Genomic DNA, 57,671 nt, shown 5'->3' on the forward strand with positions numbered 1-57,671 from the left:
GACCGACCAGGACCTCGTCGTGATCGAGGAACGGACCGCGCCGGACCACCAGTTGGTGATCCTCGGCCACGAGCTGTGGCACATGCAGGCCGGCCACTGCGGCCATCACGTCGAGGGCGCCCGGGTGGCGGCACGCCTGCTCAGCGATGACGCCGATCTGCGGGACACCGTCCGCAAGGTGGCCGCCCGCAGCCGTTTCGACCTCGCCGAGGAGCAGGAGGCCGAGTCCTTCGGCCTGCTGCTGGCCAGCAGGTGCCGTACGTGGCTGGCGGGTTCGGGGGTGCGGGGGCCGGTGCAGCGCGATCACCTGGCGGGGCGGATCGAGGCGTCGCTGGGGTATCTGGGGCCGCAGGGCTGAGTACGCCTCGGTCGGCTCCGGGTGCCAACAGCTCGCGCACCGCCTCTGTGTGCCCCCAACAGGCGGCAGCGCACAACGGCGTGCTCCGCGCCGGTTCCACGGCTTTCGCCGTCCGCCCCTTCCGGATCGGCCCCGGCTCGCACCCTGCGCGACAGCCGCGACCAGCCGGGATGCATCATGTCGCGCTGCGTTCGCTGGCCTCTCTCAGGTCGCGTTCCACGGCGCGGTTCCGGGGGCTGTCGGGGCGGCCGACGCTGGTGGCGGGCCGGCCCTGGACGAGGAGTTCGCGCCAGTGTTCGCGGCTCCAGTCGGCCGGTGCCGTGGTCGACGTGAACTCCTCGACCAGCGCGACGAAGCGCGCGGGGTCGCTGTGGAACGGGAAATGGCCCGCCTGTTCGAAGATTTCCAGGCGGCTGCCCGGCATCGCCTCGTGCGCCCCGTACGCGTGCCGCACCGGCACGACGCTGTCCCGGTCACCCCACAACAGCATGGTGGGCATGCCCTCGGTGAGATAGCACCGGTCGAGCATGGTGACGACCTGGCCGCGCCAGTCGACGACCGCGCGCAGGGTGCGGATGAACGCGTTGCGGGAGGTCTCGTCCGGCAGGGCGTCGACGAGGGTGAGCAGCTCGGGTGCGTCCTGGCCGAGATCGGTGTCCAGGAGCTTCATCAGCCGCACCGCCAGCCCCACTTGCAGCCGCATCCCCGGCAACCGCAGCGTCGACAGCATCAGATGGGCGCCGGGCAGGGAGACCAGCCGCAGCACGGGATTGACCTCGCGTCCCACCCCGCCCGCGCTCACCAGGATGAGCCGCTCGGTGCGCTCGGGGAACTGGTAGGCGAACTGCATGGCCACGCCCCCGCCCAGCGAGTGCCCGACCAGCGTCGCCGACTCGATGCCGAGCGTGGTGAGCAGGTCCCGCACGCCGTTGGCGTACGCGGCCACCGAGTAGTCGGCGCGCGGTTTGTCCGAAGCGCCGTGGCCGAGCAGGTCGGGGGCGATCACGGTGTGCGTGCGGGCGAGGTCGGGGATCAGCTCGGCCCAGGTCGCGGAGGAGTCGCCGATGCCGTGGATGAGCACCAGCGCCGGGCCCTCGCCGGCCATGCGGAAGGCGCGCCGGTATCCGTGCACCATGCGGTACTGCAACTCGAGTTCTCCGTCGCCCACCGGACGCAGTCGTACGGCGCGCACCGGGCGCCGTTGCGGGACGTCGACCACGCACTCGCCTCCCCGTTCCAGGGCCGCGCGCAAGCGGCCGAAAGCCCTTGTCCTCCAGCGTAGGACTGCTTTCCCACAAGGGATTTCGAGGAGGTTTCGCCTCCGCTAAGCGGGCGAACGGACAGGTGCCCGGACCCGATTGTCAGTGGCGGGCGGCAAGCTGGAGTTGCGCCCCCTTGTGCGGGGTGCGACCGACGACGCCGACGCGGGGAGAGCCGACCGATGCCCACTGCCGTACTGACCGACCGCGAGCGCACCGCCGTACAGGCCTACCTGCGGCTCTTGCACACCGTACGAGCCGCGTTCGACGGTCCCCCCGGTTCCTCGCGTGCTCCCGTCGTACCGCCCGCCGTGCTCGCCGAGGCGGAGCAGGCGCTGGCGGCCGCGGGACTGGCGGGGAACGAGGAGGAGTTCTTCCGGCTGCTGCAGAGCTGGTGCCCGGAACCGTGACGGCCGGCGGCCGCCGGGCGGGGGTTCAGCGGGTGTGCGGCACGCTGATCGCCGTCGCCACCAGCCCCCGCTGGACGGTCCAGCGGCCCTCGAAGTGCCCGAGCCGACGACCGCCGACCAGCGGGCCGGGGACGAGGAGTTCGGCGCGGAAGCCGCCGTGCAGCCGCTCGTCGGGGTCGACGAAGACCTCGATGTCGGCCTCGCTGAACTCCAGCCACAGTCCGGTGAGGGGAAACCACGCCTTGTAGACCGATTCCTTGGCGCTGAACAGCAGCCGGTCCCAGTGGACCTGGGGGTGCCGCACGGCCAGGCGGCGCAGCCTGGCCGCCTCGGCGGGCAGGGCCACCGCGTCCAGGACGCCGTCCGGGAGCGGCCGGTGGGGTTCGGCGTCGATGCCGACGGAGGCCAGGTCGGTGGCACGGACCAGCGCGGCGGCGCAGTAGCCGTCGCAGTGGGTCATGCTGCCGACCAGGCCGGGCGGCCAGCCCGGCGCGCCGCGTTCGCCGGGCAGCAGGGGCTGCGCGGGCACACCGAGCTTCTCCATGGCGCGGCGCGCGCAGGCGCGTACCAGGGCGAACTCGCGGCGGCGCTTGTCGACGGCCTGTTCCACGGCCGCCGCCTCCTCGGGGTACAGCGGCGCGGGCTCGCTCCCGTCGTCGCCGTGCACCTCCACGGCCACCACCTCGTCCGGCAGCAGCTCCTCGATCACCGGGCCCCGACCTCCTTCGGCAGCACGCGGCGCAGTCTCCCCGGCGGCTGCGGCCGCTTGCGCCATTCGCGGGGGTAGCCGACGGACACCTCCTCGAAGCGGACACCCTCGTGCCAGGTGGTCCGCGGGATGTGGAGGTGCCCGTACACCATGGTCTCGACGCGGAAGCGGCGGTGCCAGTCGGCGGTCAGTCCGGTGCCGCACCACATGGCGAACTCCGGGTGCCACAGGACGTCGCAGGGGTGCCGGTCCAGCGGGTAGTGGTTGACCAGGACGGTCGGCAGGTCGGCGGGGAGTGCGGCGAGCCTGCCCTCGGTCTCGGCGACCCGGGCCCGGCACCAGGCCTCGCGGCTCGGATAGGGGTCGGGGTGCAGCAGGTACTCGTCGTTGCACACGATGCCGGTGCCGTGCGCGTACTGAAGACCCTGCTCCTTGGTGGTGCAGCCGGCCGGCAGGAACGAGTAGTCGTAGAGGAGGAAGAGCGGTGCGACGGCCACCGGGCCGCCCGGGCCCTCCCACACCGGGTAGGGGTCCTCGGGTGTGGTCACGCCGAGATCGCGGCACATGGCGACGAGGTGCTCGTAGCGGGCGACGCCGCGCAGGGTGACGGGGTCTGTCGGATGGGTCCACAGCTCGTGGTTGCCCGGCGCCCAGATCACCTTGCGGAAACGGCTCGCAAGCGTCTTCAGGGCCCAGCGGATGTCGGCCACGTTCTCCGAGACGTCGCCGGCCACGAGCAGCCAGTCCTCGTCCGACTCGGGGCGCATCGCCTCGACCAGGGCGCGGTTCTCGGCGTATCCGATGTGCAGGTCGCTGATGGCCAGCAGTTGTCCGGCACCACCGGCCGTCGACGTCACCTTCCGCCCCCTCCGTACACACTGCGCATCCGCGGTCTCACGGATGGCACCACGAGAACACATTTTCCGGCTCAGCGACAAGACGGCAAGATCGCTGAATCCGTAACACGTACGTTGCACGCGCGGCCTCTTGGAGGCCGTATGATCGCCCCAACACCACCGCCATGAGCTTCCCTTCATTCAAGGGCGGTTTGGTGACCCTCCAACTCCCCTGCCCGGGCACGGGCCGCTCAGCCCTGCCCGCGAACCGTGAAAGGACGGCCCTGCATGGTCTCTCGCGTACGCGTCTGGCTCAACCGCACGTACGCGGAGAACGTGTTCTTCATGGATCAGCTGCGCCGAAATCCCAGCGATCGCGCCGTGGAGATCCATGCGACGCACGGGGACGCGGACTCCCCCGTGCTGGCCGCCGCCGACACCGCCGACCTGGAGCCGGAGGGACTGTCCCCGGCCGCGTATGTCGAGTACGCCCTCGACCAGTGCCAGCGGCGCGGCATCGACGTGTTCGTGCCCCGGCTGCAGCAGGCGGCGATCGTGGCGCACCGCGCCGACTTCGAAGCGGTCGGTACGGCGCTGCTGGCGCCGCCTCCGGAGGCGGTGGCCGTCTTCCACGACAAGGTGATCGCGTACGAGGCGGTCCAGGCGATCGGGGTGCCCGTGCCGCCGTGGTGGCGGGTGCGGACCGCGGGTGAACTCGTGGCCGCCGTCGAGGAGTTGGAGGCGGGCGGGCACAAGGCGTGCTTCAAGCCCGCGTCCGGCGCGGGCGGCGTGGGCTTCCGTGTGATCACGCGCGCCCCCTTCTCGCTCGTTCACCTCAACGGCTTCCCGGGCCCGTATGTGCCGCTGGATCTGGTCGTGGAAGCCCTGGAGCAGGCCGACGAACCGGTCGACTGGCTGGTGATGCCTCGTCTGGAGCAGCCGGAGGTCTCGGTGGACTGCCTCACCGGTCCTGACAACCGGGTGCGGCTGGCGATCGGGCGCACCAAGAACGGGCGGCGGCGCGGATTCACCCTGCACGAGCAGTGGCTGGAGCCGGCGCGGCGGATCGCGGAGGGGTTCGGGCTGCACTATCTGTCCAACATCCAGTTCCGGATGTTCGGTGACGAGCCGATGTTGATGGACGTCAACACGCGACCCGCGGGCGGGTTGCACCAGCTGTCGCTGTGCGGGGTCAACGCCCCTTGGGCGGCCGTGCAGTTGGCTCTCGGGGAGGACCCGGGGGAAGTGGCTCCGCCGTTCCTGGGGCAGGACTACACGGTGGTGTCGGGTCCGCGGCCGCTGCGGGCGGTTTCGCTGCCGCAGCAGAGGGTGGAGGCGGAGCCTTTGTTGCCGGCCGTGCCTGTACCTGTCGACTCCGTCGAGGTTTCGGCTCAGGTCCTGCCGCTCTAGATCGGCACCGTTGAAGAAGCTCACCGGTATGGACCAATTCCGCGTCAGGTATTGACAGCAGGATTGGTCCATACCACCTTGTGTTGCGCAGTTCCCTGCATCTCTGTGCACTCCCGAACACCCCCATTCCCCAGGGAGATCGCGTGCGCAACACACTCGGACGTCACAGACGTCGGCTTCTTGCTCTGCTCGGCTCCGCTGCTCTCGCGCTCGCCGGAGCCATCGCTCTACCCGGTACGGCCCAAGCGGCCAACATCCTGACGAATCCCGGCTTCGAGTCGGGCAGTCTCTCCCCCTGGACCTGCACCGGCAACCTCGGTTCGGTGGTCTCCTCCCCCGTGCACGGCGGATCCAAGGCCCTGCAGGGGGCGGTGACCGACAGCGACAACGCTCAGTGCACCCAGACCGTCTCCGTGCAGCCCAACACGACGTACAGCCTCAGCGGTTGGGTGCGTGGCAGTTACGTCTACCTGGGCGTGAGCGGCGGTGCGTCGAACTGGACGACCTCCCCGTCGGCGTACAGCCAGCTGTCCGTCTCGTTCACCACGGGCGCCTCGCAGACCAGCGCCACGATCTACGTCCACGGCTGGTACGCCCAGGGCACCTACTACGCCGACGACATCAGCCTCGACGGCCCCGGCGGCGGGGGCGGCGGCTCGGACACCCAGGCGCCGACCGCGCCGACCGGGCTGACCTCCACCGGCAAGACCTCGTCGAGCGTGTCGCTGCAGTGGAACGCCTCGACGGACAACGTCGGCGTCACGGCGTACGACATCTACAGCGGCTCGAACAACGTCCTCAGCGTCTCCGGTACGACCGCCACGGTCAGCGGGCTCTCGCCGAGCACGTCGTACACCTTCACCGTCAAGGCGCGGGACGCGGCCGGGAACACCTCCGGGGCCTCCAACTCCGTCTCCGTCACCACGGACGCGGGCGGCGGTGGCGGCACCGGGTTCAAGCAGGCCGCGCCCTATCTGTACGAGGGCTGGGGCGACCCGCCGAGCCCGTCGACGGTGATGAGCGCGACCGGCGTCAAGTGGTTCACCATGGCGTTCGTGCTGGACTCCGGCGGCTGCACTCCCGCCTGGGACGGCAGCCGGCCGCTGACCGGCGGCGCCGACCAGTCCGCGATCAACGCCATCCGCTCGGCCGGCGGTGACATCGTGCCGTCGTTCGGCGGCTGGCAGGGCAGCAAGCTCGGCGCCAACTGCTCCTCCGCGAGCGCGCTCGCCGGGGCCCTGCAGAAGGTGATCGACGCCTACTCGCTGAAGGCGATCGACATGGACATCGAGAACTCCGACGAGTTCGAGAACGAGGCCGTCCAGGCGAAGATCCTCACCGCCCTGAAGACGGTCAAGGCCAACAACCCCGGCCTGAGGACCATCGTCACCTTCGGCACGTCGACAACCGGCCCGACGTACTACGGCAACCGGCTCATCGAGCAGGCGCAGTCGCTGGGCGCCAACATCGACGTCTTCACGATCATGCCGTTCGACTTCGGCGGCGGCTCCGACATGTACGGCAACACCGTGAACGCGGCTGAGGGCCTGAAGGCCAAGCTGAAGTCGACGTTCGGCTGGGACGACGCCACCGCCTACTCCCACATCGGGATCTCCGGCATGAACGGCCTGTCCGACCAGCAGGAGACCACCACTCCGGCGATCTGGACCCAGATCAAGGACTGGGCCAACAGCCATCACATCGCCCGGCTCGCCTTCTGGTCGGTCAACCGCGACCGGCCGTGCCCCGGCGGCGGCGTGGTGAGCAACTGCTCCGGAATCAGCCAGAACAACTGGCAGTTCACCTCGATCACGGCCGGTTTCACCGGCTGAGGAGCAATTGAGGAGGCTGGAAGAAGGGCTGGCGCCCGGGCCCCCGCGGCGGGAAGAATCTTGAACCGACCCGCCGCGGGGGCCTTCCCGCGGCTCGACTGCACAGGATCCGGGGGCGGCCATGACCGAGGCGGCGCAGGCGTGAGAAGACGGATCACCACTGCCGGCCGGCGTCTGTCGTTCCTCCTCGTGCTCGGGCTGACCGCCCTCCTGGCCTCCTGCGGAGTGGGCAACGACATGGGCGGCAGTGGCGAGGCGCCGGGGCAGCGCCCGGGACAGGCGGACTTACGGGCCTCGGTCGTGAGCGACCGCAAGCACCTCTTCAACGGGTCGCTCGCCTATGACCCTTCGGTGTCGATGTCCGTCGGGGGCAACCTGACGTACGACGTCCTGCTCACCGCACGCGGAGAGAAGTCGTCGCGCTTCGCACAGGCCGCGTTGGTGACCCGGGCCTTCCAGGTGGGCGGGGTGGAAGGCGCCGCGCTCACCTGCGGGAGCAGGAATGTGCGGGTGGTCATGCTCACCGATTCGGCGCCCGAACAGTTCATCGCCCAGCCGGGCGACCCCGCGGAATGGCAGTGGAGCATCTCCGCCGACGAACCGGGGGACTACGAGCTGGCGCTCACCGTCACCACGTACCAAGGCGACACGAAGCGTGCCCTCGACACCCTGCGACCCCCGATCAAGATCTACCTGACCGTCCACGACACCTGGTCGCACCGCATCGTCTCGCTGGAGGACTGGCTCATCGCGGCGGGCGGCATCGCGACCGCGCTGGTCGCCGTCTACGCGCTGCGGGCTCCCCTCACCGAACTCGTGCGAGCTCGCGGGGAAGCCCGTCGGCGGCGCGACCAGAGCCGGGACGGCTATATGTGAGCGGTCGTCAGAAGCGGCCCGACCCCCGGTACAGCTCCAGCTCCCCCTCCAACTCCACGGCGAGCACGGTCGCGTACGGATCGAGGTCGGCCTCGGTCGGCGGGTCGATCCACAACACGCCCACCGCGTCGTGCAGTCCGCCGACCACCCGGTGGCCGAGTTCCGTGCCGGTGCCGAGGACGGTGACCCTGCGGACCGCCGTCGCCAGGCCCCGGACGCCGATCTCGGCGCGCGGGATGTCGAACAGGGTGAGGTAGAGCGTGCGGCGGTCGGCGGAAAGGGTGCTGGGGCCGTAGTGGTGCCCGGCCGGCAGGCCGCGCACCGTTCCGTACACCGCCTCCGCGTGCCCCCGGATCCACTCCCCCAGGCCCTCCAGCCGTTCGACCTGCGGCTGCGGGATGGTGCCGTCCTCCATGGGGCCTACGTCCAGAAGGAGGTTCCCGCCGCCGCCGATCGTCTCCGTGAAGTAGCGGATCAGCTGGGCGAGCGACTTGTGGTTGTGGTCGTGGTGCTGGTAGCCCCACGAGTCGTTGATGGTCAGGCACAGCTCCCAGGGGCCGTCAGGCGGCACGATGGGGGCGCCCTGTTCCGGCGTCGCGTAGTCGCCCTCGCTGAGCATGCGGGCGTTGAAGACGACGTCGGGGACGTACGACCGGATGAGCGCGGCGAGTTCGGGGATGCGCCACTGCTCCTCGCTGCGGTCCCACTCGCCGTCGAACCACATCAGGTCGGGCCGGTAGCGGGAGGCCAGCTCGCGGATCTGGCCGTCGCGGTAGGCGATGAACCGTTCCCAGGCGTCCAGGTCCTCGTCCTCGGCCGCGACCTCCGAGTAGCGGTTGTCCTCCTGCTCCGGCGGGCGGCCCGGCTTGCGCGTGGACGCGTAGTCGGGGTGGTTCCAGTCGGAGTGGGAGTAGTAGAAGCCGACCTTGAGGTCCTTCTCGCGCAGGGCCTCGGCGTAGGGGCCGAGGTAGTCCTTGCTGAGGTTGAGGTCTCCGTACTGCGTGTCCCACAGGGCCACGCCGTCATGGTGACGGGAGGTCAGGACCGCGTACTTCGCGCCTGCCCGGGCGAACAGGTCCGCCCAGGCCTTCGGGTCGTACTTGGCACCCGTGAAGCGCTCCAGCTGGGACATGTACCGGTCGTGCGGCACGATGTCGTCGTAGAACGACCAGGACTCCTGGACGCCGTCGACGGCGTAGATGCCCCAGTGGATGAAGATCCCCAACTTGGCGTCGGTGAACCAGGGTTGCATGGCCATGCGTCAGCCCCTCCGCAGCCGGAGCGTCAGGATCTGGAAGGGGCGCAGCGTGACCGGGACGGCTCCCTCGACGGCCTCCGCGTCCTCCAGCGGGCGCTCCAGGAGGTCGGTGACCTGCGCGCCGGCGAGCGGGAAGCCGGTGTGCAGGACGCCCTGGGCGCGGCCGCCGCGGGACTCGTAGAGCCGGACGACCACGTCGCCGGACTCGTCGTCGGCCAGCTTGACCGCCTCGACGGTGACTCCCTCGCCGTCCACCGAGACGACCGGCTCCGGCGCACCCGCCGAATCCGCCACCCGGAGGGGGAGGTTGAGGGCGTAGCCCTCCGCGACCGCGTCCTCGATGCTCGCGCCGGGGAGGAGGGAGTAGACGAAGCGGTGGCGGCCCTGGTCGGCCTCCGGGTCCGGGATCCGCGGGGCGCGCACCAGGCTGAGGCTGACGCGGGTCGTCGTACCGCCGTCCTCGCGGACCGTGCGGGAGACGTCGTGGCCATAGGTCGAGTCGTTGATGACCGCGACGCCGTAGCCGGGCTCGGCGATGTGCACCCAGCGGTGGCCGGAGACCTCGAAACGGGCCGCCTCCCAGCTGGTGTTGGTGTGCGTGGGCCGCTGGATGTGGCCGAACTGGATCTCCGCGGAGGAGTGCGGGGCGCGGATGTCGACCGGGAAGCCCGCCTTGAGGATCTTCTCGGCCTCGTGCCAGTCGATGTCGGTCTCGAAGTCGATACGGGGGCTGCCGGCGCGCAGGGTGATCGTCTGGGTGAGCCTGGAGCCCTTGCCGAAGCTGCGCTCCACGCGGATCGCGCCGAGCAGCGGGTCCTGTTCGACGACCGTGACCGAGTCGGCGTCCAGCAGGTCGGTGTAGCGGTTCTTGTAGTGCTTGTCGATGTCCCAGGCGTCCCAGTAGTTCGGGAGGTCGGTGTGCAGGCGGAGCAGGTTGCCCTGGTCGGCGAGGACCTCGCGGCCGCCGGCGCGCAGATCGCGTACGGACGCCAGCGTGCCGTCCTCGGCCACCTCGACGCGGACCAGGCCGTTGTCGAGGACCCGTCCGGCCACCGTCACCGGCTGGGGCGGCTCGGCGGCCGCGAGCGGGGCGCTGCCGCTCGCGGGCACCTCGACGTACGTCGGGGCACCCTCGGCCGTACGGACCACCTCGGCCCGGTCGAAGGGGCTGGTGTTGAAGACGCGAGCGGAGCCACCGCCCAGCGCGGCGACCGCCTCGGCCGTCAGCTCCTCCAGCTCCTTTGCCACACGGGCGTATTCGGCCTCCGCCTCGCGGTGCACCCAGGCGATCGAGGAGCCCGGCAGGATGTCGTGGAACTGGTGGAGGAGGACCGTCTTCCACAGCCGGTCCAGCTTCTCGTACGGGTAGGCGTAGCCCGGCGCGTGCAGCGCGGCCGTCGTCGCCCACAGCTCGGCCTCGCGCAGCCGGTGTTCGCTGCGGCGGTTGCCCTGCTTGGTGCGGGCCTGGGAGGTGTAGGTGGCGCGGTGCAGCTCCAGATAGAGCTCGCCGTTCCAGACGGGGGCGTCGGGGTACTCCTCGCGGGCCTTGGCGAAGAACTCGTCCGGGTGCTCGACGACGACCTTGGGCGAACCCTCCAGGTCGGCGAGGCGACGCGCGCGTTCCATGATCTCGCGGGTGGGGCCGCCGCCGCCGTCGCCCCAGCCGAAGGGCGCGAGCGAGCGCGTTCCGGCGCCCTTCTCCGCGTAGTTGCGGACCGCGCGGTCCATCTCCTCGCCGCTGAAGCGGGCGTTGTAGGTGTCGACCGGCGGGAAGTGGGTGAAGATGCGGGTGCCGTCGATGCCCTCCCACCAGAAGGTGTGGTGGGGGAAGGTGTTGGTCTGGTTCCAGGAGATCTTCTGGGTGAGGAACCACTCGTTGCCGGCGAGCTTGGCGAGCTGCGGGTAGGCCGCGTTGTAGCCGAAGGAGTCCGGCAGCCAGACACCCTTGGTCTCGATGCCGAAGTGCTCGATGAAGAAGCGCTTGCCGTGGATGAGCTGGCGGGCGATGGCCTCGCCGCCGGGCAGGTTGCCGTCGGACTCGACCCACATGCCGCCGACCGGCGCCCACTGGCCCTTCTTCACGGACTCCTGGATGCGCGCCCAGACCTTGGGGTAGTTGTCGCGCACCCACTCGTACTGCTGGGCCTGGGAGCAGGCGAAGATGAAGTCGTCGTACTCGTCGGCGAGCGCGGTGACGTTGGAGAAGGTGCGGGACGTCTTTCGCTTGGTCTCGCGGATGGGCCACAGCCAGGCGGAGTCGATGTGCGCGTGGCCGACGCCGGAGACGGTGTGGGCGCTGGCGTGCGCGGGCTTGGCGAGGACGGGCGCGAGGACCGCGCGGACGGCGGCGGCGCTGCCGGAGACGTCGTCGAGGTCGAGGACGTCCATGGCGCGGTCCAGGGTGTGCAGGATCTCGTGGCGGCGCGGTTCGTGCTCGCCGAGGTGGACCATGAGTTCGCGCAGCACCTGGAAGTCGAGGTCGAGGTGGAAGACCTCCTCGTCGAGGACGGCGAGGTCGGCGCGCTGGAAGGTGTAGAGCGGCTTGTCGCCCGCCGTGAGGACGTCACCCAGGGGCGTGGGCTCGGCGAAGTTGTTCGCCAGGATGTCCGGGTTCGAGGCCGCCTCGACCAGGTAGTCGATCTCCTCGCCGCCCGTGGCCGGGTTGGCGATCGGCACGTACTGGTTGAGCGGGTTGACCGCCTTCAGGGGTGTCCCGTCGGTGAGGTGGACCAGCGCCTCGGCCTGGTTGCCCGGCCAGTCGCCGACGAAGCCGAGGTCGATGACGGCTTCGACGCGCCGGCCGGCCCACTCGGCGGGCACCTGCCCGCGCATCCGGAACCAGGTCGTGCCCCAGGGCGGGCCCCACGGGGTGCCCATCGCGAAGGGCTCGTACGCGGCGGCCGCGGCCTCCTCGAACGGGACCGGCTCGCCCGGCGCCTGCCAGGCCTCGACCGTCAGAGGGACGGTGGCCGCGTAGATCGCGGTCTTGATGCGCTGGTTGTGGAGGCGCTCGGCGCGCTCCTCGATCCGGCGGCGTTCGTCGTGCATGAGAGGTCTCCAGAGAGAGGGCGGCGAGAGCGCAAGACGCGGGAAAGCGCTTTCCGCCGGGAGCTTACTTCAGGTAGGAGAGGCCGGGGTGAACGTCCGTGTAGCCCTCGACCAGCCGTCGGGCCACATTCACGGAGTCGACCAGCGGGTGCAGCGCGAAGGCCTTCACGGCCGTGGTGCGGGAGCCGGACTCGGCGGCGGCGAGGACCTCGCGTTCGACGGCCTTCACCGCGCAGACCAGGCCGGTGGCGTGCTCGGGCAGCGGGGCGACGGCGACCGGGTGCGCGCCGTTGGCGTCGACCAGGCACGGGACCTCGATGACCGCCTCGGAGTCGAGCACCGAGAGGGTGCTGCGGTTGCGGACGTTGAGGATCAGGGTGGTGCGCTCGTCACGGGCGATGGCCCGCATCAGGGCGAGGGCGACCTTCTCGTAGCCGCCGGAGAGGTCGTCGGCGTCGCGCTCGCCGGCGCCCGCTGTCTCCCGGTTCTCGGCCATGTAGGTCGCCTCGCGCTCGGCGCGGGTGCGGTCCCAGGCGGCGAGGGCGTGGGCGCCCGGGTCGCGCATCTCCTCGTAGAAGTGGGCCTGCTGCTCACGCAGGAAGGCGCCGCGGGTCTTCTCGGCCTGCTGGTAGGCGCGGACGGCCTCGCGGTTGAAGTAGTAGTAGTGCAGGTATTCGTTCGGGATCGCGCCGAGGGACTGCAGCCAGTCGACGCCGAAGAGCTTGCCCTCCTCGAAGGAGCCGAGCAGGTCGGGGTCGGCGAGCAGCCTCGGCAGCTCGTCGCGGCCCGCGATGTGCAGGCCGCGCACCCAGCCGAGGTGGTTGAGGCCGACGTAGTCGATCCAGGCTTCCTTCGGGTCGCCGCCGAGGACGCGGGCGATACGGCGGCCGAGGCCCACCGGCGAGTCGCAGATGCCGATGACGCGGTCGCCGAGATGGCGGGACATGGCCTCGGTGACCAGGCCGGCCGGGTTGGTGAAGTTGATGACCCAGGCGTCCGGGGCGAGCCGGGCCACCCGCCGCGCGATGTCGACGGCCACGGGGACCGTGCGCAGGCCGTAGGCGATGCCGCCCGCGCCCACCGTCTCCTGGCCGAGGACACCCTCCGCGAGGGCGACGCGTTCGTCGTTCGCCCTGCCCTCGAGGCCGCCGACGCGGATCGCGGAGAAGACGAAGTCGGCGCCGCGCAGGGCCTCGTCCAGGTCGGTCGTGGCCGTCACCGTGGGCGCGTCCTCGACGCGGGCGGCCTGCTCCGTGAGGACGCGGGTCACCGCGGAGAGCCGGCCCGCGTCCAGGTCGTGCAGGACGACCTCGGTGACCCTGCCCTCGCCGCGGTCGCCCAGCAGGGCCCCGTACACGAGCGGCACGCGGAACCCGCCGCCGCCCAGAATCGTCAGCTTCACCCTTGCACCTTTCCTGCCACGACCACCTCGACGCCCGCCTCCTCCAGGGAGGAGCGGGTCGCCGGGTCGACCGGGGCGTTCGTCACCACCACGTCCAGGTCCTGGGGACCGCAGACCTTCGCCATGCCCGTACCCGGGAACTTCGCCTGGTCGGCGAGGAGGACGACCTTGTCGCTCGCCTTGATCATGGCGCGCTTGACCGGCACCTCGACGACCGTCGTGTCCATCACCTGCCCGCCCGGACGCACTCCACTGGTGCCGAGGAAGAGCCAGTCGGCGTGCAGCTGGCGCAGGTTGTCCTCGGTGAGGAAGCCGACCAGGGAGCGGTACTCGCGGCGGACCATGCCGCCGAGCAGGACCAGCTCGATGCCCTCGTCGTCGGCGAGTTCCTCGTAGACCACCAGATTGCTGGTGATCACGGTGAGACGGCGGCCGTGCAGCTGGCGGGCGAGCCGGAAGGCGGTGGTGCCGATGTCGAGCAGCACCGACTGGCCGTCGGCGACCATCGCGGCGGCCCGCGCGGCTATGGCGTCCTTCTCGGACACCCGCACCTCGGCGACCTCGGCGAAGGGCTGGTCGCCCTCCTCCACGACGGCGCCGCCGTGCACACGGGTGAGCAGGCCGTCCTCCTCCAGCTTGACCAGGTCGCGCCTGATCGTGGCGGGGCTCACACCCAGCTGCTCGGAGAGGTCGGTCACAGCCGCGGGCCCGCCGGAGCGCAGGGCCCGCAGGATGAGTTGGTGTCGTCGTTCTGCCAGCACGACGTGAACACTACTCGTCATCTTCAATCAAATCCATGCTCAGTTCTGCTCGGGTATTGACCAATCTCGTGGATCAGCGCACGATTCCGGTCATCGAAAATGACGAGTTTTGACGAGAGGCTGTTTCGCGTGGACGACGACAGGCCCGACGTGCTCCTGACCGGGCTGCTCTTCTACGATCTCGTCCTCACCGGGCTCGGGAAGCCGCCGACGCCGGGTGAGGAGATCTGGACGGGCGGGATGGGCTGCGGCCCCGGCGGCATCGCGAACCTGGCGGTGGCCGCGTCCCGGTTCGGCCTCAGCACCTCGCTGGCCACGGTCTTCGGCGACGACTTCTACGGCGAGTACTGCCGGGACGTCCTGTGCGACCAGGAGGACATCGACCTCTCGCTCTCCCGCACCGCGGACGGCTGGCCCACCCCCGTCACCGTCTCGCTCGCCACCGGCCACGACCGGGCCCTCGTCACCCACGGCCAGGAGCCCCCGTACTCGCAGGACACGCTGATGGGCGACCCGCCCGAGGCGCGCACCGCCCTCGTGCACATCGAGGCCGAGCCCCGCGCATGGCTCGCCAAGGCCGCCGCGAACGGCACCCAGATCTACGCCGACGTCGGCTGGGACCCCACCCAGGAGTGGTCCACCGACCTCCTCGACCAGCTGAAGCTGTGCCACGCCTTCCTCCCCAACGAGACCGAGGCGATGGCCTACACCCGCACCGACAGCGCGGTCGCCGCGCTCGGCACGCTCTCCCAACTGGTGCCGGTGGCCGTGGTCACCCGCGGCGGGGACGGCGCGGTGGCCGTCGACCAGCTCACCGGCGAGTACGCCGAGGTCCCGGCCCTCGACGTCGACGTCCTGGACGCCACCGGCGCCGGCGACGTCTTCGGGGCGAGCTTCGTCGCGGCCTCGCTCGGCGGCTGGCCCCTGGAGGAACGGCTGCGGTTCGCCGTCCTCGCGGCCGGGCTGTCCGTCGGACACCACGTCGGGGCACTCGCCGCCCCCGGCTGGTACGGCGTCGACCGCTGGTGGCGGTCGCTGAAAGATCCCGAACTGCGGCGCGCGTACGGCTTCCTGGCCGACCGGATCCCGGCCGACCCCGGACCGCCCGTGCGGCACGCCCCCGTCACCCCGCCCGCCCACACGCCCGTCGACCCCCACGCCTGAGAACGGCGGCACTGACCCCTCGAACCCCTCTCCACGTCGAACAGGAACAACAGGAGTGACCCGTGGACCTTTCTCGTAGAGGCTTCCTCCAGGCCGCCGCGCTCACCGCGGCCGCCTCCGGCCTGACCGTCGCATGCGGCGGCAGCTCGGGCTCGGGCGGCACCAAGAACGGCAAGGACCTCACCTTGTGGTACTGGGGCGGCGCGCTCAGCGACAAGGTGGTCGCGGAGGCGAAGACCCACTTCAGCGGCTCGGTCAAGCTGACCTCCGCCTCCATCGGCGGCGACTTCAAGCAGAAGCTCACCACCACCATCGCGGCCGGCACCTCCGTGCCGGACATCACCGGCATCAAGGGCGAGGACATCGCGTCCTTCCTGCCCAACGCCTCCCGCTTCCTCGACCTGAACGACCTCGGCTTCAAGAAGATCTCGTCCCAGTACCTGGACTGGAAGACCAAGCTCGCCCAGACCAAGGACGGCAAGCAGATCGGCTTCCCGATCGACATCGGCCCCACCGCGCTCTTCTACCGTGAGGACTTCTTCGCCAAGGCCGGGGTGCCCACCGACCCCGACAAGGTCGCCGCCCTGGTCAAGACCTGGGAGGACTACTTCACGCTCGGCACCGAGCTGCAGAAGAAGAACCCCGGCACCTACCTGGTCAACAACATCGGCTCCGTCTTCAACATGGCCGTCGGCCAGGGCACCCAGCGGTTCATCGACAAGAACAACCACTTCATCGGCGACCAGGACCACATCCGCGCCGCGTGGACCACGGCGGTGCGCCCCTACACCCTGGGCATCGACGCCAAGATCAACGACAACACCTGGAACGCCGCCGTCGGCAAGAACCTCCTCACCGAGCTGGGCGCGGCCTGGCACGCGCTGGACATCGAGCAGGCCGCTCCGCAGACCAAGGGCAAGTGGCGGGTGTGCGCGATGCCCGTCGGGCCGGCCAACCAGGGCGGCTCCTACCTGGCCCTGCCCAGGCAGTGCCGCAACCCCGAAGAGGCCTTCAAGATCATCAGCTGGATCCTGAGCCCCGCCAACGACGCCCGCGGCTTCACCGACGCCGCCATCTTCCCGGCCGCCCCGGCCGCGTACTCCATGCCGGCCATGACCGGCCCCGACGCCTTCTTCGGTGGGCAGAAGATCATCGAGGTCTTCGGTCCGGCCGCCAAGGCGATACCGGCCAGCTACGAGGCGCCCGCCGACGCCGCCGTGATGGCCCCCTTCATGACGGAGCTGACCAACATCGAGGCCAAGGGCAAGAAGCCCGACGACGCCTGGAAGGACGCGGTCAGCCAGGCCAAGCAGATCGCCCGCCGGCAGGGGGTGAGCTGAGGTGTCGTCCCCTCCGGTCACCGGCTCCGCCGAGGTGCCGCAGCGCCTCGGCGGGCCGGTCCCGGCCCGGTTCCGCCCGCGGCGCACCCCGCCCGCGGGCTCCGCTCGGACCAGGCGGCGCGGGCCGCTGTCGTACTGGCGGCAGTACCTGGCGATCTCGCCGTTCTACCTGATCTTCGCCGCGTTCTCCTTCTTCCCCGTCTTCTACTCGCTGTACCTGGCCTTCCAGCGCTGGGACGGCATGGGCACCATGCAGTTCGTGGGCCTGCAGCAGTTCAGGTTCCTGTGGGACGACCCGGTCTTCTGGCTGTCGATCCGCAACACCCTGGTGATCTGGGTGCTGTCCACCGTGCCCACCCTCTTCGGCGCCCTGATGCTGGCGACGCTGCTGCACTCGGTGCGCCGCTTCAAGGGCTTCTACCGCATCGCGCTGTACGTCCCGAACGTCACCTCGATCGTCGCCGTGGCGATCTTCTTCGGCGCGGTGTTCAGCAACAACTTCGGCCTGGTCAACGCGATCCTGGGCATGGTCGGCATCTCGCCGGTTCCCTGGCTGAGCAACCCGTGGCTGATCAAGCTGGTCATCGCGCTGCTGATGACCTGGCAGTGGACCGGCTACAACATGATCATCTATCTGGCCGGTCTGCAGGCGATCCCGAACTCGATCTACGAGGCGGCGAAGATGGACGGCGCGGGACCCATCCGCACGTTCTTCCAGATCACGATCCCGATCATGCGGCCGATCATCCTGTTCACCGTCATCATCTCGACCATCAACGGTCTGCAGAGCTTCAGCGAACCCCAGGTCCTGTTCGGCAGCAACGCCGCCAACGCGAACCTCGGCGGCCCCGGCCAGGCGGGTCTGACCACGTTGCTGTACTTCTACCAGTCGGCCTTCCTCAACAACGACTACGGCTACGGCGCGGCCATCGTGTGGGCCTTCTTCGTACTGATCATCATCCTCGTCGCCGTCAACTGGCGCATCACCACACGGGGGAGGAAGGCATGACGGCCGTGGACACCACGAGGCCGGCCACGGGCGGCAGGCGACGGCGCCGCCCCAGGGGCCTGACGGCACACATCATCCTCGTCGTGGCCGTCCTGGTCTCGGTCTTCCCCTTCGCGTGGACGATCGTCATGGCGACCAACACCACGCAGGACATCTACAAGAGCCCGCCGAAGTTCACCTTCGGCTCCCATCTGCTGGAGAACATCCGGCATGTGCTGAACACCATCGATTTCTTCGGGTCGATGCTCAACACGGTGATGGTCGCGACCGTCACCACCGTCCTGGTGCTGTTCGTCGACTCCCTGGCGGCCTTCACCTTCGCCAAGTTCGACTTCCCCGGGCGCAAGCTGCTGTTCGGCACACTGCTGCTGTTCATGATGCTGCCGCTGCAGCTGGCGATCCTGCCGCAGTTCATCCTCATGTCGAAGATCGGCTGGGTCGGCATGCTCAAGGCGCTGGCCCTGCCCTCCCTGGCCAACGCCTTCGGCATCTTCTGGCTGCACCAGTACATCCAGAACGGCGTTCCGGACGAACTCCTCGACGCCGCGCGCATCGACGGCGCCGGGTTCTTCCGGCAGTACTGGAACATCGCGCTGCCGATGATCAGGCCCGCGCTGTCGTTCCTCGCCATCTACGCCTTCGTCAACTGCTGGAACGACTACATCTGGCCGCTGGTCGTGCTCACGAACCCCGGCCATGTGACGCTCCAGGTGGAGCTCGCCCAGCTCAACGTCGGCCACACCACCGACTACAGCATGGTCATGGCCGGTGTACTGATGGCGGCGCTCCCGCTGGTCGTCGTGTTCAGCATCTTCGCCCGCGGGTTCATCGCGGGGGCCACCGAAGGAGCGGTGCAGGGCAGCTGAGGCGAAGTCGCGAGAGAGGGGTGGGCGGTGAGCTACGACGACGGCGGTGAGCGGCCGGGGCGGGGCAAGGTACTCGTCGTGGGCATGGACGGGTTGCGGTTCGACCGGCTCACCCGGTCTCCGTCCACGGCGCCCGTCCTGCACGGCCTGATGGCGACGGGCGCCGTCGGCACCAGCCTGCTGCCCTACGGCGAGGCCGACGGCCAGGCGGAGGACGGGCGGCCGTCGACCAGCATGGCCTACACCGACTCCGGGCCCGGCTGGTCGAGCATCCTCACCGGCGTGTGGCCCGACCGGCACGGCGTGCGGGGCAACGACTTCGTCGGCGCCGACTACGCCCGCTACCCCGACTTCCTGACCCGCGCCGCCGCGGCCCGCCCCGGTCTGCGCACCGCGGCCGCGGTGTCCTGGCCGCAACTGGTCCGCCGCGGCACCCTCGGCCCCGCCATCGGCCGACGCCGGCGCTACAACGGCGAGTTCCGCGGCTACCGGACCGCGGACCGCCGCGTCGCCCGCACCGCCCTGCGCTGGCTCACCAAGCACGACCCGGACGTCGTGTTCGTGTACTTCGGCGCCACCGACGAGGCCGGCCACGACACCGGCCCCCTCTCCCCCGCCTACGACCGGGCCCTGCTCGCCCAGGACGCCCACCTGGGGCGGCTGCTGCAGGCGATCGACGCCCGGCGCGGCGACCCGCGCAGCGCCGACGAGCGCTGGACCGTGCTGGTCACCACGGACCACGGACACCTCGACTCCGGCGGCCACGGCGGCGCCACACACGCCGAACGGGAGGTCTTCGTCATCCTCGCGGAGCCCGGCAGGCCGGCCGGCATACGGCACGCCGGCGGCCGGCCCGACAGCGCCCGGCCCGACAGCGCCCGGCCCGCCAACAGCCCACCCGACGACACCCAACCCGTCGGCGGCCGACCCGACGACCGCCGGCCCGACGAGACCGAGCCCTTCGACACCCGGCCCGCCGACAGCGGACTCAACAGCACGCGACCCGGCAGCGCCCGGCCCGCCGACAGCCGACCCGACGACACCCAGCCCGTCGGCACCGAACGCGCCGACCGCCGACCCGACAAGACGCAACCCGACAGCGCCCGGCCCGCCGACAGCCCACCCCACAGCCCCCGGCCCCCCGGCGCCCGCCTCGACTCACCCCGTCTCATCGACATAGCCCCCACCGTCCTGGACCGGCTCGGCATCCCCGTCGACCCCGCCTGGGGCCTGCAGGGCCGCGTCCTCCCCCGGCCCACCGCACCCACTTCGGACAGGTCATGACCGACGCACTCCCCGCCGATCCCCTGATCGCCCTCCGCCCCTGGCAGGCACCCGAGGTGACCTCCTGGGGCCGCCTCCCCATGAACGCCACAGGCCGGCGCTCCGGAGCCCTCTCCCTGGATGGCGACTGGCGTTTCCAGTTGCTTCCCGCTCCGGACGCGCCGGCCGGCGGTGACTGGTCCACGTCGTACGTCCCCGGCGTCTGGACCATGCAGCCCGCCGGTGCCGGCGACCTGCCGCAGTACACCAACGTCCGCATGCCGTTCCCCGAGTTCCCGCCCGGCTCACCGGACGCCAATCCGACGGGCGTGTACGAGCGCGAGGTGGACGTCCCCGCCGACTGGGCGGGGCGCCGGATCGTGCTCCAGGTCGGGGCCGCCGAGAGCGTGCTGCTGGTGCAGGTGGACGGGCGGCCCGTGGGGATCTCCAAGGACTCCCATCTGGCCGCCGAGTTCGACCTCTCGGGCGTGGTGCGGGCCGGCGAGCGGTCGGTCGTACGGCTGACCGTCGTGAAGTGGTCGGACGCCTCGCACATCGAGGACCAGGACCAGTGGTGGCACGGCGGCATCACGCGCTCGGTGCTGCTGTACGCGACCGATCCCCTGCACCTGGCCGACGTGACCGTGCGGGCGTCGTACGGCGGCGAGCTGCGCGTCGACTGCCGGGTGCGGGACGCGCGCGGCGCACTGCCCGAAGGGTGGTACGTCAGTGGCGAGCTGGACGGTCAACTCCTCGGCCAGGACCGGGAGTTCGACCGCGTCAACGCCGAGGACGACCGCGTCTCCGACTTCCTCGGCGAGGCCCGCATCCATGCGACCGTCCCCGAGGTGCGCACCTGGAACGCCGAGACCCCCGAGCTGTACGACCTCACCGTCCGCCTGCACCGCGCCGACGGAACGGTCGCCGACACCTCGCGGCAGCGCATCGGCTTCCGCGACGTCGAGATCGCCGGACGGGACCTGCTCGTCAACGGCGAGCGGGTGTTCATCCGGGGCGTCAACCGGCACGACTTCCATCCGCTGACCGGCCGCACGGTGTCGTACGACGACATACGCGCGGACCTCGTCCTGCTCAAGCGGTTCGGTTTCAACGCGATCCGCACCTCCCACTACCCGAACGACCCGACGCTCTACGACCTGGCCGACGAGCTCGGCTTCTACGTCGTCGACGAGGCGGACATCGAGTCCCACGACCACGCCCATGAGATCGCCGACGACCCGCGCTACCTGGGCGCCTTCGTGGACCGGGTCTCGAGGATGGTGCTGCGGGACAAGAACCACCCGTCGATCATCATCTGGTCGCTGGGCAACGAGTCCGACTACGGCGCGAACCACGATGCGGCGGCCGGCTGGGTGCGGCGGCACGATCCGACGCGGCCGATCCAGTACGAGGGCGCCGCGAAGCTCGACTGGGCGGCGGCGGACGACGCCTCCGACATCGCCTGCCCGATGTACGCGCCGCTGGAGGACTGCGTCGCCCACGCCCTGTCGGGCCGGCAGACCCGGCCGCTCATCCAGTGCGAGTACTCGCATGCGATGGGCAACAGCAACGGCACCCTGGCGGACCATTGGGCGGCCATCGAGTCAACGCCAGGTCTTCAGGGCGGGTTCATCTGGGAGTTCTGGGACCACGGGATTCTGCAACGCGTGAACGACGGAAGACCGGCCGGGCGCGCGGGCGCCGGGCTGTATGACAACGGTGTCGCCGCGCCCGGCCACCGCTGGGCCTACGGCGGCGACTTCGGCGAGACGATCCATGACGGAGCGTTCATCGCCGACGGAGTCGTCTTCCCGGACCGCACCCCGAAGCCGGTGCTGTACGAGCACCGGGAGCTCGCGGCACCCGTGCGCATCGAGTGCTTCAAGCACGAGGGCATCGTGCTCGGCAACCACCAGCACTTCCGGGGCCTGGACTGGCTGTCCGGCCGGTGGGAACTGTCCCTCGCCGACGGCCGCAGGCTGACCGCACCCGCCGAACTGCCCGCCCTGCGGCCCGGCGAGACGGCCGCCGTGCCGCTGCCCTTCGAGCTCCCGCGCGACGGCGGCGAGGCCTGGCTGACGCTGCGGGTGACGACCGCCGAGGACCAGCCGTGGGCACCGCGCGGCACGGACGTGTGCGCGCCCCAGGTGCAGCTGCGCGGGCCTTCCGTGTCCTGGGAGGTCCCCGTGGACGGCACCGTCGAGGTCGACGACGAGGGCCTCCTGGTCCATCCGCTGCTGACCGCCGCCCCCACCCTCTCCCTGTGGCGGGCACCCACCGACAACGACGAGCTGGGCGGCATCGCCCTGCGCTGGCGGACCTGGGGCCTCGACTCGCTCGTCCGCAAGGTCGTGTCGGTACGGCAGGACGGCGGCCGCCTCACCGTGGACGCCGAGTACGCGGGCACCGTCGGCGTCGTACGGCACCGGCAGGTGTTCACACCGGTCGAGGGCGGCATCCACGTCGACGAGGAGGCCGAACTGCCCGACGAGTTCCACGATGTGGCGCGGGTCGGCTCGGTGTTCGAGACGGTGCCCGGCCTCGACCTGCTGGAATGGTTCGGGCAGGGCCCGTGGGAGTCGTATCCCGACCGGAGCGTCGGCGCACCCGTGGGCCACCACTCCGTACCCGTCGACGCGCTGTTCACCCCCTATCTGCGCCCGCAGGAGAGCGGCGGACGGCACGGTGTACGGCACTTCACGCTGTCCGCGGCGGACGCGACCGGCCTCGCGGTCGTGCTGGACGAACCGCGCCAGGTCTCCGTCACCCGCCATCGCGCCGAGGACCTGACCGCCGCCTCGCACCACGACGAGCTGGTGCCGCGCTCCGGCTGCGTCGTGCACCTCGACGCGGCACACCGGGGGCTCGGCACGGCGTCGTGCGGCCCCGACACCTCCGCCTCGTATCTGATCCCGCCGGGGGCCCACCGCTGGAGCTGGACCCTGCGCGTTCTGTAACCCCCCGCCCTTCCCCGTTCCTCACGTCACCTTTCACGGAGCACACGTGTGCACTTCGCATGACCACAACCAGGGCGAGGCCGCGCAGGCCGGTGCCGCGCGACGCAGTTTCCTCAGAGCCACCGCGCTGCTCGGCGCCGCCGCCGGCGCCGGGGTCGCGCTGCCGGCAGTCGCCGAGGCGGCACCCGCGAGCGCGAGCAGCTGGCGGCCCGACGCCCACAGCCGTCGCTTCACGCTCGCCGTCATGCCCGACACCCAGTACCTCTTCGACGGGCCCAGCATCGACAAGGCGCCGGTCGAGGCCTCCCTGCGTTATCTGCTGGAGCACGGCAAGGACGAGAACATCGTCTTCCTGTCCCACCTGGGCGACCTCACCCAGAACGGCGCCAAGGACGAATTCGCCGGGATCAGCGAGGCGTTCCGGCTGCTGGACCGCAGGGGCGTCGGCTACAGCGTCCTGGCCGGCAACCACGACGTGCGGTCCTCGACGGACGACCAGCGCGGCTCGACGCCGTACCTGGACGCGTTCGGGCCGCAGCGGTTCAAGGGAGAGAAGACGTTCGGCGGCGCGTCCGACGACGGATACAACACCTACCACCTGTTCCGGGCGGCCGGGCGCGAGTGGCTGGTGCTCGCGCTGGACTGGCGGCTGTCGGCGAAGGGGTACGCCTGGGCGAAGGACGTGCTCGCCCAGCACCCGAAGGCGCCGGTCATCCTCACCACGCACGAACTCGTCGTCGAGGACGACCAGTTGTCGGCGTACGGGCAGCAGCTGTGGGACCAGCTGGTCGAGGAGCACGACCAGATCTTCCTCACCCTGAACGGCCACTACTGGCCCGCGGGCCGCGCGACCCGCAAGAACGCGGCCGGCAACGACGTCCACCTGCATCTCACCAACTACCAGAACCGCTACTTCGGCGGCGCGGCGATGATCCGCCTCTACCGCTTCGACCTGGACCGGAACGTCATCGACGTGGAGACCGTCTCCCCGTGGATCCTCGGCCGGGCGCGCAAGGGCCTCAATGAGCTGGAGCGGCAGGAGATCGAGCTGAGCGGTGACGCGGACCGCTTCTCCGTGGAGATCGACTTCGAGAAACGTTTCGCCGGATTCGCCCCGGTCCCCGCCCGTCCGGCCCGCCCCGCCTCCAAGGTCGTCATCCCGGGCACGGTCGCCTACTGGCGCTTCGACGGGCACGGTGACGGTACGGCGGTCGGCGGCACCGTCCGTGACCTGTCCGGACGCGGCAACGACCTGAGCCTGGTCACGGTGGGCGGCGGCGCCCTGAACTGGTCCTCCGACCACCACCCCGACCAGCCCGGTCACGGCAGCCTGGAGTTCCAGGGCTACAAGTCGCCGCTGAAGGGCGCGTATCTGAGGACGGTCGACGGCGCCCCGCTCAACTCGGTGACATTCAAGGACGGTTACACCATCGAGGCGTTCTACCGTCTGCCCGCCGACTGGGACCCGGACCACAACGCCTGGTCCGGCATCGTCAGCCGCACCGGCACGGGCGGCGCGGCCGGCAAGACCGCCGACGACCCCGACGAGCCGCTGGCCACCCTCTCCCTCTCCAACGACCGCGAGCCGCAGTGGGCGATGCGCCCGCTCAACCAGCAGGGCATCGCCACCAACTGGGGCCAGGAGACCCCGCTGGAGACCTGGTGGCACCTCGCGGTCGTCAACGACGGCAAGCACACGACCCTCTACGTCGAGGGCTGCCCGGTCGTCCGCAACCCGAAGGCCCCCGCGATCGGCATCACCTCCGTCGGACTGCCGTGGCTGCTCGGCGGCTACGAGTACGCGGGCAAGATCGACCAGATCCTGCACGGCCGCCTCGGCGACGTCCGGATCGTCTCCCGGGCGCTGCCCGTCACCTCCTTCATGAACCACTGACCCGCGACAGGGACTCACGATGACCGAGCAGCAGCTGCCCGCCTGGGCCGACCCGTCCGTCTCCCCCGCCCAGCTCGACGCCCAGGGCGTCTCGCGCCGCGGGCTCCTGCGCCGTGCAGGGATGTTCGGGGCAGCCTTCACTCTCGGGTCGGTGGCCACCCCCGCCTTCGCCGCCTCCGCCCGGCCCGCCTTCGGTGGCGACGACCCGCGCCTCGCGTATCTCGTCGGCGACCACCACGTCCACTCCGTCTACAGCCACGACGCCAAGTACACGTTCTCGCAGCAGGCGCAGGCGGCCGCCAGGTACGGCCTGGACTGGATGGTGTTCAACGAGCACTCCAACTTCGGTCACGCCCACTACGGCGCCGCGCTGGAGCACCAGGAGATCCTCAAGGCCCGCGCCGAGAACCCGCGCCAGCTGATCTTCCAGGGCCTGGAGTGGTACATCCCGGCCGCCGAGCACTGCACCGTGTTCGCCGCGCCCGGCCCGAACGAGGTCGATCTGCTCACGCAGTTCGAGCTCGCCTACGACGGCAAGCTCCTCGGCTACACCGACGGCTCCGCGACCGGCACCGACACCGCCCGCAACGAGGCGCACGCCGTCAAGGCCATCAAGTGGCTGGCCGAGCAGCGCGGTTCGGGCTACGTCGACGACGTCCTCGTCCTCGCCAACCACCCCCTGCGCCTCGGCATCGACTCCCCGCACGAGATGCGGGGCTGGCGGGACGCGGCCCCCGAGATCATGATCGGCATGGAGGGCGCGCCCGGTGCCCAGGGCGCGGCCATCCCCGGCTGGCGCGGCGCCACCTCGATCCGCGGCGAGTACGAGAACAAGCCGTCGGCGCAGTCCTGGGCGGGCTACCCGGCGGACGCGTATCTGACGTACGGCGGCTTCGACTGGGCGACGGCGACCGTCGGCGGCCTGTGGGACTCGATGCTCGCCGAGGGCCGCCTCTTCACGATCACCACCAACTCCGACAACCACCGCACGGTCTTCGACACCTGGAAGAACGGCGACTGGCAGGCCGGGCAGAACTTCGACAACACCGGCAAGCTGCCCGACCCGGTGAACACCGACACCCCGCAGCCGGGCAGCGACTTCTGGCCCGGCGAGTTCAGCCGCACCCACGTCGGCGTGACCCGCTACGGCTACCGCGCGGTGATGGCCGGCCTGCGCGCGGGCCGCGTCTGGCTCGACCACGGGCACCTGCTCGACGGCCTCGACGTCCGCGTGAAGCGGGACTGCGACGCGGGCCGGGGCGTCACGCTCGGCGGGCGGCTGCGCGTCCGCAAGGGCGAGAAGATCACCCTGTACGTCACCGTCACGACCGCCTCCCGGGCCAACCCGCAGGGCATCCTGCCCCAGTTGGCGCACGTGGACGTCATTCGGGGCGCGGTGCGCGGTCCGGTGACCGACCGGGACAGCTGGAAGGCGCCGGACACCAGGGTCGTACAGTCGAAGGACGTGTCCGGCCGCCAGGGGACGTACACCCTGCGCATCCCGCTGACCGCCGGGGACGAGTCCTTCTACATCCGGCTGCGCGGCAGTGACGGCAACCGCCACGGGGTGGGGTACCTGGGTGCCTCGGTCGACCCCAACGGGCCGATTCCGCACGAGCCCGGCAACGGTGACCCGTGGGCGGACACGTGGTTCTACTCGAACCCCGTCTTCGTCGACGTGGCAGGCGGCTGACGCGTCGAAGTGATCCTTCGCGTCGTACCGTGGCCGCATGACCGGTGAAGAGTCGTTGCGGCCGCAGTCCCTCCTGCTGACGTTTCTGGGGGACCAGGTGCTGGGGCGGGACGTCTGTGTGTACTCGGGCAGCGTGATCGATGTCTTCGCGCGTGCCGGGGTCGGTGAGCAGGCGACCCGCTCGACGCTGACCCGGATGGTCAAGCGGGGGCTGCTGCGCCGCCAGCGTGAGGGCCGCAAGATGTACTTCGGGCTGACCGAGCACTCGGCGGCGGTGCTGCGGGACGGTGAGCACCGGATCTGGCAGACCGGTGCGGTCAACCGGCACTGGGACGGCACCTGGACCCTGCTCGGGTTCTCGCTGCCGGAGTCCTGGCAGCGTCAGCGGCACGATCTGCGCTCCAAGCTCACCTGGAGCGGTTTCGGGCCGCTGTTCAGCGGTCTGTGGATCGCGCCGGGCGAGGTCGACGTGGCGGAGCTGGTGTCCGAGCTCGGGCTCGCCGCCCATGTGAAGGTCTTCCGTGCGCACGCCGACGCCGGCATGGACATCGGCGCGATGATCGAGGAGACCTGGGAGCTGTCCGAACTGGCCGCGCGCTACGAGGAGTTCGTGCGCCGCTGGGAGGCCTGGGAGAGCCGGCTGCCGGACGCCGACGACGCCCTGGCGCTGCGGCTGCGGCTGCAGGCCGAGTGGCTGCAGGTGATCCGCCGCGACCCGCGCCTCCCGGTCAAGCACCTGCCGGACGACTGGCCGGCGGAACGGGCCGAGAAGACGTTCCGGGCGGTGTACGACCGGCTCACACCGCTCGCACGGGAGGCCTCGGAGCGCCTTCTCGACCTGATGCCGGTACGCCCTGATCAGGCGTAGAACCGCGACAGGCTCTGCAGTACGGCCGCGGGCTTCGTGCCGCCCTCGATCTCGATCGTGCCGTCCACGGTGATCTGCACACCGCCCGGCACCTCCTCGACCTCCGCGAGCTTCCCGACCAGTCGGATACGGGAGCCGACCTTCACCGGGGAGGGGAAACGGACCTTGTTCAGGCCGTAGTTGACCTTCGTGGTGACGCCCTGGACGTCCAGGAGTTCGGTGAACAGGGGGATGAAGAGGGAGAGGGTGAGGTAGCCGTGGGCGATCGGGGCGCCGAAGGGGCCCTCGGCGGCGCGCTCGGGGTCCACGTGGATCCACTGGTGGTCGCCGGTGGCGTCGGCGAAGGTGTTGATGCGCTCCTGGGTGACCTCGATCCATTCGCTGGTGCCCAGGTCGCTGCCCGCGAGCTTCTTCAGTTCGTCGATGCCGTTGACGGTGACGCTCATGAGTGGTGTTCCTTAAGGGGAGTCGGTCAGTTCCCGAAGCGCTTGCGCACCCGGGACTTGAGGAGCTTTCCGGAGGCGGTGCGCGGGAGTTCGTCCGCGAGGACCACCGACTTCGGGATCTTGTACTTGGCGAGGCGCCCGGCGAGCGAGGCCAGTACCTCGTCGGGGTCGACGGACCTGCCCTCACGCGGGACGACGACCGCGCGCGGCACCTCGCCCCACTTGTCGTCCGGCACGCCGATGACCGCGCACTCGACGATGTCGGGATGCGCCAGCAGCAGGTCCTCGATCTCGGCCGGGTAGATGTTCTCGCCGCCCGAGATGATCATGTCCTTGATGCGGTCGACGATATGGACGTATCCGTCCTCGTCGACCCGGGCCGCGTCCCCGCTGCGGAACCAGCCGTCGGCGAAGGAGGCGGCCGTCTCCTCGGGCAGCCCCCAGTAGCCGGGCATGACATGCGGTCCGCGGACCACGACCTCGCCGGTCTCGTCGACGTCGACCGGGGTGAAGTCCGGCCGGACGACGCGCACATCGCTGAAGAAGTGCGGCACCCCCGCCGAGCCGGCCTTGCTGACCGCGTGCTCCGCGTCCAGGAACAGCGTGCCGGGGGACGCCTCGGTCATGCCGTAGCCCTGGAGGAAGGTCAGGCCCCGCTCCTGGTACGCGGCGATGAGCGGTGTCGAGACCGGGGAGCCGCCGCAGGTGAGGATGCGCAGGGAGGACAGGTCCGCGTCCGGCCAGCGCGGATGGCGGGCCACCTGCTCGAACATCGTCGGCACCCCGAACATGAAGGTGATCCGGTGCTGTTCGATCAGGTCGAAGGTCGCGTCGGGGTCGAAGGCCTCGACCAGGACGCAGGTGCCGCCCTTCAGGAGCACGGGCAGCGTCAGCATGTTCAGACCCGCCGTGTGGAACAACGGGGCCGAGACCAGGGCGCGTTCGTCGGCGATCAGGTCGGTGTCGACCAGGACGTTGATCGCGTTCCAGGTCAGGTTGCCATGGGTGAGCATGGCACCCTTGGGGCGGCCGGTGGTCCCCGAGGTGTACATGATGATGCAGGTGTCGTCCGGGACGACCGGCTCGTCGATCGGCTCGTTCGCGGCGGACGCCACCGCCTCCTCGTAGTCGGCGCCCACCTCGACGTACGCCCGGACGTCGGTGTTGCCGGGCAGCCCGGCGACCAGACCCGCGTGCGAGGGGCCGTAGACGAGTGCCTTCGCGCCCGAGTCGGCGAGCTGGAAGGCGATCTCCGGGCCCGCGAGGCGGGTGTTGAGCGGGACGAAGACGGCGCCGAGCGTGCCGGCCGCGAACAGGGTCTCCAGGTAGGAGGGGTGGTTCGGGCCGAGGTAGGCGATGCGGTCGCCGCGCCGGATGCCGCGGGCGCGCAGGGCGTGGGCGAGGCGGGTGGTGCGGTCGTACAGCTGCGCGTACGTCAGCGAGGTGCCGCCGTGGACCAGGGCGGTGCGGTGGGGGGTCTTGCGGGCCCGGCGTGCGGGCCATGACCCGAGTCCCTCGTTGCGCATCTACGGCCCCTTACGGCTTCGTCAGCCCGAGCAGGCGGGCGGCGTTCTCCTTGAGGATCTTCGGCTTCACCTCGTCCTTGATCGACAGCTGTGCGAAGTCGCTCAGCCAGCGGTCGGGGGTGAGGACGGGGAAGTCGGAGCCGAAGAGGACCTTGTCCTTGAGCAGCGTGTTCGCGTACTGCACGAGCTGCGGCGGGAAGTACTTCGGCGACCAGCCGGACAGGTCGATGTGCACGCCCGGCTTGTGCGTGGCGACGGCGAGGGCCTCGTCCTGCCAGGGGAAGGACGGGTGCGCCAGGATGATCTTGAGGTGCGGGAAGTCGGCGGCCACGTCGTCCACGTGGAGGGGGTTGGAGTACTTGAGCCTGATCCCGCCCCCGCCGGGGACTCCGGCGCCGATACCCGTCTGGCCGGTGTGGAAGAGGGCGATGGTGCCCGTCTCCTCGATCACCTCGTAGAGGTCGTACGCCACCGAGCGGTCGTTGGGGAAGAAGCCCTGGATGCTGGGGTGGAACTTGAAGCCCTTCACCCCGTACTCCTCGACCAGCCGGCGGGCCTGCTTCACGCCCGCCTTGCCGCGGAAGGGGTCGATGGAGGCGAAGGGGATGAGGACGTCGGCGTTGGCGGCCGCGGCCTCGGCGACCTCCTCGTTGGGGACGGGCGCGGTGCCGGTCGCGGACTCGGCATCGACCGTGAAGATCACGGCGGCCATCTTCCGCTCGCGGTAGTACGCGGCCGTCTCCTCCAGGGTGGGCTTCCGCTTGCCCTCGACCTTGAAGTAGGCGGAGGACGCGTCGTGCAGGTCGTCGTCCAGGGAGGAGTGGCCCTTGGAGGACACCTCCGCGTGGGTGTGGACGTCGATCGCGACGAGTTCCTCGACGTTGAGGTTCGTCGTCATGGTCAGGCCTCCGGGAACTTCGGGGCGGGGATGCCGACGCTCTGCAGCTCGGCGCCGACCGAGGTGGACCAGACGTCGGCCAGGCTGTCGGGGGTCCAGCCGCCGTCCGCGTACGCCGTCTTGATCTCCTGCGGATGCGACCAGAGTGCCACCTTGTCGCCACCGATGCCGATGGCCTGGCCGGTGATCCCGCGCGCGGCCTCGGAGGCGAGGAACGGGACGAGGGCCGCGCAGTCCTCGGGGGTGCCGAAGCCCTCGCCCTTGCGCAGGAAGCTCGGGAACGGCTGCCCGTTCTTCAGGGCCTCGACGTACGGAGCGAAGGCGGGGATGGTCTCGGTCATCGCGGTCGCGGCGACCGGCACGATCGCGTTGACGGTGATGTTCGCGCGGCCCAGCTCCATCGACCAGGTGCGGGCGAAGGCGGCGATGCCGGCCTTGGCGGCGGAGTAGTTGGTCTGCCCGAAGTTGCCGCGCTGCCCGGCCGGGGAGCCGACCAGGATCAGGGTGCCGCCCTCGCCCTGCTCGCGCATCCGGATCGCGGCGGCGCGGGCGCAGGTGAAGGTGCCCTTGAGGTGGGTGGTGATCACCGCGTCGAAGTCCTCGTCGGACATCTTCCACAGCACCTTGTCGCGCAGGATGCCGGCGTTGGTGACCAGGATGTCCAGTCGCCCGAACTCCTCGACCGCGCGATTCACCAGCCGGTCGGCGGCCTCGCTCGTGCCGACCGGGACCACCTCGGCGACGGCGGTGCCGCCCGCCTCGGTGATGGACTTCACGGCCGCCTCGGCCACGGCCTCGTCGACGTCGTTGACCACCACGGACGCGCCATGGGCGGCCAGGGCGTGCGCATAGGCGAGACCGAGGCCTCGGCCGCTGCCGGTGACGACGGCGACCTTGCCGGTGAGATCGATGCTGGGCACGAGTGGATCCCTTTCGCATGGGGTGCGGCTTCGAGATCGAAGCTAAGAGCAATAATTGTTAACGTCAATAGTTGTTGGCGACCTATGGGTACGTCATGCTGGAATCACCAGGACGCAACGAGCACAGGGAGCCCGCCATCACACGCCAGCACGCCACCCCGAAGCCGATCGACGTGGACGAGCCGTGGATGCGCGGGCTGCACGCGGACACCGGCTACCTGCTCTACCGCCTGGGCCTGCGCTCCGGGCAGCTGTTCAACGCGTTCCTGCAGGAGTCGGGGGTGCGCCTGCGGCACTACGCGGTGCTGCGCTTCCTCGCCACCTCCGACGGTGCCCTGCAGCGCGAACTCAGCACCCGCCTCGGCTACGACCCGAGCGCGATCGTCGGCCTCGTCGACGACCTGGAGAAGCTGGGCTTCGCCGAGCGCCGCCCCTCCCCCGACGACCGGCGCAGCCGCATCGTCGTCCTCACCGAGGACGGCCGCGCCTTCCTGCGCGACACCGACGAGGCGGGCCTGCGCGCGACGAGCGAGCTCTTCGAGCCGCTCGAGCCGGCCGAACGCGAGACGCTGCACGCGCTGCTGCTGCGGATCGCGGAGGACGGACTCGGCTGACCGGATGACCGCCCGCTCCGCGCCCGACCGGCTGCTCGCCGTGCTCGCCGCGTTCGACCACGAGCACCCGGCGCTGTCCCTCACGGACATCAGCAGGCGGGCCGGGCTGACCCTCACCACCGCGCACCGCCTGGTGGGCGCCCTCACCGACTGGGGTGCCCTGGAGCGGGACGCATCCGGCGTCTACCACGTGGGGCTCAGGCTGTGGGAGGTCGCGGCGCTCGCCCCGCGCGGACTGGCGCTGCGGCAGATCGCGCTGCCGTACCTGGAGGACCTGTACGAGGCGACGCACGAGAACGTGCAGTTGGCGGTGCGGGACGGCGGGGAGGTCGTCTACATCGAGTGGATCTCCGGTCGCAGCGCCGTCGGCGTGCATATACGGGTCGGGGCGCGCTGGCCGCTGCACGCCACCGGGGTCGGGCTTGCGCTGCTGGCGCACTGCGGTTCTCAGGCGCAGGAGGAGTACTGCGCGGGGCCGCTCGCCTCGTTCACGCCGCACACGATCACCGATCCGGCGCGGCTGCGCCGGGTGCTGGCCGAGGTGCGGCGCACGGGGGTCGCGGTGAGCAGCCGGCAGGTCACCGACGACGCCCTGTCGGTGGCCGCCCCGGTGCGCGGGCCGGGCGGGGCGGTGGTGGCCGCCGTGTCGGTGGTGGTGCCGCAGGCCGACGCGCAGGTGCCGGTGTTGGCGCCCGCGGTGCGGCTTGCGGCACGCGGCATTTCGCGGGCCCTGGGGTGGCGGCCGGCGAAGGAGCCGTAGGGACGCCTCAGCAGTTGCCGGGCATCGGTTTGCCGGCGAACCGGTCGGTGAGCCAGTTGACCGAGTCGCCGATCGCCTGCGGGTCGCCGAGGAGATGGTCGCCGGCGTACGAGGTCCACTGCGTGGCTATCCCCGCCTCGCAGTAGGCGCGGCGGGTGGCCTGGCCGGTGTCGGCGGGGATCACCTCGTCGAGGAGACCGCGGTACTGCAGGACCGGGAAGCCGATCTCGTAGCGGGCCCCGGATCCGGACGGGCCCACGCCTACGCCGAGTTTGTTGGTGTCGGCGACCTCGCCCCAGGTGGTGCCGTCGGGGCCGCGCAGGGCGTAGAGCTGGTCGAGGGTGAGTTTGTCCTTGGTGTAGTTCTCGATGTGGACGCCGGTGAAGCGTGCGACGGTGCCGACCGCGCAGAGCGACTCGGCGTCCTTGACCGCCTGGCGGCCCGTGTCGTTGAGGAGTCCGTCGAACGGCATGTCCGGGTGGGTGACCGACAGGCCGATCACCGCGTCCACCAGGAACCCGGCGAACGCCCCGCCGTCGAGCGCGTTCCCGACCTGCTTCAGATCGCCCGGGATCCCGCCGGACGCCACACCGGCCACCTTCACCTCGGGGGCGTACGACTTGGCGAGCTGCGCGGCCCACAGGCTCCCCGAACCGCCCTCCGAGTAGCCCCAGATCCCGACCCGGGCGTCGGGGCTCACCCTGCTGCCGGGCAGCCGGGAGGCGGCGCGTACGACGTCGAGGACCGCGTGTCCGGCGTCGGCGCCGGAGACGTATGGATGGACCTGGCCGTCCAGGTATCCGGCGCCGTCGGTGGCCGCGACGGCGAACCCGGCCTTGAGCAGCGCCGCGATGTTCGGCCCCTCGTAGGCGTCCTGGTACTCGCCGGCGAGCTGCTTGGAGAAGGCGCACTGCGGTCCGATGCCGAGGGTGCCGGGCACGAACGCGATCAGCGGCCGCTCGCCCGGACCCTTCCACGCCTCGCGGGGCACGATCACCGTGCCGGCGACGGCGTCCTTCCTGCCGTGGCCGTCGGTGGAGCCGTACTGCACCTTCCATGCGTTGATCGGGGTGCCGCTTCCCACCATGGGCAGGGAGTCGACCGTACGGCAGGCGATGACCTCGCCCGGCGCGGCGCTCGCGGTCACCGGCGGCCGGTAGATCGCGGCGTCGGGATCGGAACACGCCCCGCTGGTCCCGGCCGTCGCGGTCGCCGGAACGGCAAACAGCCCGCCGAGCAGGGCTCCGGCCCCGATGAGTGCGGCTCTCCGGTTGCGCGGCTTGATCGAATGGTTCTTCGTCACCTCAGAACGTCCCTTCTGCGTGGTGACCAGGAGCCGCGAGGTTACGGACGAGTAGGTAAGCACTGATAGTTAAGGAGCGACAAAACGGAGGCGGTCCGCTGCGCTCCGCTGACAAAGCAGGCCGGAGACGGCCAACGCCCCCGGGGATATCCCTCTCACCGGCGAGGCCCCGCCCAGGGACCCTCGCGATACTGGAACGGCCCTTGCCCCGAGGAGCCGCCCATGTCACTGCAGTCCTGGTTCACGCAGGCCGCCGCCCGCCTGCGGACGGCGAATCCGTACGCCGTCGACGCCGCGCTCGCCGCGCTCGTCCTGTTCGCCGTCTCGCTGCAGTGGCTCTTCCCCGACGAGGGGGACGACCGGCTCACCTGGCAGGGCTGGCTGCTGGGTGCCGCGACGGCGGTGCCTTTGGTGTGGCGGCGGCGGGCGCCGTTCGCGACCGCGTGGGCCGTCTCGGCGGCCACGCCCGCGATGGCGATGTACCACGCGCCACCGCCGAGCGTCCTCTACGGCGGTCTGGTCGTCCTGTACACCGTGGCCACCCTCACCCCGCCGTGGCAGCGGCGGCTGATGCTGGTGGGCTGGGTGATCGGGGCCACCGTCACCATGCATTTCAAGGAGGACGCCCGGCCCTTCGAGTACGCCTTCCATCTGCTGTCGATCGTCTGCGCCTACGCGCTCGGCACGCTGGCCCGCGTCCAGCGTGCCTACACCGCGGAACTGGAGGACCGGGCCCGGCGGGTGGAGCGGGAGCGCGCCGCGGACACCGCACGCGCCATAGCGCAGGAACGCGCCGAAATCGCCCGGGACATGCACGACATCCTCGCCCACGCGGTGAGCCTCATGGTCGTCCAGGCGGAGGCGGGGCCGGTCGTGGTGCGCAGTGATCCGGAGCGCGCGGAGGCCTCCTTCGACGCGATCGCGGCGGCGGGGCGGGACGCCATGGCGCAGCTGCGGCGGATCCTCGGCGTGCTCAAGGAGGAGCAGGGCAACGGCACTTCACCTCAGCCGGGCGTGGCGGCGCTCCCCCAGCTGCTGCGCCAGGTCGGCGAATCGACGGGCCTGCGGGTCGAGTTGCACACCACGGGCGACCCGCGTCCCCTGCCCGCGGACGCCGAGGTCGCCGTCTACCGCGTGGTGCAGGAGGCCCTGACCAACACGGTGAAGCATGCGTACGCTGCCTGCGCGACCGTCGAACTCGACTGGACGGAGGACCTGTTGACCCTCACGGTGACCGACGACGGACGGGGCCCCGCGGCGCCCGGCGGCGGGCACGGGCTGATCGGCATCCGGGAGCGGGCCACCGCGTGCGGGGGCAGCGCCGAGGCCGGGCGCGGACCGGACGGCGGCTTCCGGGTGGTCGTACGCCTGCCGGCCGCCGCGGACCGTCAGGCGGCCCTGGGGTGAGCATCCGGGTGGTCGTCGCCGACGACCAGGAACTGGTCCGCAGCGGGTTCAGCATGATCCTTGAGGCGCAGCAGGACATCGAGGTGGTCGCCGAGGCGGGCGACGGCGCGGAGGCGGTCGCGGCGGTGCAGCGGCACACACCGGACGTGCTGCTCCTGGACATCCGGATGCCGGTCATGGACGGCCTGGAGGCGGCCCGCCGGGTGTGTGCGCGGTCCTGCTGCAAGGTCGTCATGCTGACCACGTTCGACCTGGACGAGTACGTGTACGAGGCGCTGTACGCGGGCGCCAGCGGCTTCCTCCTCAAGGACGTGCGCCGCGACGACCTGGTGCACGCCGTACGGGTGGTCGCGGCCGGCGACTCGCTTCTCGCACCGACGGTGACGCGGCGGCTGGTCGCGGACATCGTGCGGCGGCGCCGTGAGCGGGCCACCGACCCGGTCGTCCCCCAGCGGCTGGACGCCCTGACCGCCCGTGAGGTGGAGACGCTGCGGCTGCTGGCCCGCGGCCTGTCCAACGCCGAGATCGCCACGGCCTTCTTCGTGAGCGAGCACACCGTCAAGACCCATGTCAGCAACGTGCTCAGCAAGCTGGGGCTCAGGGACCGGGTGCAGGCGGTGATCTGCGCGTATGAGACGGGGCTGGTGACGCCGGGGGCCTCCTAGCCGTCCAGTTCCTCGAAGAGGGTCAGCTGGAGGGCGCCCGGAGCTTCGAGCCGGGAGTTCAGTGAGTTCCACGGCGTGCGTGTCGGCTCGGCGAGAACCTCGGCCCCGGCGGCGGCCAGTCGTGCCGTGGCGACACCGGCGTCGCCGACCTGGAAGGCGACGCGGATGTGCCCGGCCACGCGGTGGCCCACCTCGACGTCGTCGATGAAGGCGGCATGGTTCGGGTCGGTCAGCTCCAGCGTGGCGCGGCCCGCTTCGAGGATGGTGACTCTTCCGTCGGGAGACGAGAAGGCGGCGCGCTCGGGCAGGCCGAGGACGTCTCGGTAGAAGCGCAGGGCCTCGTCGTAGTCGGGTGCCGTGACGACCAGACGGAGTTCGCGGACAGCGGGTTCATCGGGCATACGGGCGCCTCCGAGATCGCGGTTGTTCTGCTCCCTCAACCCCGGCGCCCGTGCGCGGGATTCCCGCCGTCTCCCTCTCGGGAGTGAGCCCAACGCGTGTCTCCCTCGTACGACCGAGGCCCCGAAACCGCTCCCTCCGGCGATCCGCCACCCCCTCCGTCGCCGCGAGCCTGAGGGCTATGAGAACCGACGACCAGCCGGGAGGGACCGTGCTCTCCACACTCGCCCGGGCAGCTACCCGCCGCCCGCTGACCATCATCCTGCTGTGGGTGCTCTTCCTGCTGCTCGGCTTCGGGTTGGGAACGGGCGTCTTCGGGCGGCTCTCCGACAACGTGCCCGAGGTACCGGGCACCGAGTCGGAACGGGCCGCCCAGTACCTGGACCGCGTCGACCCGACGGGTGAGTCGATCACCGCCGTCGTCGCGGGGACCGCCGTCTCCGATCCCGGGCTGCGCGAGCAGGTCGAGCGGGCCGTGGCCGACGTACGGGACATCGCCGGTGTCGCCGCGGCCCCCGACCCGTACCGGACCCGCGGTCTGACCGCCGCAGACGGGAAGGCCCTGATCGTCCCCGTCACCTTCAAGGGCGGTCTCGGCGACGACGCCGAAGAGAAGGCGGTGAACGCGACGGCCGACCGTATCAAGCAGATCGACGCGCCCGAAGTCCATGTCAGCGGCGGCCCGTTGCTGGGCAAGCAGCTCGGTGAGCGGGCCCAACAGGACGTGAAGAACGCCGAGTTGATATCCCTCCCCGTCGTCCTCGCCCTGCTGCTCGTCGTGTTCGGCGGGCTGCGCGCGGCCGGACTTCCGCTGGTGATCGCGGTGAGCGGGATCGCGGGCGCCTTCCTGGCCCTGTTCGGGTTCAGCCAGGTCACCGACATCTCGGTGTACGCGATCCAGGTGACGACCATGCTGGGCCTCGGACTCGCCGTGGACTACGCCCTGTTGATGCTGGTCCGCTTCCGCGAGGAGCGGCGGACCACCGAGGACGTCGTGGAGGCGGTGCACCGGACGGTCGCCGCGGCCGGGCGCACGGTGCTGTTCTCCGGGCTCACGGTGGCCGTCTGCCTGACCGGTCTGCTCGTCTTCCCCAGCGTGTTCCTGCGCAGCATGGGCCTGGCGGTGGCCGCCGTGGTCGCCATCGACATGCTGGCCGCACTGACGCTGCTGCCGGCTCTGCTGGCGAAGTTCGGCGCGAAGATCGCCCCGGCGAAGACCCGCCCGGAGGGCGAGGAGGGCCGCTTCTTCGCCCGCGTGGCCCGCTTCTCGGCCCGCCGCCGCGTCGCCGTCCTGGCCACGGTCGTCCCGGCCCTGCTCGTCCTGGCACTGCCCGTCACCGGTATGAGGATCGAGATCGGCGACGCCACGCAGCTGCCCGCGAGCACCGAGGCACGTCAGCTGTACGACACGGTCGACACGCACTTCCCGGCGGGCACGGGGGTCTCGCCGGTCACCGTGGTCCTGAAGCCGGGAACCGACTCCGCGACCGCGGACCGTATCCGCGCCCTGTCTCCCACCGCACAGTCCCGCGCACTCCCCGACGGCGGGGCGGTCGTACAACTCCAGCCGTCGGGCCGGGTCGACGGCAAGGAGGCCACCGACCTGGTCAGTCGGGTACGGGACCTGCGCGGCACCGAACCGGTCCAGGTCACCGGGCAGGCCGCCCGTCTGGTCGACTTCCGCGCGATGCTGTCCGACCGGGCGCCCTGGGCCGCTCTGACGGTGCTGGCAGGCATCTTCGTCCTGCTGTTCGCGTTCACGGGGTCGGTGCTGATACCGCTGCGCACGATCCTGACCACGCTGCTCAGTCTGGGCGCGGCGCTCGGCGTGGTGGTGTGGGTCTTCCAGGACGGCCACCTGGCCGGCGCGCTGGGCGCCGAGGGCCTGGGCGCGCTGAGCCTGACCGCCCCGCCCCTGATCGTCGCGATCGCCTTCGGACTGGCCATGGACTACGAGCTGTTCATCCTGGCCCGGATGCGGGAGGCCCGGCACCTGACCGGCAATGACCAGGAGGCCGTGGTGACCGGTCTGCGCCGTTCCGGCCGCGTGGTCACCTGCGCCGCCCTGCTCCTGGCCGTCGTCTTCGGCGCCTTCATGACGGGCGGCTTCTCCCCCATCCTCCAGATCGGCCTGGGCCTCACCCTCGCGGTCCTGATCGACGCAACGGTCGTACGCATGCTGCTGGTCCCGGCGACGATGACGCTGCTGGGGCGCCGGGCGTGGTGGGCCCCGGGGCCGCTTCGGCAAGCGCACGACCGGTTCGGGCTGCGCGAAGAGCCCGCGGAACAGGCGGAGTTGGTGAACCACTGACCAGGGGGTACCCGCGCCCCTTCAGGGGCGCGGGGCTGTATCGATGTGCGGCTCCGCCGCGCGAGCGCGACCAGCCACGATGGCGCCGCAGACGATCGACATGCTCAGGCCGGCAGGCCCGCCCGCATCCGCCGATCCCGCGGCGCCTCCTTCCGCTCCAACCGCGCATCCAACAGCCGACGCGCAGCGTCACACCGCCCGGCCGACACCAGCGCGTACAGCAACGTCTCCTCGACGACCTCCCGTTGAGCGGCACTGCCGCCAACGCGCCGCAGCACCGGCAACACCGCGTCAAGCCCCCGGACGGCGTCCTGGAACCGCTCCTCCACCACCGCGGCGAACGCCTCGCACAGCGGCACGATCACCTCCCGCTGCACCTCGTCGGCACCGGCGGCATGGTCGCGCAACCGCTGCAGCGCCGCCAGATCCCCCGCAGCGGCGAGCGCCACGGCCGCATGCAGGGCGGTGAAGGCGGTGGCCGGACGTTCCAGGACGTCCCGGGCGACCGTGTCCAGGACGTCCCCCGCAGGCAGCTCACCCCGCCAGCTGTCGCTCAGGCGGGCCCGCCACAGCAGCGACCCCGAGTCGACCAGCGCCCGCACCCCGCTCACCACCCGCCCCGGCGCCAGCTGGGCGAACCAGCGCCTGCGCACCGCCGCCGGGTCGTCGAGGGCGAGTTCGTGCAGGGCGATGTGCCAGGAGAAGTGGGCCCGGTGGACGGCGCCCCGGCCCTGCCCGGACACCCAGCCGTCCAGCCAGTCGCGGCCCGCCTCGTGCACGCCGGACTCGTAGTGGACATGGGCCAGGGCGTGCACGGCATGTCCGGAGGCCGGCTCCAGGGCCAGAGCGCGGTGGGCGAGCTCGCCGGCTTCGTGCAGCCGCCCCTGCTCCTGCCGGAGGAAGGCGAGCAGCGAGGTGTGGAACCAGTGGCCGTCGTAGGCGGGAGACGTCCGCTCGACCAGCCGCAGCGCGTGGTCGTCGTCGAGGTCGGTGACGCCGGAGAAGGCGATGGTGGGCACGGCGGCGGCGAGCGCGAGCGCGTCGGCGGGGTATGCGTCGAGGTGGCGTACGAGGGCCGTGTCTCCGTCGTCGCCGTGCACCCGGCGCGTGACCACGTCCACGAAGGAACGCTCCCGCTCGTCGGCGTGTTCGCGCGCGGAGCGCTGCGCGTCGGCCAGTGCCCGCGGCACGTCGACGGCGGCCCCGCACTCGTGGCCGAGCAGGGCGAGGGCCGCGTGGCCGAGGGCGAACCCGGGGTCGAGGGCCACGGCCCGGGCGAAGGCGTCCTCGGCGCCGGCGCGGACCTTGAGGACCCGGTTGAGGCCGCTGCGGTAGGCGGCGGCCGCCTCGGCGTGGGTGGACAGGGCGAGTCCGTGTCCGTCGACGGGACGGCGGGAGGGGCGGGACCTGCCCGCCCTCCCCGTCAGCGGGGCGAGCAACTGCGCTGCCAGGGCCGCCGCCTGGACGCGGATCTCGGGGATCGCGGTCGTCTCCCACAGTTCGCCGCGGCGGGGGGCGCCCAGCGTGAACAGCGGGCGGTCCGCGCGGCCCTTCGAGTCCAGCAGCCGCCCGTCGCGGGTGGAAACGCCCATGCCGAGCGGGCCCGGTACCGCGGCCCCGGACGCGAACAGGGAGCGCCACAGAGGGTCGTCGAACCGTCGGCCCGGTCCGGTGCAGTCGATCACCCAACCGACGTGCAGAGTAAGGCCGTTGGAGAGGGTGACCAGGAGTGAGCCGTCGTGCTCGACCGCGTCCGTCACCGCGCCGGTGTGGACGGTGAGCCGTCGGGCCGTGCGGGCCCGGGTGACGGACTCGGCGGTGGCGGGGGCCATGCGGTGGCGGTGGGTGTTCCACAGGGCGCCCTCGCGGGCGAGGAACTCGGCCCGGTCCTCGGGGGTGAGGCTCTCCCAGAGGCGGGCGGTGTGCGGGCGCAGGCTGTCGAGGGCGGGGCGCCAGTCCCCGTGGGTGCGCACGGAGCGGCTGATGTGGCGGTAGACGGCCCTGCGCAGGCGGCCCAGCGAGGTGTCGTCGAGGCCATCGGGCGCTCCCATCGGGCCGGCCGGGGTGAGGGCGTGCGGCTGCGGCAGCAGGCCGCTGCGGGAGAGGGCGTGGACCGTGCGGCCGGGACGGTCGAGGGTGAGGGCCAGGTCGACGGCCGTCAGACCGGTGCCGACGAGGAGGACGTCGGCGGTGTCGGAGAGCGGGCCGTCCAGCGCGCCCGTGGCCCAGGGCGCGGCGACGAAACGGGCCGAGGTGCGCAGGGCGGGCGGGGCCCAGCTCGCGGAGGGGGCGGCGGGGCCGGTGGCCAGGACCGCGCTGTCGACGGCGAGGTGTCCCCCGTCGGCGAGGCGGAGCTCCAGGCCGTCGGGGGTGCCGGTACAGCTCTCGGCGCGGGTGCGCAGCCGTCGTACCGTCGCCGTGCCCTGAGATCGGACGATGGCCTGTGCGAGGGTGTCGGCGAGATAGGCGCCGTAGCGGTAGCGGGTGGCGAAGTCGGCCGCGGTGACGGACGGTTCGCCGTGGCGGCACAGCCAGCGGGTGAAGTGGCCGGGGTCGTCGGGGTAGCAACTCATGCCGCCCGCGGGCACGTTGAGGCGGTGGCGCGGGTCGCGGGTGGCGTACGCGGTGCCGCGGCCCGCCTCCGGGGCCGGGTCGACAAGGACGAGGCCGAGCGGTGTCCGGCGGCGCGTCGCCGTCTCGCAGAGCTGGACGGCGGTCAGCGTGCCCGCCGCGCCCGCTCCGACGACGGCCACGGTGTGCGGCTCGCGGACTTCGGTCACGTATACCTCCGGCGTTGTTCGGTCGCTCAGAGCCCGGGGCGGGCCGCACATACTCTGTTCACAGCCCCGAGGGCTGAGACAACCGTGGTTTCGGGCGTTCTGAGGGCGACTCCTCACCGGAATCTCAGGAATCGGCCCGGAAATTCAAAGGATCAACAAATTTACGCGGCGCAGGATGCACCCGGAGAAGGTGGACATCCCAGAAAGGCCTGCCGTGGGCGCCTCGCATATATCGAACCGGTCGGAGCAACAGGCGCGGAGGTGGTCCCGGCGCGGGCTGCTCACCGTGCTCGGCGTGACACCTGCCGCCGCCGCGCTGACGGGGTGCAGCGGCTGGGCGGGCGCCGCGAACGGCACGACAACGGCCTCCGCGAAGGCGGCGGCGAAGAAGCCCACCGTCTCGGTCACGCCCGCCGACGGCACCAAGAAGGCCGGGTTCACCAGCCCCGTCGAGGTCACCGTGACCGGCGGCACCCTCGCCTCGGTGAAGGTCACCGGCAACGACGGCTCCCCACTGGCCGGTTCGCTCAACGACACGAAGACCAGGTGGACGTCGGCGAGGAACCCGTACTCCGGGACGAAGTACACGGTGACGGCCACCCCCGAAGGCGCCGCGGCACACACCGCGACCTTCACCACCAGGTCGCCCGGCGAGACCTTCCTCGGCTATTTCACTCCCGAGGCGAACTCCACCTCCGGCGTCGGCATGCCCGTGTCGATCAACTTCACGCATGCCGTGAAGGACCGGGCCGCCGTTCAGAAGGCCATCACCGTCACCGCGGAGCCGGCCGTCGAGGTGGTCGGCCACTGGTTCGGCGACACCCGGCTCGACTTCCGCCCGGAGACCTACTGGGCGCCCGGCCCCACCTACCCGGTCAGCGGCGGCAACGCCCAGCACACCACCTGGTCCGGGATCATGGTGATCAGCGAGCGGTTCAAGCAGACCCGCATGGAGTCCTCCACAGTCGGGCTCGGCGACGAGTACGACATCTCCGATGTGCCGCACGCCCAGCGCCTGACCGCGTCCGGCACGTTCGTGCACGGCAACTACTGGGCGTCCGCCTCGGCGTTCGGCCACCAGAACACCAGCCACGGCTGCGTGGGCCTGCACGACGCGAAGGGGGCGAACGACGGCGAGAAGACCGTCGACCCGGCCAACGGGCTCAACGGCTGGAACCTGCCGTGGTCGCAGTGGCAGGCGGGGAGCACGCTTTAACACCTTTGCACCGTTCAGGGCATGAACTTCCCCGCCCGCAAAGGACTTTCCTTGCTTTAACTCTTGACGGTTCTGGTGACGGAGAGCACATTGGGCGCACTTTGAGAGCGCTCTCAAAGACATCAAGGCACCCGCAGCCCATCACTCCGCAACCGGGAGGCACCCCCGTGAGTGCAACCTCCGGCATACCCAGACGGCGACGCGCGCTCCTGGCCGTACTCAGCACGCTCGGCCTGGCCGCCGTGCTCGCCACGGCCGCCACCCAGTCCGCCGACGCCTCGGCGCCCACGCCCCCGTCGGGCTGGACGCAGGTCTTCCTCGACGACTTCAACGGCTCGGCCGGAACCGGCGTCAACACCTCCAACTGGCAGTACGACACCGGGACTTCGTACCCCGGCGGCGCCGCCAACTGGGGCACCGGCGAGGTCGAGACGATGACGAACAGCACGAACAACGTCTCGCTCGACGGCAGCGGCAACCTGAAGATCACCCCGATCCGCGACTCCGCCGGCAACTGGACGTCGGGCCGTATCGAGACCAACCGCACCGACTTCCAGCCCCCGGCCGGCGGCAAGCTGCGCGTCGAGGCCCGCCTCCAGATGCCCAACGTCACCGGTGACGCGGGCGCGGGCTACTGGCCGGCGTTCTGGATGCTCGGCGCCCCCTATCGCGGCAACTATCAGAACTGGCCGAGCGTCGGCGAGCTGGACATCATGGAGAACGTCCAGGGCATCAACAAGGTCTGGGCGACGATGCACTGCGGTACGAACCCGGGCGGCCCCTGCAACGAGACGACAGGCCTCGGCAATTCGATCGCGTGCCCGGGCACCACCTGCCAGTCGGGCTTCCACACCTACACCATGGAGTGGGACCGCTCGGTCAGCCCCGAGGCGATCCGCTTCTACGTCGACGGCGTCAACTACCAGACCGTCACGGCCAATCAGATGGACGCCACGACCTGGGCCAACGCCACCAACCACGGTTTCTTCGTCATCCTGAACGTGGCGATGGGCGGCGCCTTCCCGGCCGCGTTCGGCGGCGGCCCGACCAGTGCCACGGAGTCCGGCCACCCGATGCTCGTGGACTACGTCCAGGTCCTGTCGAGCGGCGGAAGCACCACCACACCCCCGCCCTCCGGCAACCGTGACGCCTACAGCGCCATCCAGGCGGAGTCGTACGACAGCCAGTCCGGCACCGTCACGGAGAGCACCACGGACACCGGCGGCGGCCAGGACCTCGGCTCCCTGGCCAACGGAGACTGGGCCCTCTACAAGGGCGTCAACTTCGGCTCCACGCCGGCCACGCAGTTCTACGCACGCGTGGCGAGCGGCGCCGCGTCAGGGGTGAGCGGCCTGGTCGAGGTGCGCCTGGACAGCCGTACCGCCACACCGATCGGCAGCTTCGCCCTCGCCAACACGGGCGGCTGGCAGTCCTGGAAGACGGTCCCGGCCAACATCAGCTCGGTGACCGGCACCCACGACGTCTATCTGACCTTCACCAGCGGCCAGCCGGCGGACTTCGTGAACGTGAACTGGTTCGACTTCGGGCACTGAACGGGCGGGCGGCGGCGCGGACGGCTTGACCTTCACGTATGGGTCAACCTCTAGCGTCGCCGCCATGACCACTTCCGCTGTCAACTCCCGTACCGGCCTGGAGGTTCGACTCGCCTCCCGGCCCGACGGCCTGCCCACCCCCGACGACTTCGAGATCGCCGAGGTCCCGGTGTCCGATCCGGCCCCCGGCCAGGTGCTGGTCCGCAACCTCTATCTGTCCCTCGACCCCGGCATGCTGACGCTGATGTCGGCCGAACCCGCCGTGCCCCGGCCCCGCTACGAGATCGGCCAGGTGCTCTACGGGGACGCCGTCGGCGAGGTGCTCGCCTCGGCCGACCCCTCCTTGGCGGAGGGCGATCTGGTGGTGCACCGGCTGGGCTGGCGGGAGTACGCCGTGGCCGGGGCGGAGGCCTTCCGCCGCGTCGACCGGACCGCCTACCCGACCCCCTCCCTCCATCTCGGCTTCGGCCTGGTCGCCTACGTCGGACTCGTCCGTGTCGCCCGGCTGCGGCCCGGCGACACGGTGTTCGTCTCCAGCGCGGCGGGCGCGATCGGCTCTCTCGCCGGTCAGATCGCCCGGCTCAAGGGCGCGGCCCGGGTGATCGGCAGCGCGGGGTCACCGGAGAAGGTCCGGCACCTCACCGACAGGCTCGGCTTCGACGCGGCCTTCGACCGCCGTGACGGCCCCGCCCTGGACCGGCTGCGCGAGGCCGCACCCGAGGGCATCGACGTCTACTTCGACAACGTGGGCGGCGAGCAACTGCGGGCCGCCGTCGAGGTGATGAACCCGCACGGCCGCATCGCCGTCTGCGGGGCGCTCGCCCGCCAGAGCTCCGGCCGCCCCGACCAGGGCCCCGGCGACCTGCTGACCGTGGCCGCCAAGCGACTGACCATCCGCGGCTTCACCGTGGTCGACCACCTGGACAAGGCGGCCGAGTTCGGGCAGCAGTTCCGCAGGTGGCTGCACGAGGGGGAGATCGTCTACGAGGAGACCGTGATCGACGGGCTGCCGAACGCGCCCCGCGCCCTGAGCGACCTCGTACGCGGCGCATACACCGGGAAGACCGTGGTACGGCTGGGGAGTTGACCCCCGTGGACGACGAGGAACCCCCGTAGACGACGAGGAGAGGTGAACCCGGAGGTGAGCGAGATGCTGATCGGTGACCTGGCCGCGCGGACCGGCACGACGAGCCGCGCCCTGCGCTACTACGAGGAGCAGGGCCTGCTGGAGTCCGGGCGGAGCGCGGGCGGTTACCGCGTCTACGGGCCCGGAGCCGAGACGCGGGTCCGCAACATCCGTGACCTGCTCGCCTCCGGGTTCACGGTGGAGAACGTCAAGTCCTTCGTGCGCTTCCTCGACAGTGACCTGCCGGAGGTGTTCGCCTACGCGGACTCCTGCGCCGGGAACTACGAGATCGGGGCCCGGCGGGTGGCCGAGCTGACGGAGCGGATCGAGGCGCTGACCAGGATGCGGGACACCCTGGTGCGGGGCATGCCGTGGCTGGGCGCCCCGGCCGCGTCCTGAGTCACCGCAGCTCCGCCCGGAACGCCGCCGGGGTCAGCTCCGTGTGCTGCTGGAAGAACTTGGAGAAGTTCGCCGCGTCGGGGAAGCCGACCGCCGCACCCACCCGGCCGATCGGCAGGTCCGTGTGGGCCAGCAGGCGTTTCGCCTCCAGGACGACCCGCTTGTCGATGAAGCCCTTGGGCGTCTGACCGGTCGCGGCGCGGACCGCGCGGACGAGGGTGCGGCGGGAGTAGCCGAGGGCGTCGGCGTAGGCGCTGACACTGTGGTTGGTGGCGAAGTCCTTCTCCACGGCGTCCCGGAACAGGGTGAACGTCGTGTCCGACTGACGGCGGACCGCCTCCGCGGAGCTGGCCGCCAGATGGGCGAGGCGGAGCAGGAACGCCGTCAGCGAGTGGCGCAGCACCGCCGTGTGCAGGCTGAGCGGCAGGGTCGTGTTGTCCTCGTACTCGCGTTGCAGTTGGGCGAGGGCGGCCCTGAGGGCGGTGAGCTGGGCCTCGTCGGGGTGGAGCAGGGGCGGCAGGTCGTAGCGGTAGAGGCCGGTGGCCTCGACCGTGGCGCGCGGCAGAAACCCGGGTTGCATGGTGAGCACGGTTCCGCGGTACCCGCTCGTGCGCGAGAAGCGGTGGACCTGGCCGGGACGGATCCACAGCAGTTCGCCGGCCGCCGCCTCGTACTCGGCGAAGTCGATCATATGGCGGACCGGGGCGCCGTCGAAGAGCATCACGACATGGAAGTCGATGCGGTGGACGCGCTCCAGCGGGGCCTCGGCGTGCCAGGTGTGGCCGGTCCCCATCGGGCCGACCTGCATACCGACTCCGCCCACACTCAGCTCGACCGGGAAAGGGAACGTTCTGATGCCGTCCACCCCAGCGTCACCGTCTCCACCTTGGATGGTTCTGCCCGCCATGTCCTACTCGCGCCGCCTCGGTCGTGCCGTCGGTGTCCCACTTTCACCACAGGCTGACACACAGCGACCTTCCCCCGTAAAAGTCAGACTTTTAAGTTTGAAGACATCCGAGCAGTTCAGCCGCTTCGATCGAGGACTTCTTGAAGATGAGTACGCAGACTCCGGACAGCTTCGAATGGACCGAACTCGACCGGCGTGCCGTGGACACCGCCCGTCTGCTCGCGGCCGACGCCGTGCAGAAGGTGGGCAACGGCCACCCGGGCACGGCGATGAGCCTGGCCCCGGCCGCGTACACGATCTTTCAGAAGGTGATGCGTCACGATCCCGCGGACCCCGAGTGGACCGGCCGGGATCGTTTCGTTCTGTCCCCCGGCCACACCTCGCTGACGATGTACACGCAGCTGTTCCTGGCCGGGTACGAGGTCGAGCTCGACGACCTGAAGGCGTTCAGGACGCACGGTTCCAAGACGCCCGGCCACCCCGAGTACGGGCACACCGCCGGCGTCGAGACCACCACCGGGCCGCTCGGCCAGGGCGTCGCCAACGCGGTGGGCATGGCGATGGCCGCCCGCTACGAGCGCGGCCTGTTCGACCCGGAGGCCCCCGAGGGCACCTCCCCCTTCGACCACACCATCTGGGCGATCGTCTCCGACGGCGACCTGGAGGAGGGCGTCTCCGCCGAGGCCTCCTCGCTGGCCGGCCACCAGAAGCTCGGCAACCTGGTCTTCCTCTACGACGACAACCACATCTCCATCGAGGGCGACACCGCGACGGCGTTCTCCGAGGACGTCCTGAAGCGCTACGAGGCCTACGGCTGGCACGTGCAGCGCGTCGAGCCCTCGCTCGACGGCGACATCGACGTGCCTGCCCTGTACGCGGCGCTCAAGGCCGCGCAGGCCGAGACCGAGCGGCCCTCGATCATCGCGATGCGCACGATCATCGCCTGGCCCGCCCCGAACGCGCAGAACACCGAGGCCTCCCACGGCTCCGCGCTCGGCGCCGAGGAGATCGCCGCCACCAAGCGCGTCCTCGGCTTCGACCCCGAGCAGTCCTTCCAGGTCGACGCCGACGTCCTCGCCCACGCCCGCGAGGCCCTGGACCGGGGTGCCGAGGCGCACGCCGCCTGGGACAAGCAGATCGACAAGTGGCGCGGCGCCAACCCGGAGCGCGCCGAGCTGTTCGACCGGATCGTCGCGGGCCAGCTGCCCGAGGGCTGGGAGGACGCCCTGCCGGTCTTCGAGGAGGGCAAGGCGGTCGCCACCCGCGCCGCCTCCGGCAAGGTCCTGCAGGCGCTCGGAGCGATCGTCCCCGAGCTGTGGGGCGGCTCCGCCGACCTGGCCGGCTCGAACAACACCACCATCGACAAGACCTCGTCCTTCCTGCCGAAGGGCAACCCGCTCCCGGAGGCCGACCCCTACGGCCGCACCGTCCACTTCGGCATCCGCGAGTTCTCGATGGCCGCCGAGATGAACGGCATCGCGCTGCACGGCAACACCCGTATCTACGGCGGCACCTTCCTGGTGTTCTCCGACTACATGCGCAACGCGGTGCGGATGTCGGCCATCATGCAGCTCCCGGTGACGTACGTCTGGACGCACGACTCCATCGGCCTCGGCGAGGACGGCCCGACCCACCAGCCGGTCGAGCACCTGGCCTCCCTGCGCGCCATCCCGGGCCTGAACGTCGTCCGCCCGGCCGACGCCAACGAGACCGCGATCGCCTGGGGCGAGATCCTCAAGCGGCACGCCACCGACCCGGCCCCGCACGGCCTCGCCCTCACCCGCCAGGGCGTGCCGACCTACGCGCCCAACCCCGATGCGGCGAAGGGCGGTTACGTCCTGAAGGAGTCCTCGACCGAGACCCCGGACGTCGTCCTGATCGCCACCGGCTCCGAGGTGCAGCTCGCCGTCGCCGCGCGCGAGCAGCTGGAGGCCGAGGGGATCGGCACCCGGGTGGTGTCGATGCCGTCCGTGGAATGGTTCGAAGAGCAGCCGCGGGAGTACCGCGAGCGCGTCCTTCCGCCGTCCGTGCGGGCCCGTGTCGCCGTGGAGGCCGGGATCGGTCTGACGTGGTACCGCTACACAGGTGACGCAGGACGCATCGTCTCACTGGAGCACTTCGGCGCCTCCGCCGACGCCAAGACCCTGTTCGCCGAGTTCGGCTTCACCCCCGAGAACGTCGCCGCAGCCGCGAGGGAATCCCTCGCCGCCGCCCGCGGTTGATCCGATCGCCAGAAAGAAGATGATCAAAGTGACCGAAGCAACCGCTACCGCGGGAGCACTCAAGCGCCTGTCCGACGAGGGCGTCTCCATCTGGCTGGACGACCTGTCGCGCAAGCGGATCGAGTCCGGCAACCTCGCCGAACTCGTCGAGAACAGCAACGTGGTGGGCGTGACCACCAACCCGTCCATCTTCCAGGCCGCCATCGGCTCCGGCGAGGGCTACGAGGAGCAGCTCGCCGACCTCGCCGTCCGCGGCGTGACGGTCGAAGAGGCCGTACGGATGATGACCACCGCCGACGTCCGCGCCGCCGCCGACATCCTGCGGCCCGTGTACGACGCCACCGGCGGCCGTGACGGCCGGGTCTCCATCGAGGTCGACCCGCGCCTGGCCCACGACACCAAGGCGACGATCGCCGAGGCCAAGCAGCTCGCCTGGCTGGTCGACCGGCCCAACGTCATGATCAAGATCCCGGCGACCAAGGCGGGCCTCCCGGCCATCACCGAGGTCATCGGCCTGGGCATCAGCGTCAACGTCACGCTGATCTTCTCCCTGGAGCGCTACCGCGAGGTCATGGACGCCTATCTCGCCGGCCTGGAGAAGGCCGCCGCGAAGGGCCTCGACCTCTCGGCCATCCACTCCGTGGCCTCCTTCTTCGTCTCCCGCGTCGACTCCGAGATCGACAAGCGGCTGGACGGCCTCAGCTCCCCCGAGGCGTCCGTCCTCAAGGGCAAGGCGGCACTCGCCAACGCGCGTCTCGCCTACGAAGCGTACGAGGAGGTCTTCGGCGGTGAGCGCTGGACCGCCCTCGCCGGTGCCAGGGCCAACAAGCAGCGCCCCCTGTGGGCCTCGACCGGCGTGAAGGACCCGGCGTACAAGGACACCCTGTACGTGGACGAACTGGTCGCCCCCGGCACCGTCAACACCATGCCGGAGGCCACGCTCAACGCCGCCGCCGACCACGGTGAGATCACCGGCGACACGGTGACCGGCGGCTACGCGCAGGCGCGCGCCGACCTGGCCGCCGTGGAGGCCCTCGGGATCTCCTACGACGAGGTCGTGCAGAAGCTCGAGGACGAGGGCGTCGCCAAGTTCGAGACGGCCTGGCAGGACCTGCTGGACGCCGTCACCAAGTCCCTCGACAGCAAGGGAGTTGAGACGGAATGACCGAGCACGCCACGGTCGGGTCGGCGCTCGACTGGACCAACCCCCTGCGCGACGACCGCGACCGCCGGCTTCCGCGCATCGCGGGCCCGTCCGGGCTCGTCATCTTCGGCGTCACCGGCGACCTGTCCCGCAAGAAGCTGATGCCCGCCGTCTACGACCTGGCCAACCGCGGCCTGCTCCCGCCGGGCTTCTCCCTCGTCGGGTTCGCCCGCCGGGACTGGGAGGACCAGGACTTCGCGCAGGTCGTGCACGACGCGGTCCGCGAGCACGCCCGGACCGAGTTCCGTGAGGAGGTCTGGCAGCAGCTCGCCGAGGGCATGCGGTTCATCCCCGGCGACTTCGACGACGACACGGCGTTCAAGCAGCTGAAGTCGGCCGTCGACGAGCTGGACGCCTCCCGCGGCACCGGAGGCAACTTCGCCTTCTACCTGTCCGTACCGCCGAAGTTCTTCCCCAAGGTCGTCCAGCAGCTCAAGAAGCACGGCCTGGCCAGCGGGCGCGAGGGCTCCTGGCGGCGCGCGGTGATCGAGAAGCCGTTCGGGCGCGACCTGGCGAGCGCCCGCGAGCTCAACTCGATCGTGCACGACGTGTTCGAGCCGGACCAGGTCTTCCGCATCGACCACTACCTGGGCAAGGAGACCGTCCAGAACATCCTGGCGCTGCGCTTCGCCAACCAGATGTACGAGCCCATCTGGAACCGGTCGTACGTCGACCACATCCAGATCACCATGGCCGAGGACATCGGCATCGGCGGCCGCGCCGGCTACTACGACGGCATCGGCGCCGCCCGTGACGTCATCCAGAACCACCTGCTGCAGCTGATGGCGCTCACCGCCATGGAGGAGCCGATCGCGTTCGACGCGGAGTCGCTGCTCACCGAGAAGCTGAAGGTCCTGAAGTCCGTGCGGCTGCCGGAGAACCTGGGCGAGCACACGGTCCTCGCGCAGTACGCCGAGGGCTGGCAGGGCGGCGAGAAGGTGGCCGGCTATCTGCAGGAGGACGGCATCGACCCGAACTCCAAGACCGACACCTACGCGGCCATCAAGCTGGAGGTGGACAACCGCCGCTGGGCGGGCATCCCCTTCTACCTGCGCACCGGCAAGCGTCTGGGCCGCCGGGTCACCGAGATCGCGGTGGTCTTCAAGCGGGCGCCGCACTCCCCCTTCGACTCCACCGCCACCGAGGAGCTCGGACAGAACGCCATCGTCATCCGCGTCCAGCCGGACGAGGGCATGACGGTCCGCTTCGGCTCCAAGGTGCCGGGCACCTCGATGGAGATCCGGGACGTGTCGATGGACTTCGCCTACGGCGAGTCCTTCACCGAGTCCAGCCCGGAGGCGTACGAGCGCCTCATCCTGGACGTGCTGCTCGGCGACGCCAACCTGTTCCCCCGTCACCAGGAAGTGGAAGAGTCCTGGAAGATCCTCGACCCGATCGAGGAGTACTGGGCGCGGCACGGCAAGCCCGCGCAGTACGCCTCGGGCAGCTGGGGACCCGAGGAAGCCGACGAGATGCTCGCACGAGACGGACGGAGCTGGCGCAGGCCATGAAGATCGACCTGACCGACACCACGGCAAGCAAGATCAACAAGGCGCTGGTGCAGGGCCGCCGCGCCATCGGCACACCGGCCGTGGGCATGGTCCTGACGATGGTCATCGTCACGGACGAGGAGAACGCCTACGACGCGATCAAGGCGGCCGAGGAGGCCTCGCACGAGCACCCCTCGCGCACCCTGGTCGTCATCAAGCGGCACGCCCGCACCCCGCGCGACCGCATGGCCTCCAAGCTGGACGCCGAGGTCCGGGTGGGCGCCGACGCCGGCACCGGCGAGACGGTCGTGCTGCGGACCTACGGCGAGGTCTCCGACCACGCCGACTCGGTCGTCCTGCCGCTGCTGCTGCCGGACGCTCCGGTCGTCGTGTGGTGGCCGGTGGACGCGCCCGAGGTGCCCGCCAAGGACCCCCTCGGCGCCCTCGCCCAGCGCAGGATCACCGACCTGTACGCCGTCGAGAACCCGGCCGAGATTCTGGAGCAGCGGGCCCGCTCCTATGCGCCCGGCGACACCGACCTCGCCTGGACCCGGCTGACGCCGTGGCGCTCGATGCTCGCCGCGGCCCTGGACCAGGCCCGGACGAGGATCGTCTCGGGGGCCGTGGAGGCCGAGGCCGACAACCCGGCGGCCGAACTGCTGGCGCGCTGGCTGGAGGCGCGGCTGAACGTGAAGATCGACCGTGTGGTCACCGCGGGCCCGGTCGTCACGGCCGTGCGCCTGGGGACCGCGGACGGCGAGATCGTCATCGACCGCCCCGAGGGGCCGCTGGCCACGCTCACCCTGCCGGGCCAGCCCTCGCGCACCCTCGCGCTGAAGGTCCGCACCACCTCCGAACTCATCGCCGAGGAGCTCCGTCGCCTCGACGCCGACGAGATGTACGCCGTCGCCCTGCGGGGCGAGGCCGCCAAGGAGAACGTCTCCCATGTCTGACTCCCCGAAGCTCACCCGGCGCCCCGAGTGGGCCGCCCTGGAGGACCACCGCGCCCAGGGCCAGCCGGTGCTGCGTGAGCTGTTCGCAGCCGACCCCGGCCGCGCCGAGCGGTACGTCGTGCGCGTCGGCGACCTGCGCATCGACTACTCCAAGCACCTCGTCAACGACGAGACGCTGGCGCTGCTGCAGGAGCTGGCCACCGCCACCGACGTGTTCGGGCTGCGCGACGCCATGTTCCGCGGCGAGAAGATCAACGTCACCGAGGACCGGGCCGTGCTGCACACCGCGCTGCGCGCCCCGCGGGACGCGGTGATCGAGGTCGACGGCGAGAACGTGGTGCCGCAGGTGCACGCCGTCCTGGACAAGATGGGCGACTTCGCCGAGCGGGTCCGCTCCGGCGCCTGGACCGGCCACACCGGCAGGCGCATCAGGAACGTCGTCAACATCGGCATCGGCGGCTCCGACCTGGGACCCGCGATGGCGTACGAGGCGCTGCGCACCTTCACGGCCCGGGAGCTGACGTTCCGTTTCGTCTCCAACGTGGACGGCGCCGACCTGCACGAGGCGGTACGGGACCTGGACCCGGCGGAGACCTTGTTCATCGTCGCGTCGAAGACCTTCACCACGATCGAGACGATCACCAATGCCACCTCGGCCCGTTCCTGGCTGCTGAACGGCCCCGGCGGGCTCGGCGAGGAGAAGGCGGTCGCCCAGCACTTCGTGGCGCTGTCCACGAACGCCGGCAAGGTCACCGAGTTCGGCATCGACCCGGACAACATGTTCGAGTTCTGGGACTGGGTCGGCGGCCGCTACTCCTTCGACTCGGCCATCGGCCTGTCGCTGATGATCGCGATCGGCCCGGACCGCTTCCGGGAGCTGCTCGACGGCTTCCACACCGTCGACGAGCACTTCAAGGCCGCGCCCGCGGAGGCCAACGCCCCGCTGATCCTTGGCCTGTTGGGCGTCTGGTACGGCAATTTCTTCGGCGCCGAGTCCCATGCGGTGCTGCCGTACAGCCACTACCTGTCGAAGTTCACGGCGTATCTGCAGCAGCTGGACATGGAGTCCAACGGCAAGTCGGTGGACCGCGACGGCCATGCGGTGGGCTGGGAGACCGGCCCGGTGGTGTGGGGCACGCCCGGCACCAACGGGCAGCACGCCTACTACCAGCTGATCCACCAGGGCACCCGGCTCATCCCCGCGGACCTGATCGGCTTCGCACGTCCGGCGGCCGAGCTCGGCGACGAACTGGCCGCCCAGCACGACCTGTTGATGGCCAACCTGTTCGCGCAGGGCCAGGCGCTGGCCTTCGGCAAGACCCCCGACGAGGTGCGCGCGGAGGGGATCCCCGAGGAGCAGGTGCCGCACCGCACCTTCCACGGCAACCACCCCACCACGACGATCCTGGCGAAGGAACTGACCCCCTCGGTCCTCGGCCAGCTGATCGCCCTCTACGAGCACAAGGTGTTCGTCCAGGGCGCGATCTGGAACATCGACTCCTTCGACCAGTGGGGCGTCGAGCTCGGCAAGGTCCTCGCCAAGCGCGTGGAACCCGCCTTGACCCAAGGCGCCGACGTCCCCGGCCTCGACCCCTCCACCACCGCTCTCGTGGCCGCGTACCGCGAGCTCAGGAACGCTCAGGAAGAAGTGAACTGACCATGCAGATCGGACTCATCGGGCTCGGCAAGATGGGCGGCAACATGCGCGAGCGGATCCGCCGCGCCGGCCACACCGTCATCGGCTACGACCGCAACCCCGACCTCTCCGACGCGGCCAGCCTCGCCGAACTGGTCGACAAGCTCGAAGCGCCGCGCGTGGTGTGGGTGATGGTCCCGGCGGGCGCGCCCACCCAGTCGGTCGTCGACGAGCTCGGCGGCCTCCTCTCCCCCGGCGACACGGTCGTCGACGGCGGCAACTCCCGCTGGACAGACGACGAGAAGCACGCCGAGGAGCTCGGCGCCAAGGGCATCGGCTTCGTCGACGCGGGCGTATCAGGCGGTGTGTGGGGCCTGCAGAACGGCTACGCGCTGATGGTCGGCGGCGACAAGGAGCACGTCGAGCGGCTCCAGCCGATCTTCGAGGCGCTCAAGCCGGAGGGCCCGTACGGCTATGTCCACGCGGGCAAGGTCGGCGCCGGGCACTTCTCCAAGATGGTCCACAACGGCATCGAGTACGCCATGATGCAGGCCTACGCCGAGGGCTGGGAGCTGCTGGAGAAGATCGAGTCGGTGGACAGCGTCCGGGAGGTGTTCCGCTCCTGGCAGGACGGCACGGTCATCCGTTCCTGGCTGCTCGACCTCGCGGTCAACGCCCTCGACGAGGACGAGCACCTGGACAAGCTGAAGGGCTTCGCACAGGACTCGGGTGAGGGCCGCTGGACGGTCGAGGCGGCCATCGACAACGCGGTGCCGCTGCCCGCCATCACGGCCTCCCTCTTCGCGCGGTTCGCCTCCCGCCAGGACGACTCCCCGCAGATGAAGATGATCGCGGCCCTGCGCAACCAGTTCGGCGGGCACGCCGTCGAGTCGAAGGAGTAGCGCCGTCGTGGGGGACCTTCTCCTGGTCCGCCACGGCGAGACGGAGTGGAGCGTGTCGGGACAGCACACCAGCTGGACCGACCTGCCCCTCACCCAGCACGGTGAGGAGCAGGCCAAGTCGCTCGCTCCCCTCCTCTCGCAGCGGACCTACGCACTCGCACTGACCAGCCCGCTCGGCCGCGCGATACGCACCGCCTCACTCGCGGGCATCACCGGCACGGTGGTCGAACCGGACCTGCACGAATGGGACTACGGCGCCTACGAGGGCATCACCACCGTCGAGATCCACCGCACCCGCCCCGACTGGTACCTGTGGACCGACGGCGTGCCGCCCGGCCCGGACGGGCACCCCGGCGAATCGCCCGAGCAGATCGGCCGGCGCGCCGACCGCGTCCTGTCCCGGGTGGACTCGGCCCTCCCCGACGGTGACGTGATCCTCGTGGCCCACGCCCATTTCCTGCGGGTCCTGACGGCCCGCCGCCTGGGCCTGCCCCCAGCGGACGGCCGCCTCTTCCAACTGGCGACGGGCACGGTCAGCCGCCTGTCGACCGAACACGACCGCCCGGTGATCGCCGAGTGGAACACCCGGCCGTAGTCCTGGTGAGCGTGCGGCGCGGCCTCCGGCCGGGACCATCCGGGGTCAGGTGACGATGGCGCCCGGGTGCCACCGGGCGCCATCCCTCCAGTAGTGCCGGCACCGCCCGTCGACGCGTCGGGCCGACTGACGTAGGAGCCCTGGCGACGCCTTGCCGAGGGCGGGCCTCCGCTGTATGGCTTGATGGTGAGCCGAGTCTGGACGGAGTGCGCGACACCGCCGTGCACAGCGATGATCGTGCCGGGACACGGCCGATGTCTGCGCCACCTGGACGAGCCTGCGCAGCACGCCGCACTCGCCGCACTCGCGCCCGGCGCGGACGTGGACTTCCGGGGGGTGCACTTCACGGAGGAGCTGTGGCAATCGGTGACGTCGGCGATGGAGGCGCGGTTCGGGACCGCCCGCTTCGACACGGCCCGGTTTCCGTCAGGCGTGCGGTGTTCCGGGGCGCGCTTCGAGGGGCCTGCCTATTTCGAGGGAGCGCTCTTCGAGGGCGGATCCCACTTCACCGGAGCCGAGTTCGCCGACTACGCGGGGTTCGACGCGGCCGTGTTCGCGGGGCCCGCCTACTTCCGGGAGGTGCGCTTTCACGGCGAAGTCCGCTTCGTGGTCGCGCGGTTCGCGGCGGAGGCGTTCTTCGACGGAGTGTCGTGCGCGTCCGCGGCCCGCTTCTCGGAGGCGACCTTCGACGGAGTCGCTGCATTCACCTCCGCGCGCTTCTCGGGCCCGGCCCACTTCACGGAGACCTGGTTCCGGCAACAGCGCAACACCTGTGCCGACTTCTCCGAAGCACACTTCACCAGGCCGGCGGGGTTCCGCGGAGCGCGCTTCCGGGGCCGGGTGGCGTTCGCCGAGGCCGTGTTCGAGAGCGAGTGGCGTGGTCCGGTGGTGTGCGCGGACGAACTGTGGATGCGTGGGGCTGTGTTCAGGATGCCGCTGCGCATCGGCATAGCCGCGCTTCGGGTGGACATGAACGGCGTGCGATGCGAGTCCACGGCCGCCTTCCAACTGCGGTACGCGGCGGTGTCGTTGCGGGACGCCGTGCTGGCCGAGCCGGTGACCCTGTCGTACGAGGCGATGCCATTCATGGCGGGGCCGCGCCAGCTCGAACAGGAGATGCCGCGGGAGGAGGGCAGCGTGGCCGTTCGGCTGCTGCGGCTGTCCGGCGTCAACGCCGCCCATCTCGTCCTGACGGACGTCGATCTGTCCCGCTGCGAGTTCTCGGGCGCCTACAACCTCGACCAGATCAGTCTGGCGGGGCGCTGCGAGTACGGCGTTCCCCCGGCCGGGCTGCGGCGCGGCAACGCCTGGTTCCCGCTGCAGTGGTGGAGCCGTCGGCGAGTGGTTGTCGAAGAGCAGTACTGGCGGGCCCTGCCCGTGGACGGCCGCACCGAGGCGGACACTGGCGGCTGGCTCACCGGGCTCGGTCACCCCGATCCGGCCCAGAGCCCGACGGCCGACGACGTCGCCATCGTGTACCGCCAGCTCCGCAAGGCCCTCGAGGACACCAAGAACCAGCCCGGGGCGGCCGACTTCTACTACGGCGAGATGGAGATGCGCCGCCACAACAAGGACACTCCGCCGGGGGAGCGTTCACTGCTGCACGCCTACTGGCTGCTGTCCGGCTACGGGCTGCGGGCGTCCCGGGCTCTGTGGGCCCTCGTGTGCGCCATGGGCGTGACCGTGCTGTTGCTCATGCTCTTCGGGCTGCCCGCGGCACCGCCGACATCACGCATGACGGGGCAGGTGCCGTCCGGCGGCGGAACGGTCGTGCTGACGCCCGACCTCGCGGGCCAGAGTGTCCCCCGCCATGTTCTCGACCGCTTCAGCGCCGCTCGCCTGGAACGGGCCGGGCGTGTGGTCGTCAACTCGGTGGTGTTCCGCAGCAGTGGTCAGGACCTGACGCAGGGCGGCATGTGGATCGAGATGGTCAGCCGTCTGGGCGAACCGGTCCTTCTGGGTCTCGCGGTCCTCGCCGCCCGCGGCCGGGTCCAGCGCTGACCCCGGCTAAAGCACATCCCCGAACTCGCTCAACACCCCCGGAGGGGCAAGCGCGTTGACGTAGTGCCCCGGCCCGTGGTCGTCGAAGGAGTACTTGAACGGGATGGTGCGGGTCAGCGCCAGGCGGGTCGCGAAGAACGCCAGCGGCGCCACCACGGCGAGACCGGCCAGGCTGTCCATCTGCGGGTAGTCCAGACCCGGTTCGGTGACCTCCGTCCAGCCCTG

General features: G+C 70.9%; 47 protein-coding genes and 1 pseudogene (2 of these 48 only partly in view). 31 read left to right on the top strand and 17 right to left on the bottom strand.

Annotation, left to right across the window (positions count from 1 at the left end; translation table 11 throughout):
- Nucleotides 1-358: the 3' portion of a toxin-antitoxin system, toxin component gene (locus ACFY1U_RS13865; protein ID WP_390694337.1), read on the top strand. 191 nt of this gene lie to the left of the window's left edge; 358 of the gene's 549 nt are visible here — the last part of the coding sequence; the start codon falls outside the window, past its left edge; the stop codon is at nt 356-358.
- A gap of 43 nt (nt 359-401) precedes the next feature.
- On the opposite strand, the pseudogene ACFY1U_RS13870 reads toward ACFY1U_RS13865, so the two are convergent.
- Nucleotides 402-458: pseudogene (locus tag ACFY1U_RS13870) on the bottom strand (hypothetical protein); the annotation flags it as partial.
- Nucleotides 459-533: 75 nt separating this feature from the next.
- Nucleotides 534-1,577: an alpha/beta fold hydrolase gene (locus ACFY1U_RS13875; RefSeq protein WP_390694338.1), complete on the bottom strand. Its 1,044-nt coding sequence runs from the start codon at nt 1,575-1,577 to the stop codon at nt 534-536.
- Nucleotides 1,578-1,799: 222 nt separating this feature from the next.
- Here ACFY1U_RS13875 and ACFY1U_RS13880 point away from each other — a divergent pair, with 222 nt between their 5' ends.
- Entirely contained in the window at nt 1,800-2,027 is a 228-nt protein-coding gene (locus ACFY1U_RS13880; protein WP_390694339.1) for a hypothetical protein, read from the top strand.
- A 25-nt stretch (nt 2,028-2,052) separates the two neighbouring features.
- Here ACFY1U_RS13880 and ACFY1U_RS13885 read toward each other — a convergent pair whose 3' ends face one another.
- Complete coding sequence (locus tag ACFY1U_RS13885; protein WP_390694340.1) at nt 2,053-2,736, bottom strand: 4'-phosphopantetheinyl transferase; 684 nt, start codon at nt 2,734-2,736, stop codon at nt 2,053-2,055.
- The gene (locus ACFY1U_RS13890; RefSeq protein ID WP_390694341.1) at nt 2,733-3,593 is read right to left on the bottom strand and encodes a metallophosphoesterase family protein; all 861 of its coding nucleotides are present in this window, start codon (nt 3,591-3,593) and stop codon (nt 2,733-2,735) included. The genes ACFY1U_RS13885 and ACFY1U_RS13890 overlap by 4 nt, the downstream gene beginning before the upstream one ends.
- A 267-nt stretch (nt 3,594-3,860) precedes the next feature.
- On the opposite strand from ACFY1U_RS13890, the gene ACFY1U_RS13895 reads away from it, so the two are divergent.
- From ACFY1U_RS13895 to ACFY1U_RS13905, 3 genes are all read left to right on the top strand, one after another.
- Nucleotides 3,861-4,982 (top strand): ATP-grasp domain-containing protein, encoded by a 1,122-nt coding sequence (locus ACFY1U_RS13895; RefSeq protein ID WP_390694342.1) that lies wholly within the window; start codon nt 3,861-3,863, stop codon nt 4,980-4,982.
- 143 nt (nt 4,983-5,125) lie between these two features.
- Nucleotides 5,126-6,814: a carbohydrate binding domain-containing protein gene (locus ACFY1U_RS13900; protein WP_390694343.1), complete on the top strand. Its 1,689-nt coding sequence runs from the start codon at nt 5,126-5,128 to the stop codon at nt 6,812-6,814.
- Nucleotides 6,815-6,955: 141 nt separating this feature from the next.
- Entirely contained in the window at nt 6,956-7,690 is a 735-nt protein-coding gene (locus ACFY1U_RS13905) for a hypothetical protein (RefSeq protein ID WP_390694344.1), read from the top strand.
- Between the two features lie 7 nt (nt 7,691-7,697).
- Here ACFY1U_RS13905 and ACFY1U_RS13910 read toward each other — a convergent pair whose 3' ends face one another.
- From ACFY1U_RS13910 to ACFY1U_RS13925, 4 genes are all read right to left on the bottom strand, one after another.
- Nucleotides 7,698-8,948 carry an alpha-L-fucosidase gene (locus ACFY1U_RS13910; RefSeq protein ID WP_390694345.1) on the bottom strand — a complete coding sequence of 417 codons (1,251 nt, stop codon included), beginning with the start codon at nt 8,946-8,948 and terminating at the stop codon, nt 7,698-7,700.
- A gap of 3 nt (nt 8,949-8,951) precedes the next feature.
- Entirely contained in the window at nt 8,952-11,996 is a 3,045-nt protein-coding gene (locus ACFY1U_RS13915) for an alpha-mannosidase (RefSeq protein ID WP_390694346.1), read from the bottom strand.
- Nucleotides 11,997-12,060: 64 nt separating this feature from the next.
- Nucleotides 12,061-13,398 (bottom strand): 6-phospho-beta-glucosidase, encoded by a 1,338-nt coding sequence (locus ACFY1U_RS13920; protein WP_390694347.1) that lies wholly within the window; start codon nt 13,396-13,398, stop codon nt 12,061-12,063.
- Nucleotides 13,395-14,159, bottom strand: coding sequence for a DeoR/GlpR family DNA-binding transcription regulator (locus ACFY1U_RS13925; RefSeq protein ID WP_365837892.1), 765 nt, complete (start codon nt 14,157-14,159; stop codon nt 13,395-13,397). The genes ACFY1U_RS13920 and ACFY1U_RS13925 overlap by 4 nt, the downstream gene beginning before the upstream one ends.
- 129 nt (nt 14,160-14,288) lie before the next feature.
- On the opposite strand from ACFY1U_RS13925, the gene ACFY1U_RS13930 reads away from it, so the two are divergent.
- From ACFY1U_RS13930 to ACFY1U_RS13970, 9 genes are all read left to right on the top strand, one after another.
- Nucleotides 14,289-15,323, top strand: a complete 1,035-nt coding sequence (locus ACFY1U_RS13930) for a carbohydrate kinase family protein (RefSeq protein WP_390694348.1) — start codon at nt 14,289-14,291, stop codon at nt 15,321-15,323.
- Nucleotides 15,324-15,385: 62 nt separating this feature from the next.
- Entirely contained in the window at nt 15,386-16,663 is a 1,278-nt protein-coding gene (locus ACFY1U_RS13935) for an ABC transporter substrate-binding protein (RefSeq protein WP_390694349.1), read from the top strand.
- A 34-nt stretch (nt 16,664-16,697) separates the two neighbouring features.
- A complete protein-coding gene (locus ACFY1U_RS13940; RefSeq protein ID WP_390694525.1) occupies nt 16,698-17,672 on the top strand; it encodes a carbohydrate ABC transporter permease in 975 nt (324 codons plus the stop codon).
- On the top strand, nt 17,669-18,538 hold the full coding sequence (locus tag ACFY1U_RS13945; protein WP_390694350.1) for a carbohydrate ABC transporter permease: 870 nt from the start codon (nt 17,669-17,671) through the stop codon (nt 18,536-18,538). The genes ACFY1U_RS13940 and ACFY1U_RS13945 overlap by 4 nt, the downstream gene beginning before the upstream one ends.
- A 27-nt stretch (nt 18,539-18,565) precedes the next feature.
- Nucleotides 18,566-19,822 (top strand): alkaline phosphatase family protein, encoded by a 1,257-nt coding sequence (locus ACFY1U_RS13950; RefSeq protein WP_390694351.1) that lies wholly within the window; start codon nt 18,566-18,568, stop codon nt 19,820-19,822.
- Complete coding sequence (locus ACFY1U_RS13955) at nt 19,819-22,758, top strand: glycoside hydrolase family 2 TIM barrel-domain containing protein (RefSeq protein ID WP_390694352.1); 2,940 nt, start codon at nt 19,819-19,821, stop codon at nt 22,756-22,758. The genes ACFY1U_RS13950 and ACFY1U_RS13955 overlap by 4 nt, the downstream gene beginning before the upstream one ends.
- Nucleotides 22,759-22,804: 46 nt before the next feature.
- The gene (locus tag ACFY1U_RS13960; RefSeq protein ID WP_390694353.1) at nt 22,805-24,652 is read left to right on the top strand and encodes a LamG-like jellyroll fold domain-containing protein; all 1,848 of its coding nucleotides are present in this window, start codon (nt 22,805-22,807) and stop codon (nt 24,650-24,652) included.
- Nucleotides 24,653-24,671: 19 nt separating this feature from the next.
- Nucleotides 24,672-26,345, top strand: a complete 1,674-nt coding sequence (locus ACFY1U_RS13965) for a PHP domain-containing protein (protein ID WP_390694354.1) — start codon at nt 24,672-24,674, stop codon at nt 26,343-26,345.
- 37 nt (nt 26,346-26,382) lie between these two features.
- Nucleotides 26,383-27,213: a PaaX family transcriptional regulator C-terminal domain-containing protein gene (locus tag ACFY1U_RS13970; protein ID WP_390694355.1), complete on the top strand. Its 831-nt coding sequence runs from the start codon at nt 26,383-26,385 to the stop codon at nt 27,211-27,213.
- Here ACFY1U_RS13970 and ACFY1U_RS13975 read toward each other — a convergent pair.
- From ACFY1U_RS13975 to ACFY1U_RS13990, 4 genes are read right to left on the bottom strand one after another with little or no spacing between them, the layout of a single operon-like run.
- Nucleotides 27,204-27,659: a MaoC family dehydratase gene (locus ACFY1U_RS13975; protein ID WP_030936488.1), complete on the bottom strand. Its 456-nt coding sequence runs from the start codon at nt 27,657-27,659 to the stop codon at nt 27,204-27,206. The genes ACFY1U_RS13970 and ACFY1U_RS13975 overlap by 10 nt on opposite strands.
- Before the next feature lie 26 nt (nt 27,660-27,685).
- Nucleotides 27,686-29,185: an o-succinylbenzoate--CoA ligase gene (menE, locus tag ACFY1U_RS13980; RefSeq protein ID WP_390694356.1), complete on the bottom strand. Its 1,500-nt coding sequence runs from the start codon at nt 29,183-29,185 to the stop codon at nt 27,686-27,688.
- A gap of 10 nt (nt 29,186-29,195) precedes the next feature.
- Entirely contained in the window at nt 29,196-30,083 is an 888-nt protein-coding gene (locus tag ACFY1U_RS13985) for an amidohydrolase family protein (RefSeq protein ID WP_390694357.1), read from the bottom strand.
- Nucleotides 30,084-30,085: 2 nt separating this feature from the next.
- A complete protein-coding gene (locus ACFY1U_RS13990) occupies nt 30,086-31,003 on the bottom strand; it encodes an SDR family NAD(P)-dependent oxidoreductase (RefSeq protein ID WP_390694358.1) in 918 nt (305 codons plus the stop codon).
- Nucleotides 31,004-31,191: 188 nt separating this feature from the next.
- Between ACFY1U_RS13990 and ACFY1U_RS13995 the strand changes: the two genes are divergently transcribed.
- Entirely contained in the window at nt 31,192-31,617 is a 426-nt protein-coding gene (locus ACFY1U_RS13995) for a MarR family winged helix-turn-helix transcriptional regulator (protein WP_390694526.1), read from the top strand.
- Between the two features lie 4 nt (nt 31,618-31,621).
- Nucleotides 31,622-32,377, top strand: a complete 756-nt coding sequence (locus ACFY1U_RS14000; protein ID WP_390694359.1) for an IclR family transcriptional regulator — start codon at nt 31,622-31,624, stop codon at nt 32,375-32,377.
- 7 nt (nt 32,378-32,384) lie between these two features.
- Here ACFY1U_RS14000 and ACFY1U_RS14005 read toward each other — a convergent pair whose 3' ends face one another.
- Complete coding sequence (locus ACFY1U_RS14005) at nt 32,385-33,680, bottom strand: lipase family protein (RefSeq protein ID WP_390694360.1); 1,296 nt, start codon at nt 33,678-33,680, stop codon at nt 32,385-32,387.
- Between the two features lie 222 nt (nt 33,681-33,902).
- On the opposite strand from ACFY1U_RS14005, the gene ACFY1U_RS14010 reads away from it, so the two are divergent.
- A complete protein-coding gene (locus ACFY1U_RS14010) occupies nt 33,903-35,087 on the top strand; it encodes a sensor histidine kinase (RefSeq protein WP_390694361.1) in 1,185 nt (394 codons plus the stop codon).
- Nucleotides 35,084-35,752, top strand: a complete 669-nt coding sequence (locus ACFY1U_RS14015; protein ID WP_390694362.1) for a response regulator — start codon at nt 35,084-35,086, stop codon at nt 35,750-35,752. The genes ACFY1U_RS14010 and ACFY1U_RS14015 overlap by 4 nt, the downstream gene beginning before the upstream one ends.
- Here the strand turns inward: ACFY1U_RS14015 and ACFY1U_RS14020 are convergent.
- A complete protein-coding gene (locus ACFY1U_RS14020; RefSeq protein ID WP_390694363.1) occupies nt 35,749-36,153 on the bottom strand; it encodes a VOC family protein in 405 nt (134 codons plus the stop codon). The genes ACFY1U_RS14015 and ACFY1U_RS14020 overlap by 4 nt on opposite strands.
- A gap of 209 nt (nt 36,154-36,362) precedes the next feature.
- Between ACFY1U_RS14020 and ACFY1U_RS14025 the strand changes: the two genes are divergently transcribed.
- Nucleotides 36,363-38,462 (top strand): MMPL family transporter, encoded by a 2,100-nt coding sequence (locus ACFY1U_RS14025; protein ID WP_390694527.1) that lies wholly within the window; start codon nt 36,363-36,365, stop codon nt 38,460-38,462.
- A gap of 104 nt (nt 38,463-38,566) precedes the next feature.
- Here ACFY1U_RS14025 and ACFY1U_RS14030 read toward each other — a convergent pair whose 3' ends face one another.
- Complete coding sequence (locus ACFY1U_RS14030; protein WP_390694364.1) at nt 38,567-41,242, bottom strand: FAD/NAD(P)-binding protein; 2,676 nt, start codon at nt 41,240-41,242, stop codon at nt 38,567-38,569.
- A gap of 214 nt (nt 41,243-41,456) precedes the next feature.
- Between ACFY1U_RS14030 and ACFY1U_RS14035 the strand changes: the two genes are divergently transcribed.
- From ACFY1U_RS14035 to ACFY1U_RS14050, 4 genes are all read left to right on the top strand, one after another.
- Entirely contained in the window at nt 41,457-42,458 is a 1,002-nt protein-coding gene (locus tag ACFY1U_RS14035; protein ID WP_390694528.1) for an Ig-like domain-containing protein, read from the top strand.
- Between the two features lie 167 nt (nt 42,459-42,625).
- Nucleotides 42,626-44,011 carry a glycoside hydrolase family 16 protein gene (locus ACFY1U_RS14040; protein ID WP_390694365.1) on the top strand — a complete coding sequence of 462 codons (1,386 nt, stop codon included), beginning with the start codon at nt 42,626-42,628 and terminating at the stop codon, nt 44,009-44,011.
- A gap of 64 nt (nt 44,012-44,075) precedes the next feature.
- Entirely contained in the window at nt 44,076-45,098 is a 1,023-nt protein-coding gene (locus ACFY1U_RS14045) for an NADP-dependent oxidoreductase (protein WP_390694366.1), read from the top strand.
- A gap of 63 nt (nt 45,099-45,161) precedes the next feature.
- Nucleotides 45,162-45,536 (top strand): MerR family transcriptional regulator, encoded by a 375-nt coding sequence (locus tag ACFY1U_RS14050; RefSeq protein WP_390694529.1) that lies wholly within the window; start codon nt 45,162-45,164, stop codon nt 45,534-45,536.
- A gap of 1 nt (nt 45,537) precedes the next feature.
- Here ACFY1U_RS14050 and ACFY1U_RS14055 read toward each other — a convergent pair whose 3' ends face one another.
- A complete protein-coding gene (locus tag ACFY1U_RS14055) occupies nt 45,538-46,443 on the bottom strand; it encodes a helix-turn-helix domain-containing protein (protein WP_390694367.1) in 906 nt (301 codons plus the stop codon).
- A 146-nt stretch (nt 46,444-46,589) separates the two neighbouring features.
- Here ACFY1U_RS14055 and tkt point away from each other — a divergent pair, with 146 nt between their 5' ends.
- The 8 genes from tkt (at nt 46,590) to ACFY1U_RS14095 (ending at nt 57,446) form a co-directional block, all read left to right on the top strand.
- Complete coding sequence (gene tkt, locus ACFY1U_RS14060) at nt 46,590-48,665, top strand: transketolase (RefSeq protein WP_390694368.1); 2,076 nt, start codon at nt 46,590-46,592, stop codon at nt 48,663-48,665.
- Between the two features lie 19 nt (nt 48,666-48,684).
- Entirely contained in the window at nt 48,685-49,830 is a 1,146-nt protein-coding gene (gene tal / locus ACFY1U_RS14065; RefSeq protein ID WP_390694369.1) for a transaldolase, read from the top strand.
- Nucleotides 49,827-51,380, top strand: a complete 1,554-nt coding sequence (zwf, locus tag ACFY1U_RS14070) for a glucose-6-phosphate dehydrogenase (RefSeq protein WP_390694370.1) — start codon at nt 49,827-49,829, stop codon at nt 51,378-51,380. The genes tal and zwf overlap by 4 nt, the downstream gene beginning before the upstream one ends.
- Nucleotides 51,377-52,312 (top strand): glucose-6-phosphate dehydrogenase assembly protein OpcA, encoded by a 936-nt coding sequence (gene opcA, locus ACFY1U_RS14075; protein ID WP_390694371.1) that lies wholly within the window; start codon nt 51,377-51,379, stop codon nt 52,310-52,312. Before zwf ends, opcA begins: the two co-directional genes overlap by 4 nt.
- Nucleotides 52,305-53,969, top strand: coding sequence for a glucose-6-phosphate isomerase (gene pgi, locus ACFY1U_RS14080; RefSeq protein WP_390694372.1), 1,665 nt, complete (start codon nt 52,305-52,307; stop codon nt 53,967-53,969). The genes opcA and pgi overlap by 8 nt, the downstream gene beginning before the upstream one ends.
- 2 nt (nt 53,970-53,971) lie before the next feature.
- Nucleotides 53,972-54,850 carry a phosphogluconate dehydrogenase (NAD(+)-dependent, decarboxylating) gene (gene gnd, locus ACFY1U_RS14085; RefSeq protein WP_390694373.1) on the top strand — a complete coding sequence of 293 codons (879 nt, stop codon included), beginning with the start codon at nt 53,972-53,974 and terminating at the stop codon, nt 54,848-54,850.
- A gap of 7 nt (nt 54,851-54,857) precedes the next feature.
- On the top strand, nt 54,858-55,445 hold the full coding sequence (locus tag ACFY1U_RS14090; RefSeq protein ID WP_390694374.1) for a histidine phosphatase family protein: 588 nt from the start codon (nt 54,858-54,860) through the stop codon (nt 55,443-55,445).
- Nucleotides 55,446-55,676: 231 nt separating this feature from the next.
- On the top strand, nt 55,677-57,446 hold the full coding sequence (locus ACFY1U_RS14095; protein ID WP_390694375.1) for a pentapeptide repeat-containing protein: 1,770 nt from the start codon (nt 55,677-55,679) through the stop codon (nt 57,444-57,446).
- 6 nt (nt 57,447-57,452) lie between these two features.
- Here ACFY1U_RS14095 and ACFY1U_RS14100 read toward each other — a convergent pair whose 3' ends face one another.
- Nucleotides 57,453-57,671, bottom strand: the final stretch of a protein-coding gene (locus ACFY1U_RS14100) for a lipase family protein (protein ID WP_390694376.1). Its footprint extends 1,056 nt past the window's final position; only the last 219 of its 1,275 coding nucleotides appear in the window; its start codon lies off the right edge, out of view; its stop codon occupies nt 57,453-57,455.

This window comes from Streptomyces sp. NPDC001351 (assembly GCF_042896045.1).
Taxonomy (GTDB): Bacteria; Actinomycetota; Actinomycetes; order Streptomycetales; family Streptomycetaceae; genus Streptomyces.

Excerpts from the sequence above, each read along its gene's own strand:
- ACFY1U_RS13880 (WP_390694339.1), top strand. The coding sequence starts at position 1,800 with ATGCCCACTGCCGTACTGACCGACCGCGAGCGCACCGCCGTACAGGCC.
- ACFY1U_RS13895 (WP_390694342.1), top strand. The coding sequence starts at position 3,861 with ATGGTCTCTCGCGTACGCGTCTGGCTCAACCGCACGTACGCGGAGAAC.
- ACFY1U_RS13910 (WP_390694345.1), bottom strand. The coding sequence starts at position 8,948 with ATGGCCATGCAACCCTGGTTCACCGACGCCAAGTTGGGGATCTTCATC.
- ACFY1U_RS13915 (WP_390694346.1), bottom strand. The coding sequence starts at position 11,996 with ATGCACGACGAACGCCGCCGGATCGAGGAGCGCGCCGAGCGCCTCCAC.
- ACFY1U_RS13945 (WP_390694350.1), top strand. The coding sequence starts at position 17,669 with ATGACGGCCGTGGACACCACGAGGCCGGCCACGGGCGGCAGGCGACGG.
- ACFY1U_RS13955 (WP_390694352.1), top strand. The coding sequence starts at position 19,819 with ATGACCGACGCACTCCCCGCCGATCCCCTGATCGCCCTCCGCCCCTGG.
- ACFY1U_RS13965 (WP_390694354.1), top strand. The coding sequence starts at position 24,672 with ATGACCGAGCAGCAGCTGCCCGCCTGGGCCGACCCGTCCGTCTCCCCC.
- ACFY1U_RS13970 (WP_390694355.1), top strand. The coding sequence starts at position 26,383 with ATGACCGGTGAAGAGTCGTTGCGGCCGCAGTCCCTCCTGCTGACGTTT.
- ACFY1U_RS13975 (WP_030936488.1), bottom strand. The coding sequence starts at position 27,659 with ATGAGCGTCACCGTCAACGGCATCGACGAACTGAAGAAGCTCGCGGGC.
- menE (WP_390694356.1), bottom strand. The coding sequence starts at position 29,185 with ATGCGCAACGAGGGACTCGGGTCATGGCCCGCACGCCGGGCCCGCAAG.
- ACFY1U_RS13985 (WP_390694357.1), bottom strand. The coding sequence starts at position 30,083 with ATGACGACGAACCTCAACGTCGAGGAACTCGTCGCGATCGACGTCCAC.
- ACFY1U_RS13995 (WP_390694526.1), top strand. The coding sequence starts at position 31,192 with ATGCGCGGGCTGCACGCGGACACCGGCTACCTGCTCTACCGCCTGGGC.
- ACFY1U_RS14000 (WP_390694359.1), top strand. The coding sequence starts at position 31,622 with ATGACCGCCCGCTCCGCGCCCGACCGGCTGCTCGCCGTGCTCGCCGCG.
- ACFY1U_RS14010 (WP_390694361.1), top strand. The coding sequence starts at position 33,903 with ATGTCACTGCAGTCCTGGTTCACGCAGGCCGCCGCCCGCCTGCGGACG.
- ACFY1U_RS14020 (WP_390694363.1), bottom strand. The coding sequence starts at position 36,153 with ATGCCCGATGAACCCGCTGTCCGCGAACTCCGTCTGGTCGTCACGGCA.
- ACFY1U_RS14045 (WP_390694366.1), top strand. The coding sequence starts at position 44,076 with ATGACCACTTCCGCTGTCAACTCCCGTACCGGCCTGGAGGTTCGACTC.
- ACFY1U_RS14050 (WP_390694529.1), top strand. The coding sequence starts at position 45,162 with ATGCTGATCGGTGACCTGGCCGCGCGGACCGGCACGACGAGCCGCGCC.
- ACFY1U_RS14055 (WP_390694367.1), bottom strand. The coding sequence starts at position 46,443 with ATGGCGGGCAGAACCATCCAAGGTGGAGACGGTGACGCTGGGGTGGAC.
- tkt (WP_390694368.1), top strand. The coding sequence starts at position 46,590 with ATGAGTACGCAGACTCCGGACAGCTTCGAATGGACCGAACTCGACCGG.
- tal (WP_390694369.1), top strand. The coding sequence starts at position 48,685 with ATGATCAAAGTGACCGAAGCAACCGCTACCGCGGGAGCACTCAAGCGC.
- zwf (WP_390694370.1), top strand. The coding sequence starts at position 49,827 with ATGACCGAGCACGCCACGGTCGGGTCGGCGCTCGACTGGACCAACCCC.
- opcA (WP_390694371.1), top strand. The coding sequence starts at position 51,377 with ATGAAGATCGACCTGACCGACACCACGGCAAGCAAGATCAACAAGGCG.
- pgi (WP_390694372.1), top strand. The coding sequence starts at position 52,305 with ATGTCTGACTCCCCGAAGCTCACCCGGCGCCCCGAGTGGGCCGCCCTG.
- gnd (WP_390694373.1), top strand. The coding sequence starts at position 53,972 with ATGCAGATCGGACTCATCGGGCTCGGCAAGATGGGCGGCAACATGCGC.
- ACFY1U_RS14095 (WP_390694375.1), top strand. The coding sequence starts at position 55,677 with ATGATCGTGCCGGGACACGGCCGATGTCTGCGCCACCTGGACGAGCCT.